Source organism: Fulvivirga sp., from assembly GCF_040218215.1.
GTDB lineage: Bacteria > Bacteroidota > Bacteroidia > Cytophagales > Cyclobacteriaceae > Fulvivirga.
In genome coordinates, this window is the sequence record NZ_JAVJQL010000014.1 from 1 (window position 1) to 57,671 (window position 57,671).

Below are 57,671 nucleotides of genomic sequence, written 5' to 3' on the forward strand. Positions count from 1 at the left end.
GGTAGTGTAATCTAAACTCTGTCTGGTGATGTCCTAGCTCAATGATCAGCGCCCCACCAAAGGGCTAGCTGATCAAATCGAGCGGCAATCGTTCTCCAAATTTAATGGCTAATTGTTGTACTGTCAAACCCCAGTTGTGTAGTGGTGCTGTCCATTTCTTTTCTATGTTTTTTGTGGCCAGGTAAACAAGTTTTAGCAATGCCATGTCTGAGGTAAAGGCACCTTTGGTTTTAGTGACTTTGCGGACTTGACGATGATAGCCTTCTACTGCATTGGTGGTATAAATCAACTTTCTAATTGGTGCAGTGTACTGGAAATAGGTGGTTAGTTTGCCCCAATTGTTCTGCCAGGATTGGATAACAATGGGGTATTTACCTTCCCATTTACCTGCCAGGTTTTCCAGTTCCATTTCAGCCAATTCTTTGGTATCAGCCCTGTAAACTTCCTTAAGGTCTCTCATGAACTCTTTTTGATCCTTACTGGCCACATACTTGAGAGAATTGCGGATTTGATGTACTATACAACTCTGTACTTCGACTTTGGTGTAAATACTCTGTATCGCTTCACTAAAGCCTTTAAGGTTATCTGTACAGGCTATCAGGATGTCTTTCAATCCACGGTTATGGAGATCAGAGAGCACCTGAAGCCAGAAGTTAGCTCCTTCGCTTTCGGAAATGTACATGCCCAAAACCTCTTTTCTTCCTGTAGCAGTGATACCTAAGATATTGTATAATGCTTTGTGTTCGACCCTTCCTTCACAGCGGACTTTGTAGTGCATGGCATCTAGCCATACAATGCAATAAACAGGTTCTAACGGCCTATTCTGCCATGCCTTGACCTCTGGGATAATACGATCCGTTATCTGGCTCAATACAGTATGTGAAATGTCAGTATCATACATTTCTTTGATGTGCGAGCTGATATCCCGTAAACTCATCCCTAAACCATAAAGTCCTATGATTTTATCTTCTAAGTTGTCTGCAAGGATCGTCTCCCGTTTCTTAATTATCTGCGGTTCGAAGCTGCTATGACGGTCTTGAGGTGTCTCAATCTCAAAGGTTCCTGTGGAGCTTTTGATCGTTTTGCTTCCCTTGCCATTGCGTTTGTTGCCTTGTAATCGCTCTTCTGGGTCTAAATGCCCTTCCATCTCTGATTCAAGGGCGGCTTCCAAAAATTGTTTCAACATCGGGGCAAAAGCACCATCCTTACCGAATAGGGATTTGCCTGACTTGAACTGAGCAAGTGCTTTGCTCTGTAATTGGTCAATCTCTTCTTGTGTCATTGTCTATCTAAGTTAATTGTTAAAATCTTCTTAGACAGAGTTTAATTTACAGTCTCAATAACTCTATTAAGGCCTTTTTTTTCATTTAGAGGCTTAACTTCAGTTTGCGTAATTGTCTGCCAAACTCCATCACTATTTAACATCTCATACTTTGTATACCTTCCTTTTTTCTCAATGTCAAATCTAGCAACCAACCGAATATCATAAACATAAATACTACCCAATAAATAAATTTTGAATGAATTGGTTCTATAATTTTTATTGTATGTTAAATAAATTGGGCTCCCACTTGAGTTATCAGTAAGGTCAATCTCTTGATGATATCCATTAAGATCTATAGTTCCTACACATCCATTATTCTCACCATAATATTCTCGACACTTTTGGAGTAGTTCATTTCTATACTCATCATTCTTAAGTAAAATTTCATGTAAATTAACTTTTTCTCCATCATCCGTTTCTAACAATGTATTTAAAGGAATAATAACCTCTTGATTATTCTCAGCAACTAAAGATATTTTACACTTTACTTCGTTTAAAAATTTAGGTAGAAATTTAAAACTTATCTGATTTTCATAAATTTTTATAATGTCATCATTTGATTTCAACAATTCAACTCTCTCATATGTCTTAGCTTTATTGATAGCTCCCTCATTGAAATTATTAGCAATAAAGTAACCCTTGGTAGCCTTAATAGCATCAACTGTAGACGCAAAGTCGCTTATTTTTTCACGCTTTACTTTTAGATCTTTCCAATTCTTACACTCGAAAATAATTACACTCTCATAATCCGTATTTGGATATAATGTAATTACTAAATCAGGTCTATATTCAACATCATCAACCACAAATATCTTATTTCTTTCAATTGATATTTCCGGTCTTTCTGCACCTATATATTTACCTAATATTGTCTTCTCGAGCCTCTCAATAGCATTTTCAAGTTGATCTCCTTTTTCCTTAGTGTTCATAATTGAGAATTTTAATAATCCATTTAAGCGTAAGTAATCAGATAGTTTTTTTGACAACTTTAGAGGAAGAGATGAGTTGAACAATTAGGAATAGTTGGCTTGGTTTATTCTATTCTGAATAATAAATTTTATTATAAGTTAAAGTCATTTCTGCCTCTTACTCGGGCAAACTTACTATTTGTTTGATTTCATCTAGCTTATCACTTAAATCTAGTATTTTAGATTTTGAGGTACTAATCGTATCATAGGCGTTAATTTCTGGTCTATTAATAATCATTGTGGATACAAATCTATATTCATAATCATTAAAGAAATGTTTAGGTTTACTAAAATAACTTAGCCACATAGCATCAGTTTCATTGGGTGCCTTTTTTACTATTCTTATAGTCTTACTGTTATAATTCACCTTACCCACCATAGATTTAGGCATGCACTCACCTCCTTTTCTTAGTATACGATAAGAGTCACGATCAAGGTCTCTTACTTGATCAAATTGATCATTCAATAGAGAATTAAGTATATTGAAAAATCTTATTGGTTGGTTAATAAAATAATAATCATTATAGTCATCATTAAAACTATCTGGAGTAAGTTTGCGCATTGTTGTGCAAAAAATGAAGGCATTCGGAAAAGTATGATTCAAAATATGCACATTTCTGAATTCGGAATTACCTCGTTGCATATATTCAATATTAAAACTTGCCCTACCTTCCTTTTCATCTCTAAGTTTTTGTGCCTCAATATTTCTATAATCTTCAAATGAGCCTAATCTAAGCGTGGTACAATTTCTAGCGATATTATGATCTTCCTTACAATATTTTATAACTCTTTTAATATCACCAGGAAAGTTTGGGGTACCAGCCATTTGTTATAGTTAGTTAGAATTAAGGCTATTGCAGTTCAAATAAAAACTGAGATTTAATGGCAGTTAGCAAGCCAATATCATACTTCTCTAAAAATGACTCATATAGCCCGATATACTCTGCACTTGATATTGGAAAAAGGCTTAAATATTCTGGTCTTGATGGTTTACCATTAATACCTAATAAAACATAGACTGGCCTATCTATTTCGTACCCTTTATACCTTTGTAATTGGTTAAGGTCCTTACACCATTGAAGTTTTTCTTGCCCTTCAAACCATGATCTCCATTTACATTCAACAAAGAATTCTTGTTTGGTTTTATTACATCTGAACCAATAGTCTGGCCATAGACTTGATTCAATAAAATCTTCCTTATTAGAAGCGTAATTATGAGACTTATGCACTATTGTATAATCTGGTTTTGGAAAAATGTATTTCCGAGTATATTCTTCAAAACCATCACCTTTATCAAATGATTCTGGAGTAAATGCAGCATCAGAAGCAGCTTTTATTACTCTGGAAAGTTTATTTAATGACATAGTTGTAAACTACAAAAAAACCTTCGTTTTACCATGTTAAAACCCTAATTTAACGAATGAGTTCAAGAGGTAAAACAATCCATTTAAAGGTTAAGAAGCTGAAGTCTCCAACTATCTCTAACTCATAAACCCAATCTCACGCCAACGGTAAAAGGATAAGCTACTCTCCCATAAATAATTATTATAGTTGCATTATTGTCAACTAAGTTTTTAAACTTGTAAATGCGAGGGGCCTTACTTCTTATCTTTTTATCAATCTGGCAAGCTTTACCTGCTCAAGAAAATACTGACAGTTTAAGGAGTGTTTGGGAAAACACTGACCTTTCAGATAGTCTGCGCCTAAAGGCCATTAATAAGCTGGCATGGGAAGGCTATATATTTTCTGATCCAGACAGTGCCTATTACTATGCACAGCTGCACTATGATTTCGCCAAAGAGCGGGGATTTAAGAAGGAAATGGCAATAGCCTTAAATACCCAAGGTACTTCGTTTTATATGATCGAGAACTACGCAAAAGCTTCTGCATACTTCTATCAAAGTTTAAAGATAAAAGAGGAGATCAATGACACTTTGGGCATAGCCACAAGCCTACTTAATATTGGGATGATCAAAGATGATCAGGGCTTGATTGATGAAGCCATTGAGCATTACACCAAGTCAATGGAACTTGCCCTAAAGATGCAGGAGACCAGTAATGACACAGAAATTGAAAAAAAGTTGGTGGCCGCTTATAATAACCTCGGCACCATATACACAGATATCGAGCCTGAATTAGCGCTAGACTATTTTATTAAAACGATTAATATTACAGCAAAGCTAGGCATGACCAGAGAGCTGGCCTATGCTTTCAATAATATAGCGAATATCTATTCTGAGCGTAATGAAAAAGAGAAGGCATTAAAGTATTATGAAGAAGCCTTAGCTACTCTGATAAAGATCGGTGATGAAGGTGGAACGATTGATGGACTTAATAATATTGGCATCCACTACTTTGAGGAAGGGAGTTATAAAAAGGCCATTAATTACGCACACCAAGCCCTGGATAAATCAAAAAAGAATGAAAATAAGGATGGTGCCAGCACGGCTGCTGAAATTTTGTACGAATGCCATAAGGCAATGGGAGATTATCAAAAGGCACTACAATTTCATGAACTACATATTCAATCAAGAGATAGTCTTGAAATAGAATTAAACAAGAGGGAGATAACAAGACAAGGCCTCCAATACAGGTATGAAAAACAAGCTGCAGCAGATAGTATTGCTTTTGCCGCCCAACAAGAAATACAAGATATAAAAATAGCTGAGCAAGCGGAACAACTCAAATCAGAACAAACCCAACGTTTCCTGCTATACGGAGTGTTGGCGCTGATAGTTATTTTATCAATAGTTATTTATCGAGGAAATAAAGATAAAATAGAAGCTGCCAAGATCATTGCCAAGCAAAAAGAGGAAGTCGAAGCCCAAAGAGATAAGATACTTGACCAGCACAAGCTGCTGGAAGAGAAGAATCGCGAAATCATAGACTTCAATAATAATCTTGAAACACTTGTAGCAGAACGAACTAAAGAGCTCGAAGAGTCCCTCAATCAGATCCGCAGTTACCAACATGATCTGGCCCATAATATAAGAGCTCCATACGTTTCACTTATGGGCTTGCTAAATTTGATCCAGGATGAACGTTTTGATTCCAATGAAAATGAAAAAGTACTCGCACAACTGCGCATTACTGGCGATAAGATTGGAGTTGTATTAAAGGATATTTCGAAAGAATTGGCCAAATCTGAGGGTAATAACAATGAACAAAAAAGCCGTGAGTTATGAGGTACAAGCTTCGAGATATGAGAAGCAAACACAGTCTTGGTAACCTACGTCTGATTAGATATTACAATACTTATTAACAACTTTAAAGAATTCTAAACACAAAACAACATGCTTTCAATCTCATTAATAATCTTCAACCTTTTCACCTTTTCGTTGGCCAACGGTGATGAAATTCAAAACACCAATGACGGTCCCTATCTATTTAAAACCGAAGAAGGCATTGTAGGCAAATGGGTTGAAGACAGCACATTATTTCAGGAGATAATAACAGCTGATAATTACCCAAAACTACAGTCCAAATTCAACTTTAAATTCGGTTTCGATGCGTTAACACAAGACTTCTCCTCCCAAATTGACTACGTTCAGGAATATGAGGGTATTGACAGCCTGGTAGCCTTTAGCGATATCCATGGGCAATACGACTTGTACATTCAGCTGCTCAAGGCCAATGGCATTATCGATAATGATATGAACTGGAGTTATGGTACTGGTCATATGGTGATTGTAGGTGATATATTTGACCGTGGCGATAAGGTTACGGAAGTGCTATGGCATGTATTTGGGTTGCAAAAGCAAGCGGAAAAGGCTGGTGGCAAGGTTCATTTAGTACTGGGCAACCATGAGGTAATGGTACTTAATAACGACCTGAGGTATATCCATGACAAGTATAAAACCACTGAAACCTTAACCAGCACCACATATGACCAATTGTATGCTGATAACACAGTACTCGGGCAGTGGTTAAGGTCTAAGCCAGTAGCTATTAAAATCAATGACATGATATTCGCCCATGGTGGGCTGTCCCCTACGCTGGTGAATAACGATGTGTCCATTGAGAAAATTAACAAAACCTTTGCTGATCAAATCCTTGGTCAGAATAGAGCATCAATACTTAGAGATGAATTTCTGGAGCTGCTTTATAGAAGCAATGGCCCTATCTGGTACAGAGGCTATTTTTATGATGATAAGTTCACAGAACAGTCTATAGACTCGGTATTAAACTACTATGATGCCAACCATGCCATTGTTGGGCACTGTTCTTATGATAGTGTTATTACAAGATTTAACAACAAGATTCTTGGTGTGGATACGAGCATCAAAAGAGGGGAAAATGGAGAGGTTTTAAAGTGGAACTCAGGTGGCTACTTTAAAGGCACCCTATCCGGTGAGGTTAAGGCGTTGCCAAAAGCTACAGCATTTCCGTAAAGGGTGGCAATAACAGTTAAGTTATGCGTGTGTTGTTCTACTAATTTTGTTTTCAGGCTACACAAGCTCTGGCTTAAATAAACATTATAAGTTTTTTATGGCCGTTTAATTGAGTACCTTTACAATATCCTTATAAGTTAGGATGCAATAATTTAGTGAATGCATTGCGTTTGCAATGAGAGTATCCGTTTAAGTAGTATTTCCTCAAAGAATTTCTTCCCAACGTTTCCGGCAATTAGCTTCGAAAACTTATTTCCGCATCAGTTCCCTCCTTTATTGAAATAAGTTTTACATAATTCTATTTTTATTAAAAAATTAACATTTCCCAAATCAGTAGACTCTGATTTTTCTTCTACACTCAAGTTTCGTGTTTCAGAATATTTCAAAAGCAACAAAATAAGTAGGTACGGCAATAATAAAATGGTTTTTAAAACCATCTTCATGTTAATGCTATTTTTTACTCCTCTGGCAATTATCATTTTCGCATCTATTTCCAGTACTCCTCTATTGTTTGGTCTGTTTGTCCTTAGTGGACTTGGTATGGCAGGCATTGGTATGGGAATAATGCACGATGCAATCCATGGTTCCTACTCTAAAAGCCCATTTATTAATAAAATAATGGGTTATACGATTAACCTTATTGGAGCAAACAATGAAGTATGGAGGTTACAACATAACGTGCTTCACCATAGCTTCACCAATATTCAGGAGCATGATGACGATATCAACGCCCCGTTTTTTCTGCGTTTTTCTCCTCATGCTAAGCAAAACGGACTTCATAAATTTCAACATCTATATGCTTGGTTTTTTTATGGGTTAACTACCCTTTCCTGGGTCACGAGCAAGGATTTTGTAAGGCTTACAAGGTACTATAAGATGGGTTTGATTAAAGAAAAAAAGACTTACAGGTTAGGCTTGGTTAAAATAGCAGCATGGAAACTACTCTATTATTCTTATGCCCTGGTATTGCCCTTGGTAATGTCAGGTTTTACACCAGGAATAGTCATTCTTGCATTTTTAGCGATGCACTTCGTAACAGGGTTGATTATATCATTGGTTTTTCAATCTGCTCACGTTGTAGAGGATGCTGCCTTTCCATTACCCAATGAACATGGTAGCATGGAGGATGAGCGTTTAATCCATCAATTAGCAACTACATGTAATTTTTCACCCAAGAGCAAGGTGTTATCCTGGCTTGTAGGTGGGCTTACCAATCAAATAGAACATCATTTATTTCCGCAAATCAGTCACGTGCACTATAAAAAAATAGCACCTATTGTGGAACAGACATCAAAGGAATTTGGACTTCCTTATCATAATAATGGCAATTTCTTATCAGCAATTATTAAACATTTTAAAATGCTTTATGTGCTTGGAAGAATGGAATTTCAGCCAATAAACGAAACAAATAAGTAAAACAATTAATTAATAACAATGCAAGAAGGAACAGTAAAGTTTTTCAACACAGAAAAGGGATTCGGATTTATTACCCCTAATGATTCAAGTGCAGACATTTTCGTGCACCATAGTGGTCTGATCCATGAAATAATGGAGAATGACAAAGTATCTTTTAATACAGAACAAGGCAAAAAAGGCCTTAATGCGACCAATGTAGAGCGCATAGACTAAGTCTAATTTAATAACAGTACAAAATATAATATAATGAAAGAAGGAACAGTTAAGTTTTTCAATACAGAAAAAGGGTATGGATTTATAACCCCTAGTGATTCAAGTGCTGATATTTTCGTCCACAATAGTGGTTTGATTGATGATATCAGAGAAAACGATAAAGTATCTTACGAAACCGAACAAGGTCAAAAAGGACTTAATGCGGTTAAGGTATCAGTAATACACTAAGTCAACTCGATTTATAAAGAGATAAGAAGTGATCATTATATGATCACTTTTTTTGTTTAAGGGCATTCCCTATTTCTGCATAGAAAAAAAGGCCTTTCATTAATAGCATTAAGAACAAGAAAACACCATTTTCTTCTAGAAATCCCTATTTACATCTAAACAGTGTTAATTTAGCATCAATTAAATTCATCTACTCACCAATAGAAAATCAATGCTATCCAACAATGACATACTCAAAAAATTAAGAGTAGCCCATAAGCTTCGTGATGATGATATTATTGCCATTCTAAAACTGGTAGATTTTGAGATAACAAAAGGAGCATTAGGTGATATGTTTAGAAGTGAGGACCATGCTAATTATCAAGAAGCAGGAGATCAGATATTACGCAACTTCTTAAATGGATTGATTATTCATCTGCGTGGCCCAAGGCCTGATAAGCGGTAGGAGGATAGCCAAAGTACTGAAATGGGACTTTAAAGGCTACTTCACAGGCCCTCTATCTGGTGAGTTTATAGCATTGCCATAAACGGTGCTTCACGAATGCCCATTATCTGCAAATCAATAAAGCCAAAATCGAGCGTCCCAACTGCAAATCCACTGAATTAGTTAATGATATTGAGAAGAAACCATGGCAATATCGCATATCCATTGTCGCAAATCACCCCTACCTGAGCCGTTTATACACCGTATTTAAATTAAAAAAATCGCCACCTTTGAGATATGGAAACTCAAAATGAAGCTTTCAACGCTGCTCCTCCAAAACGATCACTTTGGAAGGCACTCAATGATGCCATCCGCGGCACGGATGCAGACTACACGCAGATTGATTTAAAAAAGGCTATTTTTCTTTTAGCCGTGCCAATGATTCTGGAGCTGGTCATGGAGTCTACATTTGCGGTGGTAGATATTTATTTTGTGGGGAAGCTGGGAGCATCAGCAGTGGCTACTGTAGGCCTTACTGAGACCTATCTTTTCCTATTGTATTCACTGGCCATGGGTTTGTCTATGGCTGTCACGGCTATCATTGCCCGCAGGATCGGAGAGAAAAATAAAGACGATGCCAGCAAGTCCGCTGTGCAGGCCATCTTTTTATCGATTTTGATTTCCTTACCTTTTGCTATTGCAGGCATTTTCTTTTCTCAAGAACTTCTGACACTAATGGGTGCTGATGAATGGAGCATCAATCAGGGCTATGGTTATACACAATGGATGCTTGGAGGTAATGGTATCATCATTCTTCTTTTTGTAATTAACGCAATATTTAGAGGAGCCGGTGATGCGGCTATTGCCATGCGTGTGCTTTGGATTGCCAATGGTATCAACATACTGCTAGACCCGCTATTGATCTTCGGCTGGGGACCCATCCCGGCAATGGGAATTGAAGGTGCGGCTATTGCCACTACTATAGGAAGAGGAATCGCAGTGGGTATTCAACTTTGGGCACTGGCTAAAGGCGGCAAGCACATTAAAGTACTATTATCTGACTTATATTGGAATGGCAAGGCCATGCTTAATATTGTCCACACTTCACTTGGTGGGGTTGGTCAAATGATCGTAGCCATGACCTCGTGGATATTTCTGATGCGAATACTGGCCAATGTAGGAAGTGAGGCAGTGGCAGGTGCTACCATTGCCATGCGGATCATGCTATTTACATTAATGCCCGCCTGGGGTTTGTCTAATGCCGCAGCCACATTAGTAGGGCAAAACCTAGGAGCAGGAAACCCTGAACGTGCCGAATCATCGGTCTGGAAGATAGGTTTTTATAATATGATTTTCCTGGTTGGAGTTTCGGTGGTGTATTTGATCTTCAATGAACAACTTATGCAAATCTTCACCTCAGACAAAGACGTTATATCCATTGGGGCAGAATGGCTGCAAATCCTCTCCTATTCCTATTTTGTTTATGGTTGGTGGATGGTCTCTGTTCAAGCTTTCAACGGATCGGGTGATACGGGCACACCTACTAAAATTAACCTGGTATTTTTCTGGCTGATTCAAATTCCACTGGCCTACCTGCTGGCCATAGAGCTAAATTGGGCGCACTCTGGTGTATTTTGGGCGGTATTCTTCTCCGAAACCTCAGTTGGATTGTTTACGCTCTGGATGTTCAAAAGAGGTAAATGGAAGACAATGGAGGTTTGATAGGCAAAATCTTGCAAATGGAATGCTAAGTATACAACTCTAAACCTTCACTGGTATTCTGTAACACCAATCTGTTAGAGTGTTTATTTAAACTTTTTTTCTAGGTTGTAGCTATCCTAATTTTAGTTCTTTTTTAATGAACAGTTACCAAATCAGTCACCAGGAAGTGTGATTTGGTCTGCATAGTGCTTGACAACGTACTCGAAAGGTCTGATTTTAACATCTGACGCCTCTTCCTTATTAGGTTCATACATCAGCTCCACAAACTGACCTTTTAGGACAAACAATAGCCTCTTTTGGGTAAAATACATACGCTTACCAACGTATGTGCCATTGTCCATTAAAAACTTAAGTTGCTTATCCACCGGAAAACAAACGTTTACATTTTAATAATGTTTACCACATTTTCATTTAATATATCAAATTTGCAGGTTAATACAGCATACTAAACATGATTATTTCCGACAGCAAGATAAATAGTATCATCACACACCATGTAGGTAATAAAATGAGAGATGAGGGTTACACACTCTCTGAAGAACTTAGTGATATAAGTGAAGCGTCTGAAGAGTATTATCTGAAATACTTCTTAGAAGTACTTAAAACAGACGAAAAGTACCGTTTTGCTCACCCTACAGACATTGAGTTAAATGAAATACTTAACATCACACGAAAGGTTTTTGATAATAGTGAAGCTTTTCTAGAAGCATCGCAAGACATTGCCAAATTGCTCTACTCCCATTCTGAGCACCCTAAAATCAATGAAGGTGCACTTAATGTGGTGTCATTCTCAGACATTGCCTATTCAGGCATGAAATGCAAAGCACTGGGTATCTTTAAGTCAGAAACTGATGTGCCGTTCCTTAAAATTGAGAAGAACTTCAAAAACTACTCTCTCACCCATGATTCTGGCTATGAGCTCAACGGCCTTGATAAAGGGGCCTTGATCATCAGAGTGAATTATGATGAGTATGAAGTGATAGTCTTTGACAAAAACAGCCTTAGAAGCGATTCTAAGTTCTGGATAGATGATTTCCTGCAATTGGAGCTTATCTCCAATGAATTTTACCAGACCACTGAGGTAATGAAAGTGACCAGGGAGTTTATCAAAAATACAGTTAGTGAGGAGTTTGAAATCAGTAAGCCAGACCAGATAGACCTGCTAAACCGCTCCATAGACTATCTTAAAAATACTGAAACCTATGACAAGAATGAGTTTCTGGACACTGTAATGCATGATGAAGGATTGAAGCAGTCATTTAGAACATTTACAGACAACCATATGATGGAGATGAATGTCCCTGAAAGCTTCCCTATTTCTGAAGTTGCTGTGAAGAAAATGTCACGGTCATTTAAAAGTGTACTGAAACTTGACAAAAACTTCCATGTTTATATTCATGGGGATAGAGATAAAATTGAAAAAGGTGTAGATGAGAATGGCAGGAAATACTACAAAATCTATTTTGAAAGAGAGGATTGAAACACTTTAATATCTATGGAAATATTCAAACTTAAAAAAGACGAGGATTATATTGAACTGAACAACCTCCTCAAAACCTTAAACTGGGTAGCAAGTGGTGGCGAGGCCAAAGCACTAATTCAGGAAGGAAATGTGATGGTTAATAACGAAATAGAGACAAGGGTAAGGAAAAAGATGCGAGTAGGCGATACTGTCAAACTTTATGAATATGAAGCCCAGGTAAAAGCACCCAATTAATCCTGTAGTACTTCAATAGGAATGGCTACTTCAAAAGTAGAACCCATAGTAGAAGATTCTATCAACTCAACCTTCACTCCTATTTCCATTGATAGTTTCTTAACAATGTATAAGCCCAAACTATGTGACGACTCATTTCCAGTAGGTTTAGCTGATAGTTTAACACCTTTTTCAAATAAAATATTTCTGTCCTTTTCTGAGAAACCAGGCCCCGAGTCAGTGATAAGTACTTTAACCTCGCTGACCGTTTGATATGTGCTTATTTTCACTTCTCCACCTTTTTGAGAAAATTTAATGGCATTGGTAATGAGGTTATCCAATATCCTTATTAACTGAAATCTATCTACTGACAATAAATGGTTATCTGATATGTTCAATGTCAGGTTAATAGCCTTATTATCTGCATTAACACGATAAGATTGAGTAATATCCTTTAGTATATGCCCTAAATCATACGTCTCACTTTTATTTTCTCCATACTTAGATGGACCAAGGATTGAATTAATAATACCACTAGAAGAGTCATTAGTCTTCTTTATCAGTTCAATTATTTCTAATTGTTCTTCTCTTAGATTTGACCTATCCAGCACTTCAAGTAACCCCAAAATTCTATTCGTTGGGGATTTTAAGTCGTGAGTGATAATATCAATCAATTCATTTTTCTCTTCATGCTTCTTTTGACACTTCAATCCTTTTTTTTGTATTGAAGTAAAGATTAAGAGGACAATTAATAAGAGTGAGAAAAATACTGCCAAGTTTAAGGCTCTGTAGGTTTGATCATATCTTGGTGGGTCGAATGCAAATCCATTTGCTGTCAGGTAAGAAATAGTAAGGACAAACCCTAATACAATAAAAGCCCAAAATATGGTATGTTGCTTTTTTGTAAAAAGGATATTTACCATTAGCAAAATTGCAAGCCAAAATATGTCATCAGAAAGTAAACCTCCATTAATAATTACAAAGGCAAAAACAAATATGTAAAACCCCGATATTACAGCATTTATATAATCTTCTAAAGACTTAAAATACCTAATCATGAAAATACTGATCAAGGAGTATATCGATGTGGCAAAAGTTAATACTGTTTCAATCAAAGTATATTGAAGTGCAATAAATACAATAGCTATTAGTAAGTGCAGTAAGGCGACACCTGCAATACCAATAATAATGTTTTTAGCATTACGATAAACATCTGCATCAGCATTATGATGCAATGAGACAACCGGGCAATTAGACATAAAATACCAAAAAATAGACCTGCAAACTTAACCAGAGATGATCTATACATAGTATGCATACATAACATATAGACTACCCATGTAAGAAAACATTACAGAAAAAGCATTATTGTTACAACTTTGATTTCAATCAACACTTAATTAGGAATCAACTTCTGCGCAACTATTGGAATATATTTTTAACTTATTAAAAAATTGACCTTAAAATATGAGCGCACTTTTTAAACCAGCTGCTATATTGTTTTACTTTCTGGTAACCATCAACGCCCTTTTATTGGGCATGTTCTATGCCGGAGCTATTGATGCCGGGGCTAATCAGGGTTTAGCAGGTGGAGCCATAGTGTTGGAGTATGGAATAATTTTTGGATTGGTTTCTTTATTTATTGCACCCTTCATTGCCTATAATATTAGCCGCAGAAATATCATTATCCTTAACAAAATTATGGTTCTGATATTAGTATTAGCCCTTGGGATAATTTCTTACCGCATATCAGACCGTGCCAATAACACTGCTTCTGAACATAGTCACCAATCAGTCATTTTATACTCCTCTGTCATTTCTAAGCCCGCTCTGCCTTTGTTACAACAAAATGCTTCTGACATGGGACTTGGCATGTTTTCTCCTTCGTTGTCTTTAGAGCAGCCCTTGTTTTTTTATGGCAATCCCAATTTAGCGAAATCAATTATTGAGCATACACCATATGACAGTATAACATTTACTCGAACAGAATACGGCCAATTTGATATTGCCACGGCACCACCCTGGCTACAGCCTCACCATCTTAAATTGGACTATGATGTTATGTACTTTAAAGTGATTGGCATAACGCAGGACTTTCTAGAGGTAATAGTGAACACAACTAACCAGCAGACCGCTTATGTGGACAGAAGAGCAGGACAATTGTTATATTGGCCCGACTTTTTTAACAGTATACACAGCGTTGAATTTATCAACGACCAAAAGGTTTTTGCCAGGCCTTTTGACTACGCAGGGACGGTCTCAACTGGTTTTAGTTTCATGCGACCCGTTAGGATAAAACAGGACTGGATGGAAGTAATATTGATAGACAATGCTTTTGAACCTGTGGGGAAAGGATGGATTAAATGGCATGATCATGAAAAGCTTTTAATCAGCTATAATCTTTTCAGTTAAAATTTAAAATGTGCCTGCCAACAGTATAATATAGCCTTACCTTTAAATAAATGCATCCAAATTAAACCTATAAAACAACCACTATGACATTTGAAAAAGCAAATAGGAAACGTATTTGGAAATTCTGGTTAGGACGATCAATCCTGGCTTTATTATTCATTGGTATTGTTTGGGTTGTTAACCTCATTTGGTTTAAACCCTTCAATGTCAGGCATTTTTACGATAAAATCTTCCTTGAGTTTGTCATTAACGACCCAGAAACAATTACACAGATTGGCATTCCCGTACTCTCAGACATGTACAAAGATGAGCTTACGGATGTATCTGACGACAAGAATCAAAAAGAATTTAAGAGGCTAAAAGAAAACTACGCCACCCTTTTGAGTTATGACTTTGACAGTCAGTCATCTGAAAATCAGCTTAATACAAAAATACTGAGCTGGTTTCTTGGCAAGCAGGTTGAGGGAGAACCTTATTTCTATTATGACTATCCGGTTAACCAAATGTTTGGTGTACAAAGCAACCTGCCAAGCATGATGGAGAGTTCCCATAAATTAAATGATGAGAGTGATGTAGAAGCATATATTGCCAGGCTATCTCAGTTTGATACCAAGTTTGATCAGGTAATAGATAACCTTAAGATTAGAGAAGAAAAGGGCATTATTCCTCCAAAGTTTGTAATCGATAAGGTGCTAAATGAAATGCGTGGTTTTACAGGACAGGCCGTAAGTGATGAAATTGAAATAGAAATCACCAACGATGATCCTATTGAGCGAAATATCCTCTTTTCAAATTTTGAAACAAAGATTGACAAAATAGAGGGTTTATCGGACAGTCAAAAGGAGGAATATAAAACTCAGGTTAGAGATGAAATAAGGACTACTGTGTTTAATGCTTATGGTAAACTTATCTCCTATTTTGAAGAATTAGATACCAAATCCAGTAATAAAGCCGGTGTTTGGAAATTCCCCAATGGTGATGCCTATTATCAATATCAATTAGAACAAAATACGACAACCAATTATACGCCAGAACAAGTTCACCAGATTGGCCTTTCAGAGGTAGCGCGCATCAAAAAAGAGATGTGGGATATTCTTAATAGCCAAGGTTATGGGGACACCACCAAAACCGTAGGCGAAATAATACAAGCATTAAACAAAGAAGATCGCTTTCTCTTTCAAAATAATGATGAAGGCCGAAAAGAGGTGATAGCCAGATATAATGAGATTTTAGATGACATTAGTAATAACCTGGATGAGGCTTTTGATGTAAGGCCCAAAGCACCTTTAGAAGTAAAAAGAATTCCCGAATTTAAAGAGGAAGGCTCCCCGGGAGCTTACTATGAACAACCACCAATGGACAAGTCGCGTGGAGGAATATTTTATGCCAACCTGAGAGATGTAACTGAAACTGTAAAATTTGGAATGAAGACACTGGCATATCACGAAGGCATACCGGGGCATCACTTTCAAATCGCCATTCAGGGTGAGCTGGAAAACGTGCCAATTTTCAGGACGTTTGGCTTATTCACCGCTTTTGTAGAGGGATGGGCGCTCTATTCAGAGCAACTTGCCTGGGAGTTAGGCTTCTATGAAAATGACCCGTTCGGAAATTTGGGAAGGTTGCAGGGTGAAATGTTCAGAGCGGTACGACTGGTGGTTGACACAGGTATTCACTATAAAAAATGGACACGGGAAGAGGCCATAGATTACATGGTGGCGAATACGGGGATGACCACGACAGAAGTAACTACTGAAATAGAGCGCTATATTGTTATGCCAGGTCAGGCGTGTGCTTACAAAATAGGGATGATGAAAATATTGGAATTACGTGAAAAAGCTAAAACTGAATTAGGAGACAAATTTGATCTGAAAGAATTTCATAACGTGGTGCTCAAAAATGGAGCCGTGCCTTTGGACATATTGGAAGAGCTGATTGATGAGTATATAGCCATATCTATTGGATAAAAAACATCCAGGTGAGAAAAAGAAAAGAAGTCTATTAAATTAGAGTTCATTGGACTCAATTCCGATCTTTGTAAGGAGAAAAGCACGAAGAGTACTCTTACTATTTCCGAACAGACAAATATCGAGGGGCAAAACGAAAACCCGTTTTTCTTAAAGCTTCAAATTAAAGTCATAAATAAAATATGGATAACGATCATAGAAGATTCAAACTATTGGCGCATGCCGAAGGTATCTCATTTTTACTGATCCTTTTTATCACTATGCCACTCAAATACGGACTCGAAATGGGAGTACCAAATAGAGTTGTTGGCATGCTTCATGGAGTTTTGTTCATCGGTTATATTCTTACCATTGTGTTTATGAAGTTTAAATACAAATGGAAAGCCGGCAAAACTACTTTCGCGCTATTATCTTCTGTCGTGCCATTTGGTACTTTTGTCTTTGTTAGAAAGTACCTTTCTGAACAGAGTCATGAAGAAGCTGGAAACTGAGAACATAACCTCTTAATTAAAAAAAAGCCCGCTGTTCGGGCTTTTTTAATCTACTTCCATAAATCGGTTATCACCGCACATTCGCACCACTTTAGGTATGAATTGTCCAAGAACATCTACTAGATCAGTCTGATACTCCATCACCTTATGTATATCCTTGTATACCATTGGCGCTTCATCAATACCGGATCCAATCAGATGGATACCGGCAGTTTTCAGATGCTTTTGCACCTCACGTTTGGATAAGGTTTGCTTAGCCTTTGTTCTTGACATCACCCTACCTGCTCCATGTGAAGCTGAATTTATAGCATCTGCATTCCCTTTACCTTTCACAATGAACCCCGGAGAAGTCATGGAACCTGGAATAATGCCCAGCACCCCATCAGCGGCCGGTGTAGCACCTTTTCTATGAACGATAATCTCATAGCCATCCGCATTTTGCTCTTTCCAGGCAAAATTGTGATGGTTTTCAACTCTCATAAGGTGCTGCTCACCAAAAGCCTGAGCAATTCGCTCATGGATTTGGTGATGACATGCCGAGGCATAGTCACCGGCCAGCGACATCGCCAACCAATACTCCTGACCATCTTCAGTATCCAGATCCAACCAAGCCAAATGCTTAGCCTGTGATGGCAAAATGCATTTATCCATCGCCAGTTTGGTATAGTGTCTGGCTACATTAGCCCCAAGGCCTCTGGATCCAGAGTGTGTTAGTAGTGAAAGATATTTTCCTTTCGGAATACCCAAGTCATCATTCAAAACTTCCACAACTCCGAACTCTACAAAGTGATTTCCACCTCCAGAGGTTCCTATTTGACTATATGCCCTATCTTTCAAGGATTTCAATATGTTAATCTCATCAAACTCCTTTCTACCAAGCACTTCATGGTCTTTCGGTCTTTTAAAAACCTCATTACCAAACTTGCTATGGTCTAAAAGCATCTTTAGCAATGAATCAACATGATTATGAACATAACCAGCTGACACATCAAAAATGGACAGGCACATTCTACAACCAATATCCACACCTACACCATAAGGTATTACGGCATTATTAGTAGCCAAAACGCCACCGATAGGCAATCCATAACCTTGATGCGCATCTGGCATCAACGCACCTGAATTGGTAATCGGGAGTTTCATGGCTATTTCCATTTGATTGATAGCTCCAGGCTCAATGCCTTCTAACCCGTAGACATTGTATTCCTTCCTATGTTTGTTCAATTCAATGGATTTGCCTGGCTCCTTCTTAATTATCAACCCTTTGGCAATTGGCCCTAATTGCTCGTGTTTTACGTAAAGTGCAGGAGAAGCTAATACTCTAGACAAAAGCTCAAGTTTAAACTTCTTGCTTTTGCCCTTATACTCCTCCTCCATCACATTCATCACTGTGGCAATTATTCTACCCTCCGGATAACCAATGGCGCGCAATTCCTTTCCTGTTAGTTTTATCGTTGCCATTAGAATAATCTTTTTAATCTTTTGTATTTACATCTTTTAATACTTGACTTTATTTCATCCGCATCATAACTATCAATGGTCTCATATATAGCCATTTTGTAGTATTTGATAGCTTTTGAAAACTCGCCAGAGGCTTCATGGGTTTTACCATAATTTTCATAAATGAAGCTTTTATTTACTCCATCCACTTTCAATGCTCCCTCCATCATCTCTCTTAAATCGGTATATCTTCTATTGTCAATATACATATTGGACAAGTGGATATAAGGTGCATCAAATTTAGGGTCAAACCTGATAGCAAATTTAAAGTGCAATTCGGCCTGCTTATGATTTACAATGTAATACTGGTACAACCATCCCAAGTGGTTATGCACTTTAGCATAACCAGGCTCATCATATAATGCGCCTTTTAATAGTCTCTCAGCCATATGATAATCCCTTACCTCAATAGCTCTGTCAGCTTCTTCGAGCACATGCTCGATATATTCGACATACATTTTCTTTTTAGTTTGTGAGGCAGGGCGAACCTATCCTCAAGTTAATTTTTCATTCATATTATTAAGTTAAAGGTGTGGCTACACAATTTGCATAGCCACTTCCTTATTTAGTTGGAGTAAAAATTCCTTTTAATTGATCGAGAATTTGACCGTTTCCAGCCAATGTAATCTCGCCAATCTTGTCCGCAATCTTTTCTACATACTCCATCTCCTTCAATTTGTAGAGCATCTCGTTTTCTTCCATCAACTTGGCTGTGTTCAGCAAGCTTCTGGTAGAGGCTGTTTCTTCCCTTCGGGTGATCACATTAGCCTCGGCTTTTTTCTGTGCAATCAATACCTGATTTAAGATATCTTTAACCTCTCCCGGCAAAATGATATCCTTTACACCGCAGCTATTAATCACCACACCCAATTCAGCTGCCTGAACTTTCAATGTATCAAATACATAAGTTGAAATTTCATCCCTCTTTACGAGCAACTCATCCAAAGTGAAGCCTCCGATATACTCTCTCAATGCCAATTGGATCAAAACATACAATTGTCTTTCGTAATCCTTATTATCAATAACAGCCTTTAGCACATCCACAACTTTGTACTGCGTACTAAAGTTGATTCTTAATGCGGCCTTATCTTTAGTAAGGATCTCCTGACCTGATACTTCAATCTGTAATTGTCTCAAGTCAACCTTGATAACACTTACAGTTTTGGCATTTTTCCAGAAGTAGTATTCTCCGGCATCCAAAACCCTATCCATTTTATTATCAATGAATAAGATACCTCTCTCAAAGGATTCTACTTTGCAAACCCTTACGTAAGGAACAAATTCCGCCAACTTGATGATATCGACATTTACCTTCTCAGTAATATCTACTTTAGTCAAGTCTGCTTTAACAAACGAATAGTCTTTCAGACCTTTCCAGAAAACATGTTTTCCAGGTTTCAATACGGACAAGAAGTTTCCACTATCGTACTGGATAGCGATTTCAGTGTCCTTTACTTCCACTATTTCAAGCATGGACTTCAAAGTCTCATCTTTCAATAGCAATTCTAATTCTACACCAGGTTGAAATGGCTTGGCCATGTTATAAATGTATACGGCATCGTAAATACCTAACCAGTATACACCTGCAGTAATCACTCGTTTGTAATTACCGTTTCTAAACACCAAACCAACATACCCCTCGTTAATTCTAACTCTCTTCATTTTTTAGTTAGGTTAAATTTTTAAACATTCATTTATAATCATTAGCCAATAATTCATTTGTAAGTTGAAAACAGTGAGATTGTTCCATTGAGCTGATCGGGAAATTCAATTGAGACAGGCTCTATGAATTTGGTTAAACACCGATGAACCCAGAGTTGAACTATCATGATGATAGATCAAGTCAGAATACATTCAATACTTAAGCAAAAACATTTTGCGAATCGGTATCCTTGACGTTTCAAGGATCATCATCAATTGCTCCAAAGCCACTCCAAAGAGTTACTTTGGGGAACAATCCAACTATTTTCTTAAGGTCTTTTTAAAGAAGTGACCTCAACTTCTTCCAATGAATTTTGAGTTCATCGATCTCACGTTAAAAGCGTGATGCTCTACCACTGAGCTATCTTGATCACTACATCAAGAGCGGGACTCGAACCCGCGACTCTCCGTAAGGAGCTGTTGTTCTTACCAATCTGAACTATCCGCCAGTTGGCGGAGAGGGAGTCGAACCCTCGACCTACAGCGTGGGGGAAACTACTCATGTAAATGCAGCATACTAAAACATATTTGTTAGCACTATGGAGCCATTTCAAACTCACATCAAGGCATTTACCCTATCGCTCATTCCCATGCTTTCCTCCTCAGTAGAGGAAAGTAACTTTTGTCCCAATAGTATCATCAGGACAGTATTTTCAAAGAACTAAATGTGGAAGTGAAAGGAATCGAACCTCTTACAATCCGCCAGCTGGCTGATACTCTACCAATGAGTTACACTTCCTCAAGAGGTTGATCATTTTCATGTTTATTATCACATTTCAAACTCTCAACCTCTGCTAAAACTCCAGAGCTTTTACAAACATCACAGGACAAACGGAATCCTGCTTGTGGCCTTTAACCACTCTCTGGTTTAAGGAGACACCCGTTTTGCCTCTCCCTTAGCTTGCGGTGTTGAGGGGGATCGAACCCCTGACCTGCTCATAGACAGTAAGCTATTCTACCACTGAACTACAACACCAATTTCGATACCAGGGATGGATTCGAACCATCACTACTTCGGCCAAAACGAAGTGTCCTACCGTTAGACAACCCGGTAATATGGGAATGGCAAGATTCGAACTTGCTCAGCCGAAGCACCAGATTTACAGTCTGGCCCAAATCTCCATCGTTGGCGCATTCCCTTGCATTAGGTAGGAGCATCGAACTCCTATTTCCACTGTGAAAGAGTGGTGTCCTGGCCACTTAGACGAACCTAACAGGCATAAAAAAACCCGGTCTTTTTAGGATCGGGTTTACTTATATTATTCAAATGAATAAATCATTCAAGTAAATTACCGATCCAATAAAATTGATATAGTTCTACCTGGCTTGTAGGAAAATCCACAAACCATCTGCGATCTATATTTTCAATATGACACTTTATCATCTTCATTTTCTCTTAGTTTTTAAGCAACAAAAAAGCCCAGACCTAAGGTCTGGGCTTTCAATATCTATTGTTATAAATATTAACTTATTCCAGACCACCAGACATAACATGCCTCTATTCCAAACTGATCGCTTGGTAGGCTTGAGCCGATATGTTGTTTATATAATTTCATTTGTTTTTCAAATGGGATGCAATGATTGCAAAAAATCAAAGACGAGTCAATACTTAGATTAACATTTTTTCAAAAATTAGTCTTATTTAAAATTAATTTAATTCTAAATAGAAAATTTGAAATCTTATATTCCATTGATTATCAACAACATTAATCACTTCACCGCAAAATTCACATCAGTAATCAAATCTTTAGGAGCTGTTTGTGTTGGGTCACTGACATATACCTCAAAAGGGTGAATCTTCTTGTTGTATTTAAACTCTTTATTTCTTTGCATGGAGTTTAATGTGCTCCATGCGTTGCCTAGGTGCTCATAAGAACCCACATGCCTTAACGTATAAACTGAAGCATCAGGGATTTCTCCCACTATAAAATTAGTAGGCAAGTTGCTGGGCACATCCTTCACTCCTACTCCAGAAGTATATTCTACCTTTTGCTTCACTATATCCCATTTATGATATTGACTGAATACAGGCCCACCGGCCAAGCTTGCATTATCTTTCATAAATTGATTGAGTTTATCAAAGTCTGAGCTCATCTGCGCACCAAGCTTACTCATATCTGTTGTGGTTTTAATTCCTATGAACTTTGTTCCTTTGAAGCTATCTCTTCCTTTAAATTCCAGTTTGGACTTTATCTCGCCATCCTCTACATACTCTTTTAGCATTTTGAGACCACGTTCAAAGTCCATTCCTATAAACCCTTCCATCATCCTTTTCATGAAGAACATAAAGAACGGCAGACTTGAATCCATTATCCATGAAACCTCTGTCTTGTCTCCCTTGTCATTCAATTCAAATCTAACTGAGGCATAAGACTTCCATGGAGTAAGAAAATTCAAATCAATTTCAACCCAGCGATTTTCCTTTTGATTGGTCACTTTCATGTTACCTGAACCAATACGATTGCCTTTCCACTCATAAAACTTGTTGTCCTCTGAAATGTCAACAACAACTTCAGGCTCCATGACCATCCATGGTGACCATGGTCTCCATTGTTTAAAATCACTGATCACTGAATAGACCTTTTCTACAGGTGCATTTATCATCACCTTTTTTTCTACATGAGTTTTAGGCATAATTTTAAGATTAGGTTTTACACTTATCAATCCAGATTGAACTCTACAGAAAGGTCTAAATAAAATTTTTAAAAACCAATACAAACCCTAGATCACCTATTAAGCCATTCATCATCGTCATTACTCTTACACCAGCGTTAAATGAACCTTTTTTAGTACTATCGCAAATTTGTTTAAAGCATTTTTCTTCATAATTTAATTACATGTGTTATGATGTCGCCACGCAACTCAGAAGTCAAATAAAAGATGCACGCCATCAAGGTGCTAGTGAAGATGAAATAAGTTTCTTAGAAAAGAAGTTATTACAATTAGAACAACATGGAGGTGCTGATGAAAAGTTTGAACACTACTTCACATCTGGTTTTAGTCACCATAAAATACCAGTAATTACTGCAGAAAAACCAGACGAACTACAATTGTTTAACTGGGGTCTAATACCATTTTGGGTAAAAGATAAAACAACAGCACTAAAACTATCAAACCAAACCCTCAATGCTAGGGGCGAAACTATTTTTGAAAAACCTTCATTCAGAGCAGCTGCTAAAAACAAAAGGTGCTTGGTAGTTTTGAGTGGATACTTTGAACATTATTGGGCAGATCCAAAGGGTAAAAGAAAAATCCCGTATTACATTGAGTTGAAAAATAAATTGCCAATGTACCTGTCTGGATTATGGGAAGAATGGGTAGATAAAGAAACTGGCGAGGTATTCAATACTGTTTCAATTGTAACAACAGAAGCTAACAAATCCTTAGCTAAAGTTCACAATCGCAATCCAAATGACCCACGCATGCTTAATGTAATACCTAATAAAATCAAGCATGATTGGCTAACCGAAATACAAACAGAATCAGATAAAGAATTCGTCATGTCACTGATTAAACCTTTTCCAGCTGAAGAATTGATAATATACCCAGTAGGACAATTAAGAGGTAAAAATGGGTTAGGCGATGTTCCAGAAGCACAGCAAAAAGCTGAATATCCAAATTTGGAATTACCATTTTGATCGCCCTACCCAATCCTAAAATTTGCTTTTATTTCGCAGATGGAGGCATAGTTGGCCTAACCTCGATCTTACTAGGTAAAGTGCGGGCATTCAGCTTAAGAAGTCCAACAACCATTTCTCCGATATCTTCAATTTGAATTTTCCAGGCGTCTTGCTCTGAAGGTGTATGATCATTGAAGTAAGTGGCTACAGATCCAGGCATAATGGTCGTGGCTCTAATACTATACTTTCTAATATCCAACATGGCAGCCTGGGTGAAGCCTGCTACTCCAAATTTGCTGGCATTATATGCTGAACCATTGGCAAAGAAGTTAGTACCTGCTAGGCTACCAATGGTTATAAAGTAACCTTTAGTGTCTTTAAGTCCATTTAATGAAGCCTTTATTGTATTAAATACTCCTGTTAGATTAGTGTCAATAGTGTCTTTCCATTGCTCTTCGGTAAGATCTTCTATTGATGCAAAATGGCCTATGCCTGCATTGGCCACAGAAACATCTATTCTCCCGAATTTTTCAATTGTTGATTTAATGGCTGCCTCCTGAGAAGAAAGGCTTCTCACATCTGCCTCCAATGGAAGTACATTCTCATTATTAGTTTTGGCTATCAACTCTTTAGCAGCTTTTTCGGCAGCAGCCAGACTTCTTGACGTGATGGCAACTTTGCCGCCTTCGCGTAATATTGATTCTGCAATGCCAAACCCTATTCCTTTACTTCCTCCGGTGATGTATGCTATTTTATCCATGTATAATTCTTTTGAATTTGATTTTTGATTTAAAATTTGAATTTAGTTAACACCTCCAAACCCTATGAAGTTTCATGGATTCAGGTTAATTCAATGTTTAACCAATAAATTTTTAGGAGTGCTAAACGGTCCGCTAAAACTTAAATTAACTCAATTAGAAATAAGGGTTTTGAAAAGCTCTAAACCTCCACTAGCAACTTCCTTGGCTCATACTGAGCAGCCAAATCGGCAATTGCTTTAATATGATCGGGAGTGGTTCCGCAGCAGCCTCCTATGATATTGATCAGGCCTTCATCCAAAAATTCCTTTATTTGAGAAGCCATCATTTCTGGAGACTCATCATATTCACCAAATTCGTTAGGCAGGCCTGCATTGGGGTGCGCACTTACTAAAAATGGTGATTCCTTACCCAATACCTGTAAATAAGGGCGCAATTCCTTGGCCCCTAGTGCGCAGTTTAGCCCGATACTCAAAAGTGGCGCATGCTCCAATGAAATTAGAAATGCATGAGTTGTTTGTCCTGACAGCGTTCTTCCGCTGGCATCAGTGATTGTTCCTGAAACCATTACCGGAATGTCCTTATTCTCTTCTTCAAGCAACTCGGAAATAGCAAACAATGCTGCTTTGGCATTTAATGTATCAAAAACTGTTTCTACTAAAAACAGATCAACACCTCCGTCTAACAATGCTTTAGCCTGTTGCTTGTATGCAGTAGACAGTTCTTCAAAAGTGATGGCTCGGTAGCCTGGGTTGTTTACATCAGGGGAAAGGCTTGCAGTTCTGTTAGTTGGTCCTATAGAACCGGCTACGAAACGAGGTTTGTTTGGCTCCTTTGCAGTAAACTCATCAGCTACTTCTTTCGCTATTTTGGCCGACTGAAAGTTTAATTCATAAACATAATCCTCCAAGTGATAATCTGCCTGCGCGATGGTTGTACCTGAAAATGTGTTGGTCTCAGCAATATCCGCACCTGCCGCATAATATTTCGCATGGATGTCTTTGATAATATCTGGCCTGGTGATGGATAAAAGATCGTTATTGCCCTTTAAAGGATGTTCATGGTTCTTGAATTTGTCTCCTCGAAAATCCTCTTCATCTAATGTATGACGTTGGATCATGGTACCCATGGCACCGTCAAGCACTAAAATTCTTTCCTTTAATATTTGCTTAATGTCTTTCATCTGAATTTATATCCTATATTAACTACTGGTACTGGCAAAAGTAAGGTTCTATTCCCTTCTTCTTTCAAATTTGTCCTTCCATACTGAATGTCAAACCCTGAAAGTTTGTCTAAAGTTCTGAAAGTTTGGAAAGAAATTACTGCCCCAATACCAATATCCAAAAAATCCTTTTTACCCATATAAGTGAGGATACCACCTTTTAATCCCAAACGATAATCCCTGCGCTGCACCGTATATTGCCGATATTGATAATAGCTACAATTGCCAAAGATATCAGAGCAATCAAAACCAAAAGTCCTGCCCCGGTCAAAATTAACATGAAAATAATCTGTACCTAAAGAAATGAACCAAATTCCATTATCACGAGGTGAAAAATAATGCCTGAGTTCTACATTAAATTTACCACCTCTTCTGTTGATATAATCGCTATTGTAATCTTCCTCAAAAACAGACATTATCACACCTGCCCCAACCAAAACATTAAACGTGCTTGAAAGCCTGGCCTCATAACCCAACTGAATTGTCGGGAATCTGTTAAATAAAAACATAGGAGACAGTCTAACTGCTTGTGTTGGTCTCTGAAATTTTAGTTGAACAGAATCGATTTGAGCATTGACTGGTTGATACGCCACGGCAAATACATAAAATAGTGCCATTGAGCTCAACCTATAGAGATTGGCGGTCAAAATCTTTTTGTTCATGAATGTTAAATGTCAGTCAATAAGTGAAAAGGGAATAAGTCTATTCATCAATAGCAATATGGCTCATCTGTTCCGGTTTTTTTGGATCAGAGACATCAAATTGAAAAATGCCCTCATCTCCCGTTAGAATAAGCAGATTTTGTCTTATGATCACGTCATAGGCATATATGTCTAAATTAGAAATAACTACCGGCTGATTAGGGTTTTTGACATCAAGTAATTGTAACCCGTTTTTACTTTGGCATATAAACAAAACATCATCCTTTATTCCTAATCCGTAAGGACTCAATACATCATTGTGTGTATAAATCAATCTGGGATTATTGATGTCTGACACATCAATGATTTCCACTATATTCTCAGCCAAAACCCTTCCGCAAGCATCTGCCCTTAGGCTAACATAGGCAACATTGTTTTGAACTACCACAGGGTCGCAGGCCGTTTGATGTTGATATGTCGCTAAAAGGCCAGGCTGCTCTGGATCATCGAGACTATAAATATACATGGCATCATTGGCACCAATGAATAAATATTCCTGGTATGGAAAAATAGTCTCGATGCCAAAAGGAAGCTCCATGCTGGCAACAGGCTCCATTTTGCCATTTATTAATTTTATTGTTTGCAGTGAATTATTATTTACGACATAAATGATATTGTCTTTTATGGCAAACCTTGCTAATGACCCGCCTTGTCCGTTAGATATCAGGGGGGCAACTTCTGACGAATCGCTGCATGATATTAAATTACCTGCTAATAATACCAGCAGTATAAAAATCCTTTCCGTGTATGTATTGACTTTCATTATCTGTAGCATTCAGGATTTTGCAATTGCGTATACTCCCAGCCAGCTAAAAGGTGCTTCCTGTTTGGGTCTAAACATTCAAAATACCCTCCTTGTGGCGGTAGTTGATCAAAGCTATCAGTAAAAACATCTGTTAACCTATCAATCTCAACTGGGTTATTTATGTCTGTAATATCAATTGTAACCAAATCGTTCTGATAATTGGCAACTAACCTATTGCCTTCCATTCCTATATCAACACAACCCAGAATACTTATAAATCCGACTTTGATGGGTTGTGAAGGGTTAGTATTATTAAAAATATGTACTCCATTAAATAACTCATTTATTAGCAGGTAATTTCCATAGAGATAAATTTTCCCTGGATTAACCATAGGCCTGTCTGATTCAAATGTAATTTGGATTTCCTTTTCTTCTGCATAGAAAGCCTTATAGCCCATCACGGTCTCCACAGGAAATTCTGCAGGGCCTTCATTAACCCAGCAGGAAGTAAGAATAAAAAGACTTGAAAAGAGTATGATTGTTTTCACTTTGTTGTTTTATTACCATATTTAAGACAAGTTATTAATAATTAGAGTATTTATTAAATTTTCAATATTAAATTAATTTTATCATTGAAATTCGCTGCCATAGACATAGGATCGAACGCCATAAGACTTCAGGTTACCACAACCATAAGAACCAAAGGCGAGTTAAATTTTAAAAAAATAGAATATGTCAGGTTTCCTTTGCGCTTGGGTCAGGATGTTTTCAATACTGGTGCCATAAGCACTCAAAAGAAGGTCAAGTTTAAGAAACTGATGAAAGCCTTTAAAATCTTGATAGACCTTTATGAAGTTGATGACTATATGGCCTGCGCTACTTCAGCCATGAGGGAAGCAAAAAATGGACTAGAAATAGTCAAAGAAGTTGAAGAGGAAATAAAACTAAAAATAAAGATTATAGATGGCGCTACAGAGGCACTTTTGATTAACAATGCGATTAATACGTTCCTTGACAGAAAAAAGAATTACCTCCATATAGATGTTGGTGGCGGTAGCACGGAGCTTACTATCATAAAAGGTGGCGAGAAACTTAGTTCCAAGTCTTTCAAGGTTGGTTCAGTAAGGCGGCTGGAACACCATGATTCTCCTGTGATGTGGAATAATATGAAAAAATGGACCATTGAGCAATGCAGCAAATATAATGCATCGATTACGGCAGTTGGAACAGGAGGTAACATCAACAAACTGTTTGAACTGGCCTTGAAGCAAAAAGGCGAAAGAATGACGCTTATCCAGCTCAAAGATGTCCAGGGCTTTGTACGTAAAATGTCTATTGAAGATAGAATAAATGAACTGCAGCTTAATCCTGATCGCGCAGATGTAATAATACCGGCCTCTGAGATTTATATAGCTGTCATGGAATGGGCACATGCCAAAAGCATCATTGTACCAGAAGTAGGCTTGAAAGACGGCATCATGCAGCACCTCTATTTAAGAAATACTGAAAAGGAAAAGATCAAGTTTTCTTAAAGCAAATAAAGTCTATTGAACCTCAGAAGACTTATCCACTTCCTCTACAACCATCGGCTGAGGTTCTTCTTCAATTTCATCCTCTGGTTCAGCTACCAAATGCCCGATCTTATTAAGTTTCAATGTAAGATCCAGATCAAGTAAGTTGTCCTTGTGCACATTAAAAAACTCCTTATGAATATCATGAGGCGCATCACCGTTGGCATGACGTTTCAGGTAGCTTCCATCCTCCTGCATCACATAGCAGTTAACATTGTCCAGTAAGTTGTTTTGAAGAATGTTCTTAACCTGACGTTGGATCAAGTCATCATTGATCATAAATAACGATTCCAACCTTCTCTCAAAACTTCGAACCATCATATCTGCACTACCTGTGTAAACAATCTCATTGCCCGCATTATGGAAATAGTAAATCCTTGAATGCTCAAGAAAATGTCCTACAATTGAAATTACCTCAATATTCTCACTTAGTCCTTTTCTTCCAGGCCGCAGACAGCACATTCCACGAACGATAAGTTTTATAGGAACGCCTGCCTGAGATGCCGCATATAACTCATCAATACTCTCCTTATCCTGTAGTGAGTTGATCTTAATAACGATACCTGATGGAATACCCTTTTTGGCATTTTCTGCTTCATTTCTTATCAATTCAACGAGTTGCTGGCGCATATCTTTAGGCGCTGTAATCAGGTTTTTATACACACTCGGCATGGAGTGGCCTGTAATTACATTAAAAAAATCAGAAATATCATGGGCATACTCGTCATCGGTAGTCAACAAACCCAGATCGGTATAAAGCTTGGAAGTTGACTCATTATAATTACCACTAGACAGGTGAACATAGCGGGTGACTTTCTCGCCTTCTTTTCTAACAATGAGCAGAAGTTTAGTATGGGTTTTAAAGCTACTAATGCCGTAAATTACGAAGCATCCCGCCTTTTGAAGTCTTTGGGCTTCACGAAGGTTATTCTCCTCGTCAAAGCGCGCCTTTACTTCAAATAATACCGCCACATGTTTACCATTTTCCGCAGCTTTTAACAAAGCAGCCGTAACCCTCGAATCCTTGGCCAGGCGATAAATTGTGATTTTGATGGCCAGTACACCCGGATCATTTGCTGCTTTTTCAAGTAAGTCCAATACTGGCTCGATACTATTATAGGGATGATGGAGTAGCACATCACGTTCTTTAAGCACTTCAAAAATATTGTCTTCCCCAATTTCAGGATAACTCAATGGCGGAACAACTGAAGGCATCTCTGTAAGCATGTCTTTAAACTCGTTATGTCTCACAATCTCCCACAAACCAGTAAAATCCAGAAGACTGCGTTTAGAATACCTAAATATATTATCATCCTGAAGTTCCCATCGTTCTTTTAGAATCTTCAACATCCATCGATCCGGGCGACCCACTACCTCAAGTCTGACAACACGGCCTGTTCTCCGTGTTTTAAGCTTTTGCTTAAGCTCTTCCAAAAAGTTAGCTTCAATATCATCACTCTCCTCTAGCGTAAAGTCACCGTTTCTGGTAATTCGAAAAAGGCTGGTAGATACTATTTTAATATTTCTAAACAGATGATGAACATTATTCTTTATTATGTCTTCCAAAGCAATAAAATGAACAATGTCATCTCTTTCCACTTCATAAAACCTTGGAATATTTGAAGGTATTTGTATAAAATTCAGCTTCTTATTATCGTCCTCAACGCTCTTGGTTACTACACCAAGTACCAATCTGTTGGTACTTAATATCGGAAATGTGTGATAGCTGTCATAGGCCATAGGGGTCAGCATAGGATAAACTGTAGAGTCAAAGTATTTATTGACCTTAGCCTTCTCCTCAGGCAAAAGCTTTTTGAATGAAGTAATTGAAAAGCCAGTTTCCTCAAACTGAGATGCAAGGTCTTTCAAAAATAGGTGCTGCTGCTTATCAGAAAACTCTTTGGCCTTGGACAATAAAACCTGACGAAACGGCATTTCGCGGAGTCCCGAATAATCGAAACGCTGCTTGCCATAATCCAGATAGTTATACAAACTCCCCACCCTAATAGTGAAAAACTCATCTAAATTTGATCCTGTTATTGCCAGAAACTTAAGTCGCTCGATAAGGCTTTTCTTCTCATCTTTAGCCTGATCTAAAACACGATCATTGAATTTTAACCAGCTCAAATCACGGCTGATATAATTACTTTGAGCGATTTCCTTCTTAAGTCTTTCAGGAATTACCATTAGATAGTATTTCGTTGGGTTTAAAAATAATTAAACAAAACTGCCAATTTAATAGTGCAATTGACTGATTGTTAAATTAACATTTCTTTATCATTTCCAATTATTGGAAAATAAAAAAAGTCACCTCAACTAAAAAAATCAGTTGGAGGTGACCTTTAAATATCAATTGATGTACTAGATATCTACCCTAGCATATTTAGCATTCTTCTCAATGAACTCTCTACGTGGTGCCACCTCATCTCCCATTAACATTGAGAACAAGTGATCTGCCGCTGCGGCAGACTCGATTGTCACCTTCTTCAAGCTTCTGCTTTCAGGATTCATTGTAGTTGACCACAACTGCTCTGGGTTCATCTCTCCAAGACCTTTATATCTCTGAGTACCTACCGACTCTTCTTTGCCATCTTTAGCCATCTCCTTAATCAGGGCTTCACGTTCTGCCTCGGTCCAGCAATAACGCTCATCTTTACCCTTTTTTAATAAATACAATGGTGGCAATGCGATGTAAACATAGCCTTTTTCAATAAGCGCATGCATGTATCTAAAGAAGAACGTTAATATCAAGGTTCTAATGTGACTACCGTCAACATCAGCATCCGTCATGATTATAATCTTGTGATATCTCAGCTTTGCCATGTTCAAAGCCTTGTCATCTTCTTCTGTACCAAAGCTCACTCCTAATGCCGTGATCATATTCTTGATCTCGTCATTCTCATAGATTCTATGCTCCTGAGCTTTCTCAACATTAAGAATTTTACCTCTAAGTGGTAGAATAGCCTGAAAATTTCTATCTCTACCCTGTTTAGCCGATCCACCGGCAGAGTCACCCTCCACAAGGTACAGCTCACAAAAGGTAGGGTCGTTATTTGCACAGTCAGCCAATTTACCAGGCAGTCCGGTACCACTCAAGACATTCTTACGCTGAACCATTTCGCGCGCTTTACGTGCTGCAAATCTGGCCTGAGCTGCAATAATTACTTTTTGAACAATAGTTCTTGCCTCTTTTGGGTTTTCTTCAAGATAGTTGTTAAGCATTTCTCCAACAACTACATCAACTGCGCCACTAACATCCGAGTTGCCTAATTTAGTCTTAGTCTGACCTTCAAATTGAGGCTCTTGTACTTTTACTGAAATTACGGCTGTCAGACCTTCTCTAAAATCATCACCTGTAATATCTACTTTAACTTTATCAAGCAAACCAGATTTATCAGCATAAGATTTTAATGTTCTTGTTAATGCTCTTCTAAAACCAGCAACGTGAGTTCCTCCTTCTATCGTGTTAATATTATTAACATAAGAAACCACATTTTCAGTATAAGATGTATTATAATTTAGTGCTACCTGAACAGGAATTTCGCCATTCTCCCTGTTCATATAGATTGGCGTAGGGATAAGCTTCTCTCTGGTACTGTCTAAGTAGGCTACAAACTCTTGCAATCCACCTTCTGAATGGAAAATATCTTTTCTTGTCTCACCATCATCATCTAATTCCCTTAAATCTTCCAGATGGATTGTAATACCTGCATTTAAAAATGATAGTTCTCTAAGTCTTGATGCAACCGTTTCGTAGTTATACTCAGATACAGTGAATATGCTATTGTCTGGTTTGAAGTCAATAGTAGTACCGTTTTTCTCGGTTTCACCTATTTCCCTTACTTCATATTTTGGAATACCAGTGCTATACTCCTGCTCAAAAATCTTTCCGTTTCTATGAACAGTGGCCTTTAACATAGTAGAAAGTGCATTCACACAAGAAACACCCACACCATGTAGTCCACCAGAAACTTTATAAGTGTCTTTATCAAACTTACCTCCAGCATGAAGTACAGTCATTACCACCTCCAGAGCTGACTTCTTTTCCTTTTCGTGATAGTCAGTAGGAATACCCCTACCATTATCCGAAACAGTTATTGAGTTGTCTGTATTAATTGTTACTGATATAGTGTCGCAATACCCGGCAAGTGCCTCATCTATTGAGTTGTCAACTACCTCCCAAATTAAGTGGTGGAGACCTTTAACTCCCACATCGCCAATGTACATTGCAGGTCTTTTTCTTACAGCTTCTAACCCTTCCAGGACCTGTATATTTCCTGCTGAATATTCGTTCTTTTTCTGTTCTTTATTTTCTGCCATAATCTCTTTTCAAAATCTCTCAAAACTACACTATTATGTCCTTTTTTACATTGCTTTTTTGTTGTAATATTATCAACTAATTCTTTAGTTTTGAGATATGCATTTATTCAAAAAACTAACTCCTGTCGTAATCATGTTTTGTCTATCAGTTTCGGCATTTGGACAAAAAATGTATACAACAGAACAATTAGATTCTTTAAGGGAATTGAGGACCTTAAGAATTAAAGAGAGGGCGAAATTGAGAATTAAAGAATATCAAGAACTTCAAAATAAAGATTCTATTAAATTTCTTGATTTATCTTCTGGAGAATTAAACCAGATTCCTGATTTTGTTTACGAATTTAAAAACATCACAAGTCTTGATCTTTCTTACAACAACATAAAATCATTACCCAAAAGGCTTAATGAATTAACTCAGCTCAACTCTATTGTTTTGGGAAGCAATGATCTGGAAAGAAGGAAATTAAAAGTAAAGAAGAACAAGAATATTAAAAGGATTAATCTTGAAAAGAATGACCTTACCAGGCTACCTCGCCAACTGCGAAAGCTGAAGTCTGTAAAAGACATGAATTTGTCAGACAATAAGTTCTCACGTTTTCCAAAGCGGATTAAGAAATTCAAAGCGTTAGAAGCGCTTAAACTTGATAAAAATGAAATCTCCCTGCTCAATCAAAAATACAAGAGGTTAAAAAATTTGAAGCGGTTAAGGCTTAATGGTTGTAAAATAGATTCCATTCCACCTTCCATCTTTGATTTATTGGCATTGGTAGAAATCCAGCTGGCCGAAAACAATATTAGGACCATTCCTGCAAAGATTGAGAACCTACAGAACCTGGAGAGTTTGACCCTTTACAAAAATGAAATTGCAGTACTGCCCGATGAGTTGTTTAATTTGACCAGCCTCAAACAAATAGACATCTACTATAATCAAATTCAAGTAGTTCCTCCGGCTATTAAAAGGCTTAAAAACCTTGAAATACTCTATCTCTCCAACAACAGGATTTATTCGCTGCCAGACGAAGTTGGTCATTTAACGAGCCTGGAGAAGTTATATGTGCATCATAACAGGCTCAGTTATTTGCCTAAAACTATAGCTAACCTGAAAAATCTGGAGGTAATCAGGATTAATGATAATTACTTTACCTCTTTGCAGCAGGAGCTTTTTGAGCTTAAAAACTTAAAGAATTTTGATTTCTCGGTTAACCAAGTCAGTATTATTCCAAAAGAGATCAGCAATCTTACTCGACTAGAGCTACTTTACTTTCATCAGAATCCTATTGAAAAGGAAAATGAGAAAAACTCACATTTGAATGAAACGGTAAATCACCTAAGAGAGAATGGTGTAATTGTTAATTACTCTGAGTAGCTGTTTGTTCTGATCAATACCAAAGTGCATGCTGCTTCTACTTCAACACCCTGATTTTTGGCCATTTCCATAAACTCAGGGTTCTCAGTACCGGGATTAAAAATAATCCTTTTGGGGTTAAGGCTCAGTATATACTCATACCATTCGGGCTGATTTTGAGGGCCAATATACAGCGTTACAGTATGAACATCATCAATTTGTGGCTTTGTGCGGAGGTCTAATATTTCCTTACCTAAAACCTTTCCTTGTTTTATCCCTACTGGTATAAACTCAAAATGAGCTTCGTTAAGCATATTAGCTGCTAAAAATGCATACCTTGATGGATTTGTAGTGGCACCTATGATGACTGTCTTCATAATTTAACTGATGAATTAATATATTGCGTAACTGCCGCCTCCGCACACCTTTCCCCATCCATAGCTGCCGAGACAATACCTCCTGCATAGCCCGCTCCTTCAGCACATGGATATAAGCGCTTTAGTTTTACATGTTCCAAGGTGTCCTTATCCCTGGGAATTCTCACTGGTGATGATGTTCTGCTTTCAACTCCTACAATCTGGGCTTCGTTGGTCAGATACCCTTTCATTTTCTTACCAAAGCTTTTGAAACCATATTTCAATCGCTCGCTTATAAAATCTGGTAACACCTGTTTCATATCGACTGACAACAAGCCCGGTTGGTAAGAAGTTTCAGGAAGTGATGAAGAAACTTTACCATGAACAAAATCCACTAAACGTTGTGCCGGTGCAGTCTGAGTGCCACCTGCCAATTGACAGGCCTGCTTTTCAATATCCGCTTGAAAATGCATGGCTGCCAGCTCTTCATGTTGCAGATAATTTTTCAAGTCTGCCGTTTCAACAGCCACTACAATCCCTGAATTAGCAAATTTACTATCCCTGCGGGATGGGCTCATACCATTAACCACAACCTCGCCTGGATTAGTAGCTGAAGGAACAATAAAGCCTCCAGGACACATACAGAATGAAAATACTCCTCGCTGCTGATCACCAATAACAGTTTGACTTACCAATGAATATGAAGATGCTGGTAGGTATTCTCCCCTGTCACCGCTACAACTATACTGAATTGAGTCAATCAACATTTGTGGGTGTTCTACCCTTACTCCCAAAGCAAAAGGCTTGGTCTCTATGTCTATCTCTCTGCGTTTTAGTAGCTGAAATATATCCCGTGCTGAATGCCCTGTTGCCAGGATAACGGCCTCTCCTCTTATCTTATACCCACCAGAAGTTTCAACACCTTTGATTGCTCCTTTTTCAAGAATAAAATCCGTGACTTTGGTATCAAACAACACTTCCCCACCTGCATTGATTATACTTTCTCTGAGTTCCTGAACAATCTTAGGCAACTTGTTAGTGCCGATATGTGGGTGAGCATCATACAATATATCTTCCCTCGCTCCATGAGCCACCAGAATCTCCAGAATACGGTTTAAGTCACCTCTCTTTTTTGATCTTGTGTAAAGTTTGCCGTCAGAGTATGTGCCTGCCCCCCCTTCTCCAAAGCAATAATTTGATTCTGGGTTAACGATATGATCCTTATTAATGGCTGCGATATCCCTTCTGCGTTCCCTTACATCTTTACCCCTTTCAATAACTATTGGTTTTATACCAAGTTCTACCAATCGTAAGGCTGCAAAAAGCCCTGCAGGTCCTGCACCCACTACCACAACCTGCTTTGACCCTGACACATTAGTGTAATCCTTTTTATATTGGATTAAATCGGGGACTTGTTCGTTTTGATAGACATCAGCCTGAACATTAACCCAAACTGTAGATTTACGAGCATCAATAGATCTTTTTATTATCCGTACTTCAGATGGACTTAAGCCCGACTTAGCGGCTATAATCTCTTTAGAATGATCAGAAAATGCTTCTTCTGGTCGAAGACGCAGCTGAATATTTTTTTTCAAAGTTGTAAGGTTTTTATCCTTAAATTATTTTCTGGAGCCAAAGGAAAAAGCGTATCCAATATTCACTCCAAAAGTATAGGCAAAGGTAATATCACTTTGGTCAAGATCATCAAAAGCCGATTCAAAATTTCCATCTTTATCGAACTTTCTCAAACCACTGCCTGCGCCAACAAAAAGGTCAATAGTATACCCTTTGGATCTGGTGTCTTGCAAAAGCCGATAGCCCAGCAATACAAGATACTCTACCTTTTGCTCTGAAGCACTGGCACGAATCACATTTTCGGGAAACAAAATACTGGTGGTATTAGAAAAATGGCTTTGGTTGGTGAACCTAATTTCATGTCCGAAATACCATAGTGAGTAACTATTACCAGTAGGGTTGTAAAATTTCTGCCTTATGGTAATACTATATCCTCTGGTGTACACATCATTAAGGGGCACTTTATGATCTTCTATGTAAAATGGAGTCCTTATTCCTTCAAACTCAAACTCATGCCCCAGTCTCTCCTGAAGGTAGAACTCCATAGCAAAAGGCAATCTTCCAATGAAAGTAGCAAAAGGATTTGTACTTAAAATAACACCTTGAAACTCGTTGATTTTAGGTTGGAAGTAACTGAACCTTCTACCTTTAAACTTGTAGGCTGCAACTCCATATTTTCTTGCTTTTCTTTCAGGTTTTTGAGGTTCTACTCTTTCTATTGGTTCATCGTAAATAGGTTTATAATAGCCTGATAGTGTTCCATCGTTTTTATATAATTCCCACCTGCCTACTTTCTGACCATCTTCCAGCACGCCCTTGGTTTGTAGTGTACCATCAGGATAATAACCGTAATACTCCCCCCTCCCTTCAATAAAGTTGCATTCCCCTTCTAACTGCCCATTTTCATAAAAGTATTGCCAAACACCATGGTTCTTTTCATTTTGAATAGTACCGGTCAGTTTCAGCTTACCACTTTTATAATACTCCTTGTATTCTCCAGTGCCTTGATCAAAGGTGATTTCACCTTTGGTACTTCCATCCTCATAAAAGTTGCCCCAATAACCTGCCTTTTTCCCTCCAAGAAAATCTCCTTTAGAGCTTACCTGCCCATTATCATAATAATATGTCCACTCCCCATCTGCATCACCTGCTTTATAAGAACCCTGAGCAGAGACCTCACCATTATCATGATAAAAGCGCCAATCTTCAACACGCTTGCCATTTTGATACAAGCCCTCTGCCTGTTTATTGCCATTTTGGTAATAGTACTTCCATAAGCCTACATGCCTGGAACCCGACTTAGGACCTTCGGCCTTCTTTTCCCCAGTAGGATAGTATTCAATATATCTGCCTTTATCATAGGTATAATCAGCCTCCCCTTTAAGTTGCCCATCTTCATAATATTCGTTCCAATGGCCTTCTCTTTTATTGTTAACAAAGACTCCCTTTTCTTTAAGCTTTCCGCTTTCATAGTAGATTTTCCATTCTCCGCGCCTTTTCTGATTGCTTATTTCACCCTCCATACTTTTACTACCCTGCTCGTAGTAATATTCCCAATAGCCATCACTGGAATTGCGCTTTACAACGCCCTTCATCTTTAGCTTTCCGGTCTCATAATAGAAGTTCCACTCGCCATAGGTCTCATTGTTTTTAAACTGACCTTCAGATTCTATATTTCCATTGATATAATAGGAAAGGTATTTTCCTTCAAGAATATTGGACACACTATCACGCACATAGAACATCTCTTTCAGTTTACTCTTGTCCTCGTCATGATAAACATACCGAAGCACCTGAGCCTGAGAGGCGTAGGATATGAGGGTGAATAAAATATAGTAAAGCCCTGATTTCATAAACAATGAATAAATATACGTAGAAATAGGCTAATATGGACTTCTATTGCTTTTGAAATACTTCCTTCAGCACCCATGACTTGCCCCACTCGGTACGTTCTTCTTCAGTCCACAGAGATGGAAAAAACATGATCTTTTGAAATCTAGGTGGTAAGTATTTTTGCCAGTTAGTGCCTCCTGTGGCGGCAATATCTTCAGGGTCTCTTTGCAGATACCTTACCGCAGATTTATAATGGGCTAATGGCCAATAGACATTGGCATAGGCATCATAAGCTCTCAATTCATCAATAATTTCAGCATTGGCAATTGCTCCAAAGTGCTTTTCATAAATTCTTAGCAAGTTAGCTTCTTTAAAAGCCTTTGCCCTATGCAGGAACTTGCTATTATACTTTTCTTCAAATTGACGCAAAGTCAGGGTCTTTTTACCAGAAGCTAGTTCTGTAGCACCACTTCGCCAATATATTTTTTCTATTAATTCCTCAGTAGGGGTTTCGTTTGAAAATGTTGCTCTTGAAACCGGGTCGGTCAGGTTAATCAAATCAGTAGAGCTAATCTCTATAAGGCGATACTGTGCCGACTGAAAGCCACTAGCCGGCAAGAGCGACATTCTGAATTTAAGGAATTGGTCTTTGTCCATGCCCTCAACCATTACCGAAAAGGAATTTTCAAGTATTTTAAAGTACCCATTAATCCTCTTAAGCCTGCTTAGAAAGAACTCCTTATTGATATTTTCATGTTCGGCTATCTGATCTATCTCCCAAAGTATCAGCTTAAAAAACAACTCGGTATGCTGATGATAAGTAATGAATATCATCTCATCCTTCATTCCCGTTTTGGGCGTTTGAAGACTCAAAAGTGTATCCAGATGTATGTAATCCCAATAGGTAAGATAGTCGCTATAGAGCAATCCATCTAAGTAAGAAGACAGGTCCTGACCCATTACTTCATACTTCTCTTCCAGTTTCTTTATCTGCTCTACAATTTTTGGGTCAATTTCTGACTTATTCATGGACGTTTTACAATATATGTTTTAACCTTGCGTAAATTTGAATTTTAAATACGAATAACCCAAATTTCAACATATACAAACGTTTGCAATGGCCACAAATAAAAAATCTTCTGCCGATATGTTTGAGTCTCCGGACTTCTACAACTTAGACGAGTTACTTACAGAAGAACATCTGTTAATTAGAAGTTCAATAAGGGATTTTGTCAAAAAAGAGATCACGCCATATATTGAAGATTGGTGTGAAAAAGCCCACTTTCCTTATGAGATTGTTAAAAAGTTTGGAGATGTGGGTGCATTCGGCCCTACGGTACCTGAGCAATATGGTGGCGGTGGGTTAGACTATATTTCTTATGGTCTGATCATGCAGGAAATTGAAAGAGGTGACTCTGGTATGAGATCAACAGCATCGGTTCAAGGCTCTTTAGTAATGTACCCTATTTACAAGTTCGGGTCAGAAGAACAGAAAATGAAGTTTTTGCCCAAATTAGCCTCAGGCGAATTCTTGGGTTGCTTTGGACTTACTGAGCCTGATCACGGTTCTAACCCAAGTGGTATGGTCACGAACTTTAAAGACATGGGAGACCATTACCTTTTGAATGGTGCCAAAATGTGGATTTCAAACTCACCAAAAGCTGATATTGCAGTAGTATGGGCTAAAAACGAAGAGGGAAGAATTCATGGACTTATTGTAGAAAGAGGGATGGAAGGTTTTACTACACCTGAAACCCATGGCAAATGGTCACTAAGGGCAAGCTGCACTGGCGAATTGGTATTTGATAATGTAAAAGTTCCCAAAGAGAATTTGCTGCCGGGCAAAAGTGGACTGGGTGCACCAATGATGTGCCTTGACTCTGCAAGATATGGTATTGCGTGGGGAGCTATTGGTGCGGCTATGGATTGTTACGATTCAGCAAGAAGATATGCAGGAGAAAGAATACAGTTCGGAAAGCCAATTGCTTCATTTCAGTTAATTCAGAAAAAGCTTTCTGAAATGCTTACTGAGATTACCAAAGCTCAGTTGCTAAACTGGAAATTAGGTAAAATGATGGACGCTGGTACCGCCACAACCCCACAAATATCTATGGCCAAAAGAAACTCTGTGGAAATGGCTTTGAAAATTGCCAGAGAAGCAAGACAGATACATGGAGGAATGGGCATTACTGGTGAATATCCGATGATGCGCCACATGATGAACCTGGAGTCTGTTGTGACTTATGAAGGTACTCATGACATCCACCTGCTTATATTAGGTGCTGATATTACAGGCATTCCTGCATTTCAATAAGAACCATTTAATCATCTAAAAAAAGGTCTGCTATTTGCAGACCTTTTTCGTTTAGCTTGATGTTTAATTTGATAATCGTTTTGGAATCTATATTTTCATCTTTTCAAAACAAAACCAAAACATGAAAAGAATCTATTTATTGGCATTGCCATTGATGCTAGCAACAGCAGTCAGTTGCTCTAATCAATCAAAAGAAGAAACCAAAACGGAAGAAACAGTAGAGAGTGTAACCGAAGCTACTGCAGAGCCTGTTGAAATTGAAGGATTTAAAACAATAGAGAATCTCGCTGCTTCTGTGGTTAAATCTTTAAAAGAAAGGGACTATGATGGCTATTACAGTCACGTAATGTCTGAAGAAATGGAAATGACACAAGCGGCCAAAATTACTGACAGCACTATTAGAAAGGAGTTTCTACATGAATATGGCTTTAGTCTCCATGAAGAAAAAGAGTACTTTGATAATCTGCTTCATTATTATGATACTAAAAACATTGACTTAAATAAAGTAGTACTTGCCGATATGGACTACACTGAGTATAAAGGTGGCGAATATCACCCTTTAGAATTATATGAAGTGTTTGTGCCTATCGAAATGGACTATGAATTACTGATTGACTTTACGGTAATTAAAGTTGAGGATCAATTTTATCTGACTTCTGAACTTGGTATTTAGTCTTGAATATAAGCCTTAATAGTTATCCTCTGTGCCGAAGACCTTGGATCATTGGAGTAAAGGGTAATCGACTTTTGTTGATTGCCTCTTCTTCCTTCTGGGTTAAACACCACATCTAGCTTTGCTTCTTGTCCAGGCTTAATTATTTCAGTAGATAAAACTCCAGTCACACAAGCACAGTTAGGGCTGATTTTCTTGATGATTAAATCGCTATTGCCTGTATTCTTCACAACAAATATATATTTCGATTCCTTTTCATTACTCACCCTTCCAAAATCGTGCACCGCATTCTCTATTTTTAATCGCGGCACTTCAGAGAGCTCTTCTGGAGGAATGGGGCCAAAGTAATCTTCTATAGTGGCATAAACTGTCAACTCTTTAACCTCGCCCTCTGGTTCGTTGGTCTGAAAGGAAATCCTGTCATTCATAAAACCATAATCATTTTTTATTGCCGCATCATAGGTAACGACAAGGTTTCCTGCCGTTTTGGCGGGCAAAGTCATTGGTTCAAATGAAATTTTAATATGATCAGGGGCTACATACTCATCTGAAAATATAATATCCGAATCAGTCTGATTGTAGATTTCATATTTCTCAACTGCTGCCGGCTTGTTCATATACACCTTACCCAGATTAACAGACGGATATTTCATTCTTATCCCTCCCGTTCGGCTTCACTAAGTATAAACCCACTGGATTTATCAGCTTGCATCATACCGTAAACTAATTGAATGAATCGGTCATCAGCTTTGCTCATGTATTCTTGAAGTTCTTTTCGTATCGTTGCGGCACTCATAAATTTCGGATTATTACGTAATCGTAAATATAACATTTTCATACTTACTTTTGGTTTCAAATTTATCCTTAACGTATCAAGCCCTATTTCGTGTCTTCACGAAATAAAACTGAAGTGATAGTAAGATAACTGTAATATGAAAATGGCTTGTGAGGACGCGTGCCTAGGCAAGGCATAATCCTCCCTATTCATAACTTACACCATGCCAAGCATGGCGGGAACACATAGTGACTAATTAGTTCGTGTATATACTTTAATATCATCTTTAAATTTCACGCCTGTCATCTCATTTTCTTCAATAGCTAATTTTAGCTTTTCCGAAACAAATAGCCCTCCTACGCGAGTCCGAAACAAATCCAAAGAGTCGTCAAAATTCTGAGATAATGCTAATGTCTTAACTTGTGTAATTCCGTTAAAACTTCGCATCTCATTCTCATCTCGAAATGAATGCTCAATTTCTGGATTATTTCCAAAGCCCCCAGATTTAAAAATTGAATTCTCAAAATCAATTACGGCCCAATTTTGTGCAGATGAATAAAACATTTGAAATGAATCATCTAAGTTGTCTTCAAATGAGTCATATACTCGTGATTGAAAAAATTTATGCTCTTGAATCTTATAATTCTTAAATAGTTCTCGAGTCTCATTATTAACCAAAAAAAGGCAATTATTAAGGTTCGGGCTAAAACTAATAAAGTTTGTTTTCTTAGCTGATTTTAATTTTTTAAAATAAAACTCGACCTTCTGAGAAGTAATATTCCGATTTTCTTCAGACGAATTGGTTATAAAAAATGATTCAATGAGCTCATATGTTTTTTTGCTATATGCACCTTTATCTAGCTCTATTTGATAAATCCCATTCTTAACACCTATTACCTTAGGATTCCAATCCAATCTTAGGTTGTAATACATATCTAAAATTTAAAATATTGGTTTAATGTACCCCTTGCTAGCGCTCGTCTGTGACGAGTGACCATTACTACCTATCATCAGCACTCGTACAACGAGCGCTAGATGGAGGAAAATTATTCCCCAATATAAGCTTTTATGGTAATTCGCTGAGCTGACGACCTTGGGTCATTTGAATATAGGGTAATTGACTTTTGTTGGTTGCCCCTTCTGCCTTCCGGATTAAAGATTACTTCGAGGCTCGCTTCGGCACCTGGCTTTATGGTTTCACTTGACATCTCCCCTGTCACACAAGTACAATTAGGGCTCACCTTCTTAACAATCAGGTCATCCTTTCCTGTATTTCTAATTACAAACTCATGCTTTGATACTTTGTCATTACTGACTCTTCCAAAATCGTGCACCCCATTCTCTATTTTTAATCGCGGTACTTCAGAGAGCTCTTCTGGTGGAATAGGGCCAAAATAGTCTTCAATTGTCGCATACACAGTCAGTTCTTTAACCTTACCTTCAGCCTCATCGGTTTGAAAAGATATCCTGTCATTCATAAAACCATAATCATTTTTTAAAGCAGCATCATACGTGACAACAAGATTACCAATGGCCTTAGAAGAAAGTGTTTTAGGCTCAAATGAAATTTTAATATGCTCAGGAGCTACATATTCATCTGAAAATGTGATGTCACCATCAGTTTGGTTATACACCTCATACTTCATCACGGCAGCAGGCTTGTTCATATAAACCTTACCCAAATTAACTGATGGGTATTTCATGCGAATACCTCCCATTTCAGTTCTAAGCTTCTCTTCTACAGTTAATATTTTGGGCTCTACTTCTCCCCTAATGTAAAGTCTTAGGGTTTCCCCCAATGATGTTGTTATTGTAAGGCTTTTATTAAATACTCCCGGCCTGTTTCTTGGATTGTATTGTGCCTGAATATACCCTGTGTTTCCAGGAGCAATCGAATCACGAGTCCATGCAGGGGTGGTACATCCACAAGATGCCTTAACATTTAAAATACGTATAGGCTCCTGACTATTATTGGTAAAATTAAATTCGTGGGTAACAGGTCCGTCTATCTCTTTTACCTTTCCAAAGTCAAATGACTTCTCTGAAAAGGAAATGGGCTCGACTTGCTGGGCTTCGAGAGTTGAGGTAAATGATGAAAATACTATTAATGCTAAAATTAAAAATCTCATAATCATAATATTATACTTCAAAACTATTGAAAGCAAAGTTTAATCCTAAATGAATGTAAGCAATTAACAATCCTTTAACGGTTTTAAACTTCTTCTATTTAAGAGTAATTCACTTTATTTGCACAAAATCATAACTATGGCAAGAATACTTACAGGAATACAGAGCAGTGGGCGAGCACATTTAGGAAATCTATTAGGCGCCATACTTCCGGCCATTGAACTGTCAAGGGATGTGAAGAATGAGTGTCTGTTTTTTATTGCGGACCTGCATTCACTTACCACTATTAAAGATGCTGAGCAGCGTAAAAATAATATCAATGCCACAGCGGCAGCATGGCTGGCTTGTGGTTTTGACACAAGCAAAAACATCTTTTACAGGCAATCCAAAATTCCTGAAGTATGTGAATTGACATGGTATTTGAGCTGTTTCACTCCTTTTCCCATGTTGGCCAATGCCCATTCTTTTAAAGATAAGTCAGATAAGCTTGCAGATGTGAATGCGGGGTTATTCACCTATCCTGTGCTCATGACGGCTGACATTATTATGTATGATGCCGAATTTGTTCCTGTTGGTAAAGATCAAAAGCAACATCTTGAGATGGCAAAAGATATTGCCAGTTCATTCAACCATCAGTATGGGGACACTTTTGTCTTACCAGAGCCAAAAATTGATGAGCAAGTAATGACAATACCCGGCACTGATGGTCAAAAAATGAGCAAATCTTATGGCAATATCATAGACATCTTCCTTGCTGATAAACCACTTAGAAAACAAGTGATGTCAATAGTTACGGACAGCACTCCACTTGAAGAGCCAAAAGACCCTGACACTTGTAATGTGTTTAAGATATATCAGCTTTTAGGAACTGACGCTCAGATAAAGCAAATGAGAAATAACTACACGGGCGGCAACTATGGTTATGGTCATGCCAAGCAGGCGCTTTATGAGTTGATAGTTGAAAAGTTCAGTAAAGAAAGAACTGCATTTAACGAATACATCAATAATCCGGATTTAATTGATGCGAAATTAAAGGAGGGCGAGGAAAAGGCCAGACTAATTGCCAGGGAAGTGCTAGGGCGCGTAAGGGAAAAGCTGGGTTACTAAACCCAGCTTATTCAGCTTTCCAAACCACCTCTCTCTGATTCGTATCTATCATAAGCTCTATCCTCGTTGGGTTGGGAAGAATAACCAGTTTGGTTTCTTCAGAGGCATAGTCATCAACCTCTACATATACTCCATCTGCAATAGTTACGATGTAATCATTTCCTTCCCTCTTTGCAGATCTGGGTAAATATGCTATTGGCAACAACACATCAGTATCAGGGCAAAACTCATCATGAACTTCATGTAGTGCCTCTTCGAGGTAAGTGCCATAGTCTTGCATTAATGCATCCTCTTTATCATGGAGTGATTCTTCCAAATCATCATAATCAGGGCTGCTATAATCTATACCCGCAAGGGCAATTTTATTATCTAGTATGGCTATAATATCCTGGTTGAGCTTATCTATATTCATGACAATTTACTATCTGATTCTGAGAACTTTAATTTCTATTCTGGTCGCAAAATAAACGATTGAAATTGATATTATACAATGAAATAATTTTTTATCGAATACCTAAACATTATTTTTGACAATTTAAAATTAATAATGATATGCAAGAAGATTTTCTCCCATTAAAAGGTACAGATCACATCGAGTTTTATGTAGGTAACGCCAAACAATCGTCCCTATATTATCAAAATGCATTTGGTTATAAATTGATAGCTTATGCAGGTCCGGAAACTGGAATTAGAGACCGTGTGAGTTATGTCTTGGTTCAAGATAAAATCAGGTTAGTACTAACTTCATCATTAGTTCCTGATTCAGAAATAAATGATCACGTAAGAAAGCATGGCGATGGTGTAAAAGTATTAGCCCTTTGGGTTGATGATGCCAGAAGTGCCTTTGAAGAAACAACCAAGCGTGGAGCTGAAGTTGCCTTTGAGCCTAAAGTTATAAAAGATGATAATGGTGAAGTTGTTATTGCAGCTATCAAAACTTATGGAGATACAATCCATACTTTTGTTGAACGCAAGAATTATAAAGGAGCATTCCTTCCTGGCTTTCAGCCTAAATCAACAGAACTGGAAGTGGAGCCAATAGGCTTAAAATATGTTGATCATTGTGTGGGCAACGTTGGCTGGGGAGAAATGAATAAGTGGGTTAAGTTCTATGAAGATGTTATGGGATTCAAGCTGCTGATTACTTTTGATGATAAAGACATCAGCACAGAATATACAGCTTTAATGTCTAAAGTGGTTTCTAATGGGAATGGCTATATTAAATTCCCGATCAACGAACCTGCTGAAGGTAAAAAGAAGTCGCAGATAGAGGAGTATATTGATTTCTATAAAGGTTCTGGGGTTCAGCATATTGCTATTGCAACTGATGACATAGTACATACTGTATCTGAATTAAGAAAAAGAGGTGTTGACTTCCTTGTTGTTCCTGATACTTATTATGATGATCTTCTGGACAGGGTTGGAGAAATTGATGAAGATTTGGAGCCACTCAAAAAACTAAATATTCTTGTTGACAGGGATGATGAAGGCTACCTACTTCAAATCTTTACCAAGCCTGTACAAGATAGGCCAACATTATTTTATGAGATCATCCAAAGAAAAGGCGCTAAATCATTTGGAAAAGGAAACTTTAAAGCCCTATTTGAGGCAATAGAAAGAGAACAAGAACTAAGAGGAAATTTATAAGAATGACAAGAGACGTTTTTCAGGTAGCTGATCAGTGGATTGCCAGTGGCATTGATGCTGAAACTCAGGCAGAAATAGAGGCCTTAAAAAAAGATAAAAATGCCTTAACTGAGGCATTTTATAAGGATCTTGAATTTGGTACTGGAGGTTTGAGAGGAATCATGGGTGTTGGTTCAAACCGAATGAACAAATACACCATAGGCATGGCCACTCAAGGACTTGCTAACTACTTGAAAAGGAGCTTTCCTAATGAGCAAATTAAAGTTGCAATAGCCTGTGACAGCAGAAACAACAGTCAAAAATTTGCCCAAATTGTTGCAGATGTTTTTTCTGCCAATGATTTCAAAGTCTATTTGTTTGAATCTTTAAGACCCACTCCAGAACTGTCTTTTACTATCAGGGAGCTTAACTGCCATAGTGGTGTAGTATTAACAGCTTCTCATAACCCTAAAGAATATAATGGTTATAAAGCATACTGGAATGATGGTGCCCAGCTTATAGCTCCTCATGACAAAAACGTGATAAAAGAGGTGCAGTCCATCAGTGGCCCAGGTGATGTAAATTTCAAAAGCAACCCTGAACTGATTGAATTGATTGGTGAAGAAATTGATAAAAAATACCTTGCAGAGATAAAGAAGATTTCACTGTCTCCTGATGCTATTAAGGCTAAGCATGATATTAAAATAGTCTATTCACCAATTCATGGAACTGGTTATAAAATGGTCCCTGAATGTCTTAAGAATGTTGGTTTTACCAACGTCCATGTTGTGAAATCACAAAGTACTCCTGACGGCAACTTCCCTACTGTGGTTTATCCAAATCCAGAGGAACGTGAAGCGCTAAAACTCGCAATTGAGAAGGCTAAAGAACTAGGTGCTGAACTAGTACTAGCTACCGACCCAGATTCAGATAGAGTTGGAATTGCCATCAAATCTAATGACGGTGATTTTACATTGTTAAATGGAAATCAGACTGGTAGTTTATTAGTGTATTATGTACTTAGAAGATGGGAGGAGCTAGGAAAATATAAAGGCAATGAGTGTGTTATTAAGACCATAGTTACCACAGGACTAATCAATGATATTGCCGCTCACTACAAAGTTAAATCTTATGACACGTTAACTGGATTTAAGTTTATTGCTAATTTAATAAAACAGCTAAAAGGTAAAGAGCAATTCATCATTGGAGGTGAAGAAAGCTACGGGTATTTAATTGGTGATTTTGTGCGAGACAAAGATGCCATTTCTTCATGCGCGATGATTGCAGAAATGTGTGCATTTGCGGCTCACAATGGTCAATCTCTACATGATCTTCTTGTTGAAATGTATGTTAAATTTGGTTTTTATAAGGAGAAGCTGATTTCCATTACTAAAAAAGGTATGCAGGGCGAGCAGGAAATTGCACAAATGATGACTGACTTTAGAAATACTCCTCCTACTCAGTTTGCTGGTTCAAAGGTAATTGAGGTGATTGACTACCAATTAGGTGTTAAAAAGGATTTGGACTCAAATACTGAAGAAGCTATAGATTATCCAAAATCCAATGTATTGCAGTTTATAACCGAAGATGGCTATAAAATTTCAGCGCGGCCATCAGGCACCGAACCAAAAATCAAATTTTACTTGAGTGCTAATACAAAGCTTAATAAAGCAGAAGATTATGATGCAAAGAACAGTGAACTTGATGGTTTACTTAGTAAAATAGAAGCTGACTTGAACTTGTAACTATTTAGGATGAAAGTAAAGAACAATCACTCTGTTTTCATCCTGAACTGATAATTGAGTAGCTTTGCACCCTGTTATGAAAAAGGTTGCTTTCTATACATTAGGCTGTAAATTAAACTTCTCAGAGACATCTTCTATATCAAGAATGTTTGAAGATAAGGGCTACAAAAAAGTAGAGTTTACTGATACGCCCGATATTTTCATAATCAACACTTGCTCTGTCACCGAAAACGCTGACAAGAAGTGTAAAAAAATTGTAAGGGAAGCCCGAAAGATATCAAACAATGCTTATGTAGCCATAATAGGCTGTTATGCCCAGCTTAAGCCAAAAGAAATTTCAGAAATACCAGGTGTAGATGCTGTATTAGGAGCTGCCGAAAAATTTCAGCTTATCGATTTACTCGATGGTTTCGTAAGGCCTGAACAGCCCAAAGTACTTGCTTCGGATATTGAGGTGGCCACCGGTTTCAATAATGCTTTTTCCATTAACGATCGTACCAGAACTTTTCTAAAAGTACAGGATGGCTGTGATTATAGCTGCACCTTCTGCACCATTCCATTGGCAAGAGGGAATAGCAGAAGCAATACTATTGAAAATATTATAAAACAGGCAGAAGAAATAGTTGATTCTGGTGTAAAAGAAATAGTACTAACAGGAGTAAATACTGGCGATTTCGGCATTAGGAATGGCAAGCGTGAAGATCGATTTATTGATTTGGCACGGGAGCTAGATAAAATCAACGGCCTGGAAAGAATCAGGATTTCATCTATTGAGCCCAATCTATTGACTGATGAGGTTATTGAATTTGTGGCCCAGTCAAACAAGTTTGTGCCTCATTTTCATATTCCTTTGCAATCAGGTTCAGATAATATTCTGAAAGCAATGAAAAGGCGCTATTTGTCAGATCTCTATGTATCAAGGGTCAATAAGATAAAATCGCTTATGCCCCATTGTTGTATAGGTGTAGATGTAATTGTAGGATTTCCAGGAGAGACTGAAGAGGAATTTCTAAAAACCTACAATTTTCTTAATGAGTTAGATGTCTCCTACTTACACGTATTTACTTATTCTGAACGTGCCAACACCCCTGCAGCTGAAATGGATGACGTGATCCCTCTTAAAGAGCGAAATAAAAGGTCTAAAATGCTTCGTTCTTTATCAGAAAAGAAAAGGCGGTACTTTTATGAACAACATTTAAATACAATTCAGGAAGTGCTTTTTGAAGATGATGTTGAGAATGGAATGATGCACGGCTTTACCAAAAATTATATTAGGGTAGCTGCCAAATATGATCCTGTATTAATAAATGAAATTAAACAATTGGCTCTAAAGGAGATTGATCATAATGGTCACGTCACTGCTGAAGAGTTGACTGAAATCCTAACCCATTAATGGCTCTATCCAAAGGCACCAAAGCACCAGATTTTTCCTTACCAAGTACTGACGGCACTCAATTTAAGTTGTCCGATCACCATAATGAGCCTCTATTGATTTATTTCTATCCATTAGATTTCACCCCAGGGTGTACCAAAGAAGCCTGCTCATTTCGGGATAATTTTGAGTTCTTCAAAAATGCAGATATCAAAGTATATGGAATAAGCACAGACAGCATTGAAAAGCATCTCAAGTTTAAAGAGAAGCATAAACTGCCATTTGACCTACTATCAGATCAAAGCAAGAAAGTTTCTAAGCTTTATGATGCGGTTATTCCTTTTGTTGGCATCTCAAAAAGAGTTACCTACTTGCTGGATGCCAATCATACCATAGTTGGTGTTTATGATAATCTGTTTGGGTATGAAAAACACATTGAAGAAATGATAAAACAAGTGAATAAAAATAATTAAACTATCACACCATCTTTCATTTCTATTTTCCTGTCAGCCATTTCAGCCAATTCCTCATTATGGGTTACAATGACAAAAGTTTGTCCAAACTCATCTCTTAGTTTGAAGAATAGGTCATGAAGTTCTCTGGCATTGGCAGAGTCAAGATTACCACTTGGCTCATCAGCAAAAACGATCGATGGATTGTTTATTAGTGCCCTGGCCACTGCCACCCTCTGTTGTTCCCCTCCTGATAGTTGTGATGGCTTATGATTGTACCTGTCCTTCAGCCCTAATATATCCAATAATTCCTTTGCCCTTCCTTCTACAATCTTCCGATCTGTATTACCAATATAGCCCGGAATGCAGACATTTTCCAATGCGGTAAATTCTGGAAATAAGTTATGAAACTGAAAAATGAACCCTATGTTTTTGTTTCTGAATTTGCCTCTTGCCGATTGCGATAGTTTAATAATGTTGACACCATCAAACATCACAATACCGTTATCAGGATTATCTAAAGTTCCTAAAATATGTAACAGTGTGCTTTTCCCTGCACCTGATGCCCCTACAATGGAAATTATTTCATTCTTATTTACCTCAATATCTATCCCCTTCAAAACCTTTAACTCATTATAGGCTTTGGTCAAACCAGTTGCTTTTAGCATAGAATAATTTGTTAATAACAATAAATTCAAACATACTAAAAGAGATTATTAATCTAGGGTTTATCTTGAAATATAAGGCCAAATCTTCTACTTTCGTGCAAAAATTCTAAAGCATGAACATTCACGAATATCAAGCCAAAGACATACTGAAAAAGTATGGTGTAAATATCCAAAGAGGTATTGTTGCAGATAACCCTGATAAGGCATTAGCTGCAGCCAAAGAACTTAACAAAGAAACCGGCACAAGTTGGTATGTCATAAAGGCCCAGATTCACGCTGGTGGGAGAGGCAAAGGTAAAGTGAAGGAAACTGGTTCTAATGGTGTTGTTTTGGCTAAGTCACTGGACGAAGTGACAGAAAAGTCAAAAAATATCTTAAATGGTATTTTAGTTACGCATCAGACTGGAGAAGAAGGGAAAAGGGTAAATAAAGTATTGATCGCTGAAGATGTATATTACCCAGGAGAGTCAGAAATAAAGGAATTTTATTTAAGTATTCTTCTTGATAGGTCAAAAGGCTGTAACGTAATTATGGCCTCTACTGAAGGAGGTATGGATATCGAAGAAGTTGCTGAACATAGCCCAGAAAAGATCATTAAAGAATGGGTAAATCCTTCTGTTGGACTTCAAGGCTTTCAGGCCAGAAAAATTGCTTTTGCCCTTGGTCTTGAAGGAAATGCATTTAAGGAAATGGTGAAATTCATCTTTTCACTTTATAGTGCTTACGAAGCTACAGACTCTTCAATGTTTGAGATTAACCCCGTTCTTAAAACTTCTGATAATAGAATATTGGCAGTTGATGCTAAAGTTAATTTGGATGACAATGCTTTGTATAGACATAAAGATTTAGTTGAGTTAAGGGATTTGAGTGAAGAAGATCCTGCTGAAATTGAAGCTGGAAAGTCTGGTTTGAGTTATGTGAAGCTTGACGGAAATGTCGGTTGTATGGTGAACGGAGCTGGTTTAGCAATGGCTACTATGGATATTATTAAACTCTCTGGTGGTGAGCCTGCCAACTTCCTAGATGTTGGTGGAGGGGCGAATGCAGAAACTGTTGAAGCAGGCTTTAGAATCATCCTAAAAGATCCTAATGTAAAAGCTATTCTAATCAATATTTTTGGTGGTATCGTAAGATGTGACAGGGTGGCTAATGGCGTTGTTGAAGCCTACAAAAAGATAGGTAATATTGAAGTGCCAATTATCGTTAGGTTACAAGGAACAAATGCTGAAGAAGGCGCTAAAATTATAGAAGAGTCTGGGTTAAAAGTATTCTCTGCCATCCTATTAAAAGATGCAGCAGCTAAGGTAAGGGAAGTATTAAGCTAACAGTTTAATACGCAGGCATCCGTAGTTCAACTGGATAGAATACCAGATTTCGGCTCTGGGGGTTGAGGGTTCGAATCCTTCCGGATGCACATTTTTTATCGCTACTATTGGAGAAATAGTAGCGATAATTGTTTATATCGGTCTTTTTTCTTGTATTGGTTCTATATTGAGTTATATTTCAATATCTTTATTACTAATTTTAATATCCAATAATTGGAATAAATGAAAAAACTAGGGTTAATATCTTTAATAACAATATGCTCCATTCAAGCCTCAGCTCAAAGTTTTTATAACTTTGGAAGAGGACGTGATATTATCGCTAGTGTTGGTACCGGAACTACCACCTATTTTGGTGACCTGAAAGCTAACGGAGACTACTTTGATCCTAAATTTAACCTTAATGTAGGTCTTCAATATTTTTTCAACAATCGCGTTGCTGCAAGGGTTGAAGCCCAGTGGTTCTCCCTTGAAGGTGCTGATAGTGATTCGGGTGAGCCAGGAAAAATAAATAGGAATTTATCCTTTATTTCTAATAATTATGAACTTAATGCTGTTGGAATTATACAGGCCTTTCCTAACGGCACCCGTTATTACCAAAGGCCAGCTTTCAATGTCTACGGATTTGCTGGAATAGGTTTGTTATATTTCAATCCAAAAGCGGAATATCAGGGTAAAAAATATGCCTTACAACCAATACAAACTGAAGGGGTAAGTTATAGTAGGGTGACCGTTGTAATTCCTTATGGTATAGGTATTAAATATAAAGTCAATCCTTTTTTTAATATTGGACTTGAAGGGGGTTTTCGTCAAACTTTCACCGACTATCTCGATGATGTAAGTTCAACATATGTAGACAATTCCACTTTTACCGATCCAGTTCATGCCGCATTGGCTGACAGGCGTCCTGAAATTGGTCTTTCTAAACAAGAGGCTGGAAGTATCAGGGGCAATCCGGATAGAAATGACAATTACATGATTTTCAATGTTAAAGTAGAATTTTATCTTCCAGCAGATTTCTTAAGCACGGCAAAAATGAACTCCAAAAAAAGGGGTGGTCGAAAACCAAGAAGGCGTTAAGTATCCAGCACCTCGTAAACTGATCGGTTGCTTTTGTACTCTGGAACCATTTTTTTCATGGCAGAAACAAGTGCCAGGTCTGAATGCTGCGTCAGCAACCCTTCAAGTTCTTCAACACCATGTTTGATGGTTTCAAAGTTAGGCGTTGCCACTTTTGCTATTAATATTTTTTGATTGTGTGTAGGTAAGGTATTTTCCTTGTCGGCCAGAAGCTCTTCATATAGCTTCTCCCCTTTTCTCAAGCCCGTAAATATAATATCTATATCCTTAAATGGTTCATAACCCGAAAGCCTAATCATTTTTTTCGCCAAATCAATTATTTTAACCGATTTTCCCATATCAAACAGGAATATTTCACCGCCATTACCCATACAACCGGCTTCAAGGATCAATTCACAAGCCTCGCTGATGGTCATGAAATACCTGGTAATTTCAGGATGCGTTACCGTTATTGGCCCGCCCTGCTCTATTTGCCTCCTAAAAAACGGGATGACGGAACCATTTGAGCCTAATACATTTCCAAATCTGGTGGTAATAAACGATGTAGAACCTCCTTTTAACGCATTGATGGATTGAATATACATCTCTGCTATCCTTTTGGAAGCCCCCATTACATTGGTGGGGTTTACAGCCTTATCTGTTGAAACCATCACAAATTTCTCGCATTTGAATTCCACAGCCAAGTCGGCCATATTTCTGGTGCCTATGATATTACAACTTACTGCCTCTGTCGGATGTTCTTCCATTAATGGAACATGCTTATAAGCTGCCGCATGATAGATGAGTGCTGGTTCATGCTCTAAAAATATTTCCTTTACTCTTGTGTAGTTTGTAATATCAGCTACGTAAGGATAAACATTTTCTTCATTGGATAGGCCAGTAGTTAAATCATACAATGGCGACTCCGCCTGATCTAATAATATAAGCTTTTTAGGCCTGTATTTAAGTACCTGCCTTACCAACTCACTTCCAATTGACCCTGCCGCCCCGGTGATGAGTACGGTTTTTGAGCTAATCTGGTCAATAAGCTCCTTATTCATAATGCTTATTGAATCCCGCTCCAATAAGTCATCAATTTTAACTTCCTTAATTTGGTTAATACTTAGTTCTCCCTGAACCCACGTATTGAGATCGGGAACTGTTCTCACCTTAATGCCATAGTTAAGACAAGTATCCACAATCTCATTCTTGCGCTCTACGGATAGCTTATTAACAGCAATAATAAGTTCCCGAATTTCATGCTTAGCTACTACTTCGTCAAGCTTATTAAAAGCGTGAATATTAGTTCCATTAATCTCCTTGCCAACCTTGTTAACATCATCTTCAAAGAAAGCTACTACCTGATAGCCTGATCTGTAATCATCATCCAGCAAGTGCTTGGTAACAATCCCCATTTGACCGGCACCAAAAATGGCCACATTGTTCTTCTTTCTGTAAATCTTGCCGTAATAAGAAAAAATATTTTTGATGAGCAGCCTGTATTGAAATAAGAACAAGAAAGAAGCAAGAAAGGAAATGAGAATGACCGAATAGGGAATTATGTTTCTTCCTTCTGAGAAGTTATACACTATATTGCAAACCGATGATAAACTGTGAGCAATGATCAAAGTTTGAAAAACCCTTAAACCATCCTTAAGTCCTGTATAACGGACAATTCCGGCATAACTCTTGGTAAGATAAAGTGCTATCAAGCAAGCCGTAGCATTAACACCTATCCCTATCAAGGGGTTATAATTATCAATTAAATCAAACTCGAAGTTGAAACGGAGAAGATATCCAAGGGCTGTAGAAACGGCCACAATAGTAACGTCAAGAAGTATAATCACCCAACGGGGTAAAATTCTGAGCTGTAAAAGAAACTTGGTAATCAAAGTATTATTATTACTTCTTACGCATCAAACGTTTTACTCCTAATGCACCACCAGCAATGAGTAAAAGTTCTATACCTCCTATTGGCACAGGGTTATCAGGGTCTCCACCTGGATCACCAGGCTGTGATTTAACAATATTTGAAAACCCAATAAGAATGAATATTATAAAAGCCCTTCTAATCATTATTGTTTAATAAATCTATGAGTAGATAATTCATTTTCAGATTGTAATCTAATCATGTATACTCCATTAACAAAGTTATCAATATTAATTTTAAGGGTCTTCTCACCTGAGATGATCTTCATTTTTAATTTTCCTCTAGCATCATAAAACTCAACCCACTCAATCGTTCCATTACTTGACGTAATGTTTAAAATATCATTTGTTGGGTTTGGAAACAACTGAATATTTTTCCCATCTAATTCACGATCTATAGACGTTACTTCATCTACATTGAATTCTTCACCTACCGTTTCAGAACAACCATTAACATCAACTTTCAACTCATATAAACCAGAAGTGAAGATTTCTAAGGTACTGCCCGTCTGTCCTGTTAGATGCTCACCATTCAAAAACCATGAATTCCCTTCTTCATAATTTGATCTTAATAAATTATCTTCCCTGGTTATTTGAGGGGTTATAGAAGTCTTTTTGAATGTTCCAGATTGCACTAAATTGGCAGAGCATGCTTCAAGGGTTGCTAAAATTGTAATTATATTATCATTCTGCAAATCGGTCGAAAGCAAACTGAATTCCAAGGGTTGACCTGCACCAACTACAGGATCACCATACTCTTCACCATTTAAGAAAACAGCATATTCTACTCCTATTTGTGGGCTACTTATTACTACTGCTCCATTGCCATCACCACAAATATCTTCAACATCATATGATACCAGTTCATCTACTGTTATGATGTCAACCGATAGTTGATTAACTAAATTAACTTCGCAATTTCCGTTATTAGCTACTATACTTATCAAATTAGAATTGGCCAGATCATTTGAAGAAAGATCAAAATTAAGTATTGATCCATTACCTGCTTTTACTTCACCATTTTCCTGTCCATTGATTTTAAGCTGATAACCAACACCATTCTCCGAGTCAAAAAGTACTACATTGAAACTTTCACCTTGGCAGACAGTGGCTGGAGACTCTAAATTTAAACCGTCATTGAGCACTGTTTTAGATACAGTTTTGGTTTGCTCTAAAAACTCCACACAATTATTGCGGGATGCCTGAATTGAAATGTTATTGTCTTCCAATAAATCATTACTAATTACTTCAAAACTTACTTTTAGACCATTACCAAGTATTGGATCACCGTAAGCTACATCATTTAAGAATAGTTGATATTGCACATTCTCCTGAGCAGTATCAATTGTTACAAAGGCGCTTTCCTGACCACAGACGGTTTGGGTTGCTGTATAGCCAATATTTAAATTGATATCTGACTTTTCAATTTGTAATACATCATTGATTATAACATTTTCACAGCCTTCAAAACTAGCTGAAACAGAAAGTTCATTGTTACCTGAAATGAGGTCTGAAGTCAATACTACCAAATCAACATCCCCACCATTGCCTAATACACTGTATGCTGAATTTTCACCATTAATGTTAAGGTTGTAAGTTATACCTGACTGAGTGTTTTTAACAACAATTGCAGCATCTACATCCTGACAAATTTCACTCGCTGCTTCTAAAACCACTTCTTGAGAAATAAAATCCCTTTCTAATCTTAGTTCGAACCTTGTTAATCCAAAAGTAGCACTGTTATTTTCATCTACTTCAAAAACATAAGATGGATTGCTCAAAACATCCACAATTGTTGATGTATAATTATCTACAAGACTCAATGACTCTGCTGAAAGAATAGATTCCATTTGAGAAAAGGAAAGTGTGTATTCCCCTGAACTGACATCGGCTACGTTGATAGGCAGACTCAATGAGCATCCTGCATAATCAATAGCGTTGATTGCCAGATTTACACCATCACCTGCAATTGTTGTGACATCAAATATCACATTGTTGAGATT

Annotated in this window: 54 protein-coding genes and 6 tRNA genes (1 of these 60 running past the window's edge); 25 read left to right on the top strand and 35 right to left on the bottom strand. The window is 37.7% G+C overall.

Translation table 11 applies throughout. The features are described 5' to 3' along the window. Positions 1-64: 64 nt before the first annotated feature. The 4 genes from RIB54_RS08665 to RIB54_RS08680 all read right to left on the bottom strand — a co-directional run bounded on the left by RIB54_RS08665 (position 65) and on the right by RIB54_RS08680 (position 3,656). Positions 65-1,282 (bottom strand): IS256 family transposase, encoded by a 1,218-nt coding sequence (locus RIB54_RS08665; protein ID WP_350100526.1) that lies wholly within the window; start codon positions 1,280-1,282, stop codon positions 65-67. Positions 1,283-1,323: 41 nt separating this feature from the next. After that, on the bottom strand, positions 1,324-2,253 hold the full coding sequence (locus tag RIB54_RS08670) for a restriction endonuclease (protein WP_350100527.1): 930 nt from the start codon (positions 2,251-2,253) through the stop codon (positions 1,324-1,326). Positions 2,254-2,410: 157 nt separating this feature from the next. Next, entirely contained in the window at positions 2,411-3,118 is a 708-nt protein-coding gene (locus RIB54_RS08675; protein ID WP_350100528.1) for a hypothetical protein, read from the bottom strand. A gap of 25 nt (positions 3,119-3,143) precedes the next feature. After that, the gene (locus RIB54_RS08680; protein ID WP_350100529.1) at positions 3,144-3,656 is read right to left on the bottom strand and encodes a hypothetical protein; all 513 of its coding nucleotides are present in this window, start codon (positions 3,654-3,656) and stop codon (positions 3,144-3,146) included. A gap of 222 nt (positions 3,657-3,878) precedes the next feature. Here RIB54_RS08680 and RIB54_RS08685 point away from each other — a divergent pair, with 222 nt between their 5' ends. From RIB54_RS08685 to RIB54_RS08715, 7 genes are all read left to right on the top strand, one after another. Further along, complete coding sequence (locus tag RIB54_RS08685; RefSeq protein ID WP_350100531.1) at positions 3,879-5,477, top strand: tetratricopeptide repeat protein; 1,599 nt, start codon at positions 3,879-3,881, stop codon at positions 5,475-5,477. Between the two features lie 108 nt (positions 5,478-5,585). Further along, complete coding sequence (locus tag RIB54_RS08690; RefSeq protein WP_350100532.1) at positions 5,586-6,683, top strand: metallophosphoesterase; 1,098 nt, start codon at positions 5,586-5,588, stop codon at positions 6,681-6,683. Positions 6,684-7,124: 441 nt separating this feature from the next. Then, positions 7,125-8,099 (top strand): fatty acid desaturase family protein, encoded by a 975-nt coding sequence (locus tag RIB54_RS08695; protein WP_350100533.1) that lies wholly within the window; start codon positions 7,125-7,127, stop codon positions 8,097-8,099. 18 nt (positions 8,100-8,117) lie between these two features. Continuing rightward, a complete protein-coding gene (locus RIB54_RS08700) occupies positions 8,118-8,312 on the top strand; it encodes a cold-shock protein (RefSeq protein WP_350100534.1) in 195 nt (64 codons plus the stop codon). Positions 8,313-8,345: 33 nt separating this feature from the next. Beyond that, positions 8,346-8,540: a cold-shock protein gene (locus tag RIB54_RS08705; RefSeq protein WP_350065417.1), complete on the top strand. Its 195-nt coding sequence runs from the start codon at positions 8,346-8,348 to the stop codon at positions 8,538-8,540. Between the two features lie 211 nt (positions 8,541-8,751). Further along, positions 8,752-8,985: a DUF1456 family protein gene (locus RIB54_RS08710; protein WP_350100535.1), complete on the top strand. Its 234-nt coding sequence runs from the start codon at positions 8,752-8,754 to the stop codon at positions 8,983-8,985. Positions 8,986-9,261: 276 nt separating this feature from the next. Continuing rightward, positions 9,262-10,686 (top strand): MATE family efflux transporter, encoded by a 1,425-nt coding sequence (locus RIB54_RS08715; RefSeq protein WP_350100536.1) that lies wholly within the window; start codon positions 9,262-9,264, stop codon positions 10,684-10,686. Between the two features lie 152 nt (positions 10,687-10,838). Here RIB54_RS08715 and RIB54_RS08720 read toward each other — a convergent pair whose 3' ends face one another. Beyond that, positions 10,839-11,051 carry a hypothetical protein gene (locus RIB54_RS08720; RefSeq protein WP_350065412.1) on the bottom strand — a complete coding sequence of 71 codons (213 nt, stop codon included), beginning with the start codon at positions 11,049-11,051 and terminating at the stop codon, positions 10,839-10,841. A gap of 86 nt (positions 11,052-11,137) precedes the next feature. Between RIB54_RS08720 and RIB54_RS08725 the strand changes: the two genes are divergently transcribed. Together RIB54_RS08725 and RIB54_RS08730 are read left to right on the top strand one after the other, a co-directional pair. Then, positions 11,138-12,166: a nucleoid-associated protein gene (locus RIB54_RS08725; protein WP_350065410.1), complete on the top strand. Its 1,029-nt coding sequence runs from the start codon at positions 11,138-11,140 to the stop codon at positions 12,164-12,166. A gap of 15 nt (positions 12,167-12,181) precedes the next feature. Then, complete coding sequence (locus RIB54_RS08730; RefSeq protein WP_350065409.1) at positions 12,182-12,403, top strand: RNA-binding S4 domain-containing protein; 222 nt, start codon at positions 12,182-12,184, stop codon at positions 12,401-12,403. On the opposite strand, the gene RIB54_RS08735 is transcribed toward RIB54_RS08730, so the two are convergent. Continuing rightward, positions 12,400-13,641, bottom strand: coding sequence for a sensor histidine kinase (locus RIB54_RS08735; protein WP_350100537.1), 1,242 nt, complete (start codon positions 13,639-13,641; stop codon positions 12,400-12,402). The two genes, RIB54_RS08730 and RIB54_RS08735, sit on opposite strands and share 4 nt — an antisense overlap. Positions 13,642-13,849: 208 nt before the next feature. On the opposite strand from RIB54_RS08735, the gene RIB54_RS08740 reads away from it, so the two are divergent. From RIB54_RS08740 to RIB54_RS08750, 3 genes are all read left to right on the top strand, one after another. Beyond that, entirely contained in the window at positions 13,850-14,794 is a 945-nt protein-coding gene (locus RIB54_RS08740; RefSeq protein WP_350065407.1) for a hypothetical protein, read from the top strand. Positions 14,795-14,877: 83 nt separating this feature from the next. Beyond that, complete coding sequence (locus RIB54_RS08745; protein ID WP_350100539.1) at positions 14,878-16,761, top strand: DUF885 domain-containing protein; 1,884 nt, start codon at positions 14,878-14,880, stop codon at positions 16,759-16,761. 182 nt (positions 16,762-16,943) lie between these two features. After that, positions 16,944-17,252, top strand: coding sequence for a DUF3817 domain-containing protein (locus tag RIB54_RS08750; protein ID WP_350065405.1), 309 nt, complete (start codon positions 16,944-16,946; stop codon positions 17,250-17,252). 45 nt (positions 17,253-17,297) lie between these two features. Here the strand turns inward: RIB54_RS08750 and RIB54_RS08755 are convergent, their stop codons facing one another. From RIB54_RS08755 to RIB54_RS08795, 9 genes are all read right to left on the bottom strand, one after another. Next, a complete protein-coding gene (locus RIB54_RS08755; RefSeq protein WP_350100541.1) occupies positions 17,298-18,713 on the bottom strand; it encodes an RtcB family protein in 1,416 nt (471 codons plus the stop codon). After that, on the bottom strand, positions 18,713-19,210 hold the full coding sequence (locus RIB54_RS08760; protein WP_350100542.1) for a tetratricopeptide repeat protein: 498 nt from the start codon (positions 19,208-19,210) through the stop codon (positions 18,713-18,715). The genes RIB54_RS08755 and RIB54_RS08760 overlap by 1 nt, the downstream gene beginning before the upstream one ends. A gap of 103 nt (positions 19,211-19,313) precedes the next feature. After that, the gene (locus RIB54_RS08765; protein ID WP_350100543.1) at positions 19,314-20,414 is read right to left on the bottom strand and encodes a slipin family protein; all 1,101 of its coding nucleotides are present in this window, start codon (positions 20,412-20,414) and stop codon (positions 19,314-19,316) included. A 413-nt stretch (positions 20,415-20,827) separates the two neighbouring features. Continuing rightward, a tRNA-OTHER gene (locus RIB54_RS08770) sits at positions 20,828-20,900 on the bottom strand. A 221-nt stretch (positions 20,901-21,121) separates the two neighbouring features. Further along, positions 21,122-21,192: transfer RNA gene (locus RIB54_RS08775), tRNA-OTHER, on the bottom strand. A gap of 165 nt (positions 21,193-21,357) precedes the next feature. Then, a tRNA-Asp gene (locus RIB54_RS08780) sits at positions 21,358-21,429 on the bottom strand. 7 nt (positions 21,430-21,436) lie between these two features. After that, a tRNA-Gln gene (locus RIB54_RS08785) sits at positions 21,437-21,507 on the bottom strand. 3 nt (positions 21,508-21,510) lie between these two features. Next, positions 21,511-21,592 (bottom strand) — tRNA-Tyr (locus tag RIB54_RS08790). Between the two features lie 571 nt (positions 21,593-22,163). Beyond that, a complete protein-coding gene (locus RIB54_RS08795) occupies positions 22,164-23,087 on the bottom strand; it encodes an SRPBCC family protein (RefSeq protein ID WP_350100544.1) in 924 nt (307 codons plus the stop codon). Positions 23,088-23,290: 203 nt separating this feature from the next. Here RIB54_RS08795 and RIB54_RS08800 point away from each other — a divergent pair, with 203 nt between their 5' ends. Continuing rightward, positions 23,291-24,091 carry an SOS response-associated peptidase gene (locus RIB54_RS08800; RefSeq protein WP_350100545.1) on the top strand — a complete coding sequence of 267 codons (801 nt, stop codon included), beginning with the start codon at positions 23,291-23,293 and terminating at the stop codon, positions 24,089-24,091. Between the two features lie 28 nt (positions 24,092-24,119). Here the strand turns inward: RIB54_RS08800 and RIB54_RS08805 are convergent, their stop codons facing one another. From RIB54_RS08805 to RIB54_RS08825, 5 genes are all read right to left on the bottom strand, one after another. Beyond that, positions 24,120-24,833, bottom strand: coding sequence for an SDR family oxidoreductase (locus tag RIB54_RS08805; protein WP_350100546.1), 714 nt, complete (start codon positions 24,831-24,833; stop codon positions 24,120-24,122). 179 nt (positions 24,834-25,012) lie between these two features. Next, on the bottom strand, positions 25,013-26,014 hold the full coding sequence (locus RIB54_RS08810) for a homocysteine S-methyltransferase family protein (RefSeq protein ID WP_350100548.1): 1,002 nt from the start codon (positions 26,012-26,014) through the stop codon (positions 25,013-25,015). Next, the gene (locus tag RIB54_RS08815; RefSeq protein WP_350100549.1) at positions 26,011-26,715 is read right to left on the bottom strand and encodes a hypothetical protein; all 705 of its coding nucleotides are present in this window, start codon (positions 26,713-26,715) and stop codon (positions 26,011-26,013) included. Before RIB54_RS08815 ends, RIB54_RS08810 begins: the two co-directional genes overlap by 4 nt. Before the next feature lie 40 nt (positions 26,716-26,755). After that, positions 26,756-27,517: an LVIVD repeat-containing protein gene (locus RIB54_RS08820; RefSeq protein ID WP_350100550.1), complete on the bottom strand. Its 762-nt coding sequence runs from the start codon at positions 27,515-27,517 to the stop codon at positions 26,756-26,758. Further along, a complete protein-coding gene (locus RIB54_RS08825) occupies positions 27,517-28,047 on the bottom strand; it encodes an LVIVD repeat-containing protein (protein ID WP_350100552.1) in 531 nt (176 codons plus the stop codon). The genes RIB54_RS08820 and RIB54_RS08825 overlap by 1 nt, the downstream gene beginning before the upstream one ends. A gap of 84 nt (positions 28,048-28,131) precedes the next feature. Between RIB54_RS08825 and RIB54_RS08830 the strand changes: the two genes are divergently transcribed. Next, positions 28,132-29,031 carry a Ppx/GppA phosphatase family protein gene (locus tag RIB54_RS08830; protein WP_350100553.1) on the top strand — a complete coding sequence of 300 codons (900 nt, stop codon included), beginning with the start codon at positions 28,132-28,134 and terminating at the stop codon, positions 29,029-29,031. Positions 29,032-29,043: 12 nt separating this feature from the next. Here RIB54_RS08830 and ppk1 read toward each other — a convergent pair whose 3' ends face one another. Next, positions 29,044-31,257 (bottom strand): polyphosphate kinase 1, encoded by a 2,214-nt coding sequence (gene ppk1 / locus RIB54_RS08835; protein ID WP_350100554.1) that lies wholly within the window; start codon positions 31,255-31,257, stop codon positions 29,044-29,046. 174 nt (positions 31,258-31,431) lie between these two features. Continuing rightward, positions 31,432-33,390: a DNA topoisomerase (ATP-hydrolyzing) subunit B gene (gyrB, locus tag RIB54_RS08840; RefSeq protein WP_350100555.1), complete on the bottom strand. Its 1,959-nt coding sequence runs from the start codon at positions 33,388-33,390 to the stop codon at positions 31,432-31,434. 169 nt (positions 33,391-33,559) lie between these two features. Here gyrB and RIB54_RS08845 point away from each other — a divergent pair, with 169 nt between their 5' ends. Next, on the top strand, positions 33,560-34,756 hold the full coding sequence (locus RIB54_RS08845) for a leucine-rich repeat domain-containing protein (protein ID WP_350100556.1): 1,197 nt from the start codon (positions 33,560-33,562) through the stop codon (positions 34,754-34,756). Here the strand turns inward: RIB54_RS08845 and RIB54_RS08850 are convergent. From RIB54_RS08850 to RIB54_RS08865, 4 genes are read right to left on the bottom strand one after another with little or no spacing between them, the layout of a single operon-like run. Next, positions 34,744-35,112: a CoA-binding protein gene (locus RIB54_RS08850; RefSeq protein ID WP_350100557.1), complete on the bottom strand. Its 369-nt coding sequence runs from the start codon at positions 35,110-35,112 to the stop codon at positions 34,744-34,746. The genes RIB54_RS08845 and RIB54_RS08850 overlap by 13 nt on opposite strands. Then, positions 35,109-36,686, bottom strand: a complete 1,578-nt coding sequence (locus RIB54_RS08855) for an NAD(P)/FAD-dependent oxidoreductase (RefSeq protein WP_350100558.1) — start codon at positions 36,684-36,686, stop codon at positions 35,109-35,111. Before RIB54_RS08855 ends, RIB54_RS08850 begins: the two co-directional genes overlap by 4 nt. Before the next feature lie 24 nt (positions 36,687-36,710). Next, a complete protein-coding gene (locus tag RIB54_RS08860) occupies positions 36,711-38,519 on the bottom strand; it encodes a toxin-antitoxin system YwqK family antitoxin (protein ID WP_350100559.1) in 1,809 nt (602 codons plus the stop codon). 43 nt (positions 38,520-38,562) lie between these two features. Next, entirely contained in the window at positions 38,563-39,528 is a 966-nt protein-coding gene (locus tag RIB54_RS08865; protein WP_350100561.1) for a tryptophan 2,3-dioxygenase family protein, read from the bottom strand. An 88-nt stretch (positions 39,529-39,616) separates the two neighbouring features. On the opposite strand from RIB54_RS08865, the gene RIB54_RS08870 reads away from it, so the two are divergent. Both RIB54_RS08870 and RIB54_RS08875 read left to right on the top strand, forming a co-directional pair. Then, positions 39,617-40,813 carry an acyl-CoA dehydrogenase family protein gene (locus RIB54_RS08870; RefSeq protein ID WP_350100562.1) on the top strand — a complete coding sequence of 399 codons (1,197 nt, stop codon included), beginning with the start codon at positions 39,617-39,619 and terminating at the stop codon, positions 40,811-40,813. A gap of 121 nt (positions 40,814-40,934) precedes the next feature. Beyond that, positions 40,935-41,486 (top strand): hypothetical protein, encoded by a 552-nt coding sequence (locus tag RIB54_RS08875; protein ID WP_350100564.1) that lies wholly within the window; start codon positions 40,935-40,937, stop codon positions 41,484-41,486. Here RIB54_RS08875 and RIB54_RS08880 read toward each other — a convergent pair. The 4 genes from RIB54_RS08880 to RIB54_RS08895 form a co-directional block, all read right to left on the bottom strand. Further along, positions 41,483-42,139 carry a DUF1573 domain-containing protein gene (locus RIB54_RS08880; protein WP_350100565.1) on the bottom strand — a complete coding sequence of 219 codons (657 nt, stop codon included), beginning with the start codon at positions 42,137-42,139 and terminating at the stop codon, positions 41,483-41,485. The two genes, RIB54_RS08875 and RIB54_RS08880, sit on opposite strands and share 4 nt — an antisense overlap. Before the next feature lie 2 nt (positions 42,140-42,141). Continuing rightward, positions 42,142-42,282 (bottom strand): hypothetical protein, encoded by a 141-nt coding sequence (locus RIB54_RS08885; RefSeq protein ID WP_350100566.1) that lies wholly within the window; start codon positions 42,280-42,282, stop codon positions 42,142-42,144. A gap of 231 nt (positions 42,283-42,513) precedes the next feature. Then, positions 42,514-43,194: an imm11 family protein gene (locus tag RIB54_RS08890; protein ID WP_350100567.1), complete on the bottom strand. Its 681-nt coding sequence runs from the start codon at positions 43,192-43,194 to the stop codon at positions 42,514-42,516. A gap of 113 nt (positions 43,195-43,307) precedes the next feature. Continuing rightward, the gene (locus tag RIB54_RS08895; RefSeq protein ID WP_350100569.1) at positions 43,308-44,390 is read right to left on the bottom strand and encodes a DUF1573 domain-containing protein; all 1,083 of its coding nucleotides are present in this window, start codon (positions 44,388-44,390) and stop codon (positions 43,308-43,310) included. Positions 44,391-44,526: 136 nt separating this feature from the next. On the opposite strand from RIB54_RS08895, the gene trpS reads away from it, so the two are divergent. Further along, on the top strand, positions 44,527-45,495 hold the full coding sequence (gene trpS / locus RIB54_RS08900; RefSeq protein ID WP_350100570.1) for a tryptophan--tRNA ligase: 969 nt from the start codon (positions 44,527-44,529) through the stop codon (positions 45,493-45,495). Between the two features lie 7 nt (positions 45,496-45,502). Here trpS and RIB54_RS08905 read toward each other — a convergent pair whose 3' ends face one another. Next, positions 45,503-45,907: a hypothetical protein gene (locus RIB54_RS08905; RefSeq protein WP_350064288.1), complete on the bottom strand. Its 405-nt coding sequence runs from the start codon at positions 45,905-45,907 to the stop codon at positions 45,503-45,505. Positions 45,908-46,047: 140 nt separating this feature from the next. On the opposite strand from RIB54_RS08905, the gene hppD reads away from it, so the two are divergent. The 4 genes from hppD (at position 46,048) to RIB54_RS08925 (ending at position 50,711) form a co-directional block, all read left to right on the top strand. Continuing rightward, complete coding sequence (gene hppD / locus RIB54_RS08910; protein WP_350100572.1) at positions 46,048-47,142, top strand: 4-hydroxyphenylpyruvate dioxygenase; 1,095 nt, start codon at positions 46,048-46,050, stop codon at positions 47,140-47,142. A gap of 2 nt (positions 47,143-47,144) precedes the next feature. Continuing rightward, positions 47,145-48,866, top strand: coding sequence for a phospho-sugar mutase (locus RIB54_RS08915; protein WP_350100573.1), 1,722 nt, complete (start codon positions 47,145-47,147; stop codon positions 48,864-48,866). Positions 48,867-48,942: 76 nt separating this feature from the next. Continuing rightward, positions 48,943-50,259, top strand: a complete 1,317-nt coding sequence (gene mtaB / locus RIB54_RS08920; protein ID WP_350100574.1) for a tRNA (N(6)-L-threonylcarbamoyladenosine(37)-C(2))-methylthiotransferase MtaB — start codon at positions 48,943-48,945, stop codon at positions 50,257-50,259. Then, a complete protein-coding gene (locus tag RIB54_RS08925; protein WP_350100575.1) occupies positions 50,259-50,711 on the top strand; it encodes a peroxiredoxin in 453 nt (150 codons plus the stop codon). Before mtaB ends, RIB54_RS08925 begins: the two co-directional genes overlap by 1 nt. Here RIB54_RS08925 and RIB54_RS08930 read toward each other — a convergent pair. Next, on the bottom strand, positions 50,708-51,358 hold the full coding sequence (locus tag RIB54_RS08930) for an ABC transporter ATP-binding protein (protein ID WP_350064278.1): 651 nt from the start codon (positions 51,356-51,358) through the stop codon (positions 50,708-50,710). The genes RIB54_RS08925 and RIB54_RS08930 overlap by 4 nt on opposite strands. Before the next feature lie 113 nt (positions 51,359-51,471). Here RIB54_RS08930 and sucC point away from each other — a divergent pair, with 113 nt between their 5' ends. The 3 genes from sucC to RIB54_RS08945 all read left to right on the top strand — a co-directional run bounded on the left by sucC (position 51,472) and on the right by RIB54_RS08945 (position 53,760). Next, a complete protein-coding gene (gene sucC, locus RIB54_RS08935; RefSeq protein ID WP_350064276.1) occupies positions 51,472-52,683 on the top strand; it encodes an ADP-forming succinate--CoA ligase subunit beta in 1,212 nt (403 codons plus the stop codon). A gap of 15 nt (positions 52,684-52,698) precedes the next feature. Then, positions 52,699-52,772 (top strand) — tRNA-Arg (locus RIB54_RS08940). 133 nt (positions 52,773-52,905) lie between these two features. Next, entirely contained in the window at positions 52,906-53,760 is an 855-nt protein-coding gene (locus tag RIB54_RS08945; RefSeq protein ID WP_350100576.1) for a DUF6089 family protein, read from the top strand. Here the strand turns inward: RIB54_RS08945 and RIB54_RS08950 are convergent. The 3 genes in view from RIB54_RS08950 to RIB54_RS08960 are tightly spaced (at most 55 nt apart) and all read right to left on the bottom strand, a layout consistent with a single transcriptional unit that may run on beyond the window. Further along, positions 53,757-55,586 (bottom strand): polysaccharide biosynthesis protein, encoded by a 1,830-nt coding sequence (locus RIB54_RS08950; RefSeq protein WP_350100577.1) that lies wholly within the window; start codon positions 55,584-55,586, stop codon positions 53,757-53,759. The two genes, RIB54_RS08945 and RIB54_RS08950, sit on opposite strands and share 4 nt — an antisense overlap. Before the next feature lie 55 nt (positions 55,587-55,641). Further along, positions 55,642-55,815 carry a hypothetical protein gene (locus RIB54_RS08955; RefSeq protein ID WP_350100578.1) on the bottom strand — a complete coding sequence of 58 codons (174 nt, stop codon included), beginning with the start codon at positions 55,813-55,815 and terminating at the stop codon, positions 55,642-55,644. Continuing rightward, positions 55,815-57,671, bottom strand: the end of a protein-coding gene (locus RIB54_RS08960) for a T9SS type A sorting domain-containing protein (protein ID WP_350100579.1). The gene runs 3,474 nt beyond the window's last position; the window shows 1,857 of its 5,331 coding nt (coding positions 3,475-5,331); its start codon lies beyond the right edge, outside the window — the gene reads right to left on this strand; the stop codon is at positions 55,815-55,817. The genes RIB54_RS08955 and RIB54_RS08960 overlap by 1 nt, the downstream gene beginning before the upstream one ends.

Bases quoted from the DNA above. Each gene is read 5' to 3' on its own strand.
- RIB54_RS08865 (WP_350100561.1), bottom strand. From the start codon at position 39,528: ATGAATAAGTCAGAAATTGACCCAAAAATTGTAGAGCAGATAAAGAAA.
- RIB54_RS08805 (WP_350100546.1), bottom strand. From the start codon at position 24,833: ATGGATAAAATAGCATACATCACCGGAGGAAGTAAAGGAATAGGGTTT.
- RIB54_RS08735 (WP_350100537.1), bottom strand. From the start codon at position 13,641: ATGTCTAATTGCCCGGTTGTCTCATTGCATCATAATGCTGATGCAGAT.
- RIB54_RS08725 (WP_350065410.1), top strand. From the start codon at position 11,138: ATGATTATTTCCGACAGCAAGATAAATAGTATCATCACACACCATGTA.
- RIB54_RS08690 (WP_350100532.1), top strand. From the start codon at position 5,586: ATGCTTTCAATCTCATTAATAATCTTCAACCTTTTCACCTTTTCGTTG.
- RIB54_RS08730 (WP_350065409.1), top strand. From the start codon at position 12,182: ATGGAAATATTCAAACTTAAAAAAGACGAGGATTATATTGAACTGAAC.
- RIB54_RS08670 (WP_350100527.1), bottom strand. From the start codon at position 2,253: ATGAACACTAAGGAAAAAGGAGATCAACTTGAAAATGCTATTGAGAGG.
- RIB54_RS08700 (WP_350100534.1), top strand. From the start codon at position 8,118: ATGCAAGAAGGAACAGTAAAGTTTTTCAACACAGAAAAGGGATTCGGA.
- mtaB (WP_350100574.1), top strand. From the start codon at position 48,943: ATGAAAAAGGTTGCTTTCTATACATTAGGCTGTAAATTAAACTTCTCA.
- RIB54_RS08925 (WP_350100575.1), top strand. From the start codon at position 50,259: ATGGCTCTATCCAAAGGCACCAAAGCACCAGATTTTTCCTTACCAAGT.
- RIB54_RS08875 (WP_350100564.1), top strand. From the start codon at position 40,935: ATGAAAAGAATCTATTTATTGGCATTGCCATTGATGCTAGCAACAGCA.
- RIB54_RS08905 (WP_350064288.1), bottom strand. From the start codon at position 45,907: ATGAATATAGATAAGCTCAACCAGGATATTATAGCCATACTAGATAAT.
- RIB54_RS08750 (WP_350065405.1), top strand. From the start codon at position 16,944: ATGGATAACGATCATAGAAGATTCAAACTATTGGCGCATGCCGAAGGT.
- RIB54_RS08890 (WP_350100567.1), bottom strand. From the start codon at position 43,194: ATGTATTACAACCTAAGATTGGATTGGAATCCTAAGGTAATAGGTGTT.
- RIB54_RS08705 (WP_350065417.1), top strand. From the start codon at position 8,346: ATGAAAGAAGGAACAGTTAAGTTTTTCAATACAGAAAAAGGGTATGGA.
- RIB54_RS08695 (WP_350100533.1), top strand. From the start codon at position 7,125: ATGTTAATGCTATTTTTTACTCCTCTGGCAATTATCATTTTCGCATCT.
- RIB54_RS08870 (WP_350100562.1), top strand. From the start codon at position 39,617: ATGGCCACAAATAAAAAATCTTCTGCCGATATGTTTGAGTCTCCGGAC.
- RIB54_RS08765 (WP_350100543.1), bottom strand. From the start codon at position 20,414: ATGAAGAGAGTTAGAATTAACGAGGGGTATGTTGGTTTGGTGTTTAGA.
- gyrB (WP_350100555.1), bottom strand. From the start codon at position 33,390: ATGGCAGAAAATAAAGAACAGAAAAAGAACGAATATTCAGCAGGAAAT.
- RIB54_RS08675 (WP_350100528.1), bottom strand. From the start codon at position 3,118: ATGGCTGGTACCCCAAACTTTCCTGGTGATATTAAAAGAGTTATAAAA.
- RIB54_RS08845 (WP_350100556.1), top strand. From the start codon at position 33,560: ATGTATACAACAGAACAATTAGATTCTTTAAGGGAATTGAGGACCTTA.
- RIB54_RS08955 (WP_350100578.1), bottom strand. From the start codon at position 55,815: ATGATTAGAAGGGCTTTTATAATATTCATTCTTATTGGGTTTTCAAAT.
- RIB54_RS08895 (WP_350100569.1), bottom strand. From the start codon at position 44,390: ATGAGATTTTTAATTTTAGCATTAATAGTATTTTCATCATTTACCTCA.
- RIB54_RS08715 (WP_350100536.1), top strand. From the start codon at position 9,262: ATGGAAACTCAAAATGAAGCTTTCAACGCTGCTCCTCCAAAACGATCA.
- hppD (WP_350100572.1), top strand. From the start codon at position 46,048: ATGCAAGAAGATTTTCTCCCATTAAAAGGTACAGATCACATCGAGTTT.
- RIB54_RS08710 (WP_350100535.1), top strand. From the start codon at position 8,752: ATGCTATCCAACAATGACATACTCAAAAAATTAAGAGTAGCCCATAAG.
- RIB54_RS08820 (WP_350100550.1), bottom strand. From the start codon at position 27,517: ATGAAAGTCAATACATACACGGAAAGGATTTTTATACTGCTGGTATTA.
- RIB54_RS08810 (WP_350100548.1), bottom strand. From the start codon at position 26,014: ATGAAAGACATTAAGCAAATATTAAAGGAAAGAATTTTAGTGCTTGAC.
- RIB54_RS08685 (WP_350100531.1), top strand. From the start codon at position 3,879: ATGCGAGGGGCCTTACTTCTTATCTTTTTATCAATCTGGCAAGCTTTA.
- RIB54_RS08680 (WP_350100529.1), bottom strand. From the start codon at position 3,656: ATGTCATTAAATAAACTTTCCAGAGTAATAAAAGCTGCTTCTGATGCT.
- ppk1 (WP_350100554.1), bottom strand. From the start codon at position 31,257: ATGGTAATTCCTGAAAGACTTAAGAAGGAAATCGCTCAAAGTAATTAT.
- RIB54_RS08850 (WP_350100557.1), bottom strand. From the start codon at position 35,112: ATGAAGACAGTCATCATAGGTGCCACTACAAATCCATCAAGGTATGCA.
- RIB54_RS08930 (WP_350064278.1), bottom strand. From the start codon at position 51,358: ATGCTAAAAGCAACTGGTTTGACCAAAGCCTATAATGAGTTAAAGGTT.
- RIB54_RS08665 (WP_350100526.1), bottom strand. From the start codon at position 1,282: ATGACACAAGAAGAGATTGACCAATTACAGAGCAAAGCACTTGCTCAG.
- RIB54_RS08795 (WP_350100544.1), bottom strand. From the start codon at position 23,087: ATGCCTAAAACTCATGTAGAAAAAAAGGTGATGATAAATGCACCTGTA.
- RIB54_RS08915 (WP_350100573.1), top strand. From the start codon at position 47,145: ATGACAAGAGACGTTTTTCAGGTAGCTGATCAGTGGATTGCCAGTGGC.
- RIB54_RS08800 (WP_350100545.1), top strand. From the start codon at position 23,291: ATGTGTTATGATGTCGCCACGCAACTCAGAAGTCAAATAAAAGATGCA.
- RIB54_RS08760 (WP_350100542.1), bottom strand. From the start codon at position 19,210: ATGTATGTCGAATATATCGAGCATGTGCTCGAAGAAGCTGACAGAGCT.
- RIB54_RS08860 (WP_350100559.1), bottom strand. From the start codon at position 38,519: ATGAAATCAGGGCTTTACTATATTTTATTCACCCTCATATCCTACGCC.
- RIB54_RS08740 (WP_350065407.1), top strand. From the start codon at position 13,850: ATGAGCGCACTTTTTAAACCAGCTGCTATATTGTTTTACTTTCTGGTA.
- RIB54_RS08885 (WP_350100566.1), bottom strand. From the start codon at position 42,282: ATGAGTGCCGCAACGATACGAAAAGAACTTCAAGAATACATGAGCAAA.
- RIB54_RS08755 (WP_350100541.1), bottom strand. From the start codon at position 18,713: ATGGCAACGATAAAACTAACAGGAAAGGAATTGCGCGCCATTGGTTAT.
- RIB54_RS08815 (WP_350100549.1), bottom strand. From the start codon at position 26,715: ATGAACAAAAAGATTTTGACCGCCAATCTCTATAGGTTGAGCTCAATG.
- RIB54_RS08880 (WP_350100565.1), bottom strand. From the start codon at position 42,139: ATGAAATATCCGTCTGTTAATCTGGGTAAGGTGTATATGAACAAGCCG.
- sucC (WP_350064276.1), top strand. From the start codon at position 51,472: ATGAACATTCACGAATATCAAGCCAAAGACATACTGAAAAAGTATGGT.
- trpS (WP_350100570.1), top strand. From the start codon at position 44,527: ATGGCAAGAATACTTACAGGAATACAGAGCAGTGGGCGAGCACATTTA.
- RIB54_RS08945 (WP_350100576.1), top strand. From the start codon at position 52,906: ATGAAAAAACTAGGGTTAATATCTTTAATAACAATATGCTCCATTCAA.
- RIB54_RS08745 (WP_350100539.1), top strand. From the start codon at position 14,878: ATGACATTTGAAAAAGCAAATAGGAAACGTATTTGGAAATTCTGGTTA.